The 57,671-nt window shown below is 55.5% G+C and carries 48 protein-coding genes, 1 tRNA gene and 6 pseudogenes (1 of these 55 running past the window's edge); 24 read left to right on the top strand and 31 right to left on the bottom strand.

The features are described from left to right. Positions 1–309, bottom strand: a pseudogene (locus JCM25354_RS18210) (dipeptidase); it reaches 680 nt to the left of the window's first position. Positions 310–387: 78 nt separating this feature from the next. Between JCM25354_RS18210 and JCM25354_RS10445 the strand changes: the two are divergent. Next, positions 388–1,191 (top strand): exodeoxyribonuclease III, encoded by an 804-nt coding sequence (locus JCM25354_RS10445; protein WP_051537352.1) that lies wholly within the window; start codon positions 388–390, stop codon positions 1,189–1,191. 114 nt (positions 1,192–1,305) lie between these two features. Here JCM25354_RS10445 and JCM25354_RS10435 read toward each other — a convergent pair whose 3' ends face one another. Further along, entirely contained in the window at positions 1,306–2,025 is a 720-nt protein-coding gene (locus JCM25354_RS10435) for a response regulator transcription factor (protein WP_025885980.1), read from the bottom strand. 202 nt (positions 2,026–2,227) lie between these two features. Between JCM25354_RS10435 and JCM25354_RS10430 the strand changes: the two genes are divergently transcribed. Continuing rightward, a complete protein-coding gene (locus tag JCM25354_RS10430; protein WP_199899942.1) occupies positions 2,228–2,731 on the top strand; it encodes a L,D-transpeptidase family protein in 504 nt (167 codons plus the stop codon). An 80-nt stretch (positions 2,732–2,811) separates the two neighbouring features. Here JCM25354_RS10430 and JCM25354_RS10425 read toward each other — a convergent pair whose 3' ends face one another. The 9 genes and pseudogenes from JCM25354_RS10425 to mutM form a co-directional block, all read right to left on the bottom strand. Continuing rightward, the gene (locus tag JCM25354_RS10425) at positions 2,812–4,647 is read right to left on the bottom strand and encodes a cation:proton antiporter (RefSeq protein ID WP_025885978.1); all 1,836 of its coding nucleotides are present in this window, start codon (positions 4,645–4,647) and stop codon (positions 2,812–2,814) included. Positions 4,648–4,671: 24 nt separating this feature from the next. Beyond that, a pseudogene (locus tag JCM25354_RS18205) lies at positions 4,672–5,990 on the bottom strand (RsmB/NOP family class I SAM-dependent RNA methyltransferase). 23 nt (positions 5,991–6,013) lie between these two features. After that, entirely contained in the window at positions 6,014–7,522 is a 1,509-nt protein-coding gene (gene guaB / locus JCM25354_RS10415) for an IMP dehydrogenase (protein WP_025885977.1), read from the bottom strand. Between the two features lie 244 nt (positions 7,523–7,766). Next, positions 7,767–8,918 (bottom strand): hypothetical protein, encoded by a 1,152-nt coding sequence (locus JCM25354_RS10410; RefSeq protein ID WP_025885976.1) that lies wholly within the window; start codon positions 8,916–8,918, stop codon positions 7,767–7,769. Positions 8,919–9,378: 460 nt separating this feature from the next. Continuing rightward, positions 9,379–10,479, bottom strand: coding sequence for a DNA replication/repair protein RecF (recF, locus tag JCM25354_RS10405; RefSeq protein ID WP_025885975.1), 1,101 nt, complete (start codon positions 10,477–10,479; stop codon positions 9,379–9,381). Positions 10,480–10,503: 24 nt separating this feature from the next. Continuing rightward, positions 10,504–11,626: pseudogene (gene dnaN / locus JCM25354_RS18200) on the bottom strand (DNA polymerase III subunit beta). Between the two features lie 72 nt (positions 11,627–11,698). Further along, the gene (dnaA, locus tag JCM25354_RS10395; protein ID WP_025885974.1) at positions 11,699–13,108 is read right to left on the bottom strand and encodes a chromosomal replication initiator protein DnaA; all 1,410 of its coding nucleotides are present in this window, start codon (positions 13,106–13,108) and stop codon (positions 11,699–11,701) included. A gap of 264 nt (positions 13,109–13,372) precedes the next feature. Beyond that, a complete protein-coding gene (rpsT, locus tag JCM25354_RS10390) occupies positions 13,373–13,642 on the bottom strand; it encodes a 30S ribosomal protein S20 (protein WP_025885973.1) in 270 nt (89 codons plus the stop codon). Between the two features lie 134 nt (positions 13,643–13,776). After that, positions 13,777–14,646: a bifunctional DNA-formamidopyrimidine glycosylase/DNA-(apurinic or apyrimidinic site) lyase gene (mutM, locus tag JCM25354_RS10385; protein WP_025885972.1), complete on the bottom strand. Its 870-nt coding sequence runs from the start codon at positions 14,644–14,646 to the stop codon at positions 13,777–13,779. 30 nt (positions 14,647–14,676) lie between these two features. Between mutM and JCM25354_RS10380 the strand changes: the two genes are divergently transcribed. The 5 genes from JCM25354_RS10380 (at position 14,677) to JCM25354_RS10360 (ending at position 20,313) form a co-directional block, all read left to right on the top strand. Then, a complete protein-coding gene (locus JCM25354_RS10380; protein ID WP_025885971.1) occupies positions 14,677–15,462 on the top strand; it encodes a class I SAM-dependent methyltransferase in 786 nt (261 codons plus the stop codon). Positions 15,463–15,468: 6 nt separating this feature from the next. After that, entirely contained in the window at positions 15,469–16,671 is a 1,203-nt protein-coding gene (gene coaBC, locus JCM25354_RS10375) for a bifunctional phosphopantothenoylcysteine decarboxylase/phosphopantothenate--cysteine ligase CoaBC (RefSeq protein WP_025885970.1), read from the top strand. A 6-nt stretch (positions 16,672–16,677) separates the two neighbouring features. Then, on the top strand, positions 16,678–17,139 hold the full coding sequence (gene dut, locus JCM25354_RS21105) for a dUTP diphosphatase (RefSeq protein ID WP_025885969.1): 462 nt from the start codon (positions 16,678–16,680) through the stop codon (positions 17,137–17,139). Positions 17,140–17,275: 136 nt separating this feature from the next. Continuing rightward, a complete protein-coding gene (locus JCM25354_RS10365; protein WP_025885968.1) occupies positions 17,276–18,979 on the top strand; it encodes an ABC transporter permease subunit in 1,704 nt (567 codons plus the stop codon). A 2-nt stretch (positions 18,980–18,981) separates the two neighbouring features. Continuing rightward, complete coding sequence (locus JCM25354_RS10360; protein ID WP_035447455.1) at positions 18,982–20,313, top strand: ABC transporter ATP-binding protein; 1,332 nt, start codon at positions 18,982–18,984, stop codon at positions 20,311–20,313. 19 nt (positions 20,314–20,332) lie between these two features. Here the strand turns inward: JCM25354_RS10360 and JCM25354_RS10355 are convergent, their stop codons facing one another. Both JCM25354_RS10355 and JCM25354_RS10350 read right to left on the bottom strand, forming a co-directional pair. Beyond that, positions 20,333–21,946, bottom strand: a complete 1,614-nt coding sequence (locus tag JCM25354_RS10355; protein WP_025885966.1) for a GMC family oxidoreductase — start codon at positions 21,944–21,946, stop codon at positions 20,333–20,335. A gap of 67 nt (positions 21,947–22,013) precedes the next feature. Continuing rightward, entirely contained in the window at positions 22,014–23,495 is a 1,482-nt protein-coding gene (locus JCM25354_RS10350; RefSeq protein WP_025885965.1) for a benzaldehyde dehydrogenase, read from the bottom strand. Positions 23,496–23,647: 152 nt separating this feature from the next. On the opposite strand from JCM25354_RS10350, the gene JCM25354_RS10345 reads away from it, so the two are divergent. Next, complete coding sequence (locus tag JCM25354_RS10345; RefSeq protein WP_051537351.1) at positions 23,648–24,556, top strand: LysR family transcriptional regulator; 909 nt, start codon at positions 23,648–23,650, stop codon at positions 24,554–24,556. A 139-nt stretch (positions 24,557–24,695) separates the two neighbouring features. On the opposite strand, the gene JCM25354_RS18195 is transcribed toward JCM25354_RS10345, so the two are convergent. The 4 genes and pseudogenes from JCM25354_RS18195 to JCM25354_RS18190 all read right to left on the bottom strand — a co-directional run bounded on the left by JCM25354_RS18195 (position 24,696) and on the right by JCM25354_RS18190 (position 31,742). Beyond that, on the bottom strand, positions 24,696–25,631 hold the full coding sequence (locus JCM25354_RS18195) for a Hint domain-containing protein (protein ID WP_051537350.1): 936 nt from the start codon (positions 25,629–25,631) through the stop codon (positions 24,696–24,698). Further along, the gene (locus tag JCM25354_RS21100) at positions 25,628–28,495 is read right to left on the bottom strand and encodes a hypothetical protein (protein ID WP_148301480.1); all 2,868 of its coding nucleotides are present in this window, start codon (positions 28,493–28,495) and stop codon (positions 25,628–25,630) included. Before JCM25354_RS21100 ends, JCM25354_RS18195 begins: the two co-directional genes overlap by 4 nt. A 726-nt stretch (positions 28,496–29,221) precedes the next feature. Beyond that, on the bottom strand, positions 29,222–29,767 hold the full coding sequence (msrA, locus tag JCM25354_RS10330) for a peptide-methionine (S)-S-oxide reductase MsrA (protein ID WP_025885963.1): 546 nt from the start codon (positions 29,765–29,767) through the stop codon (positions 29,222–29,224). A gap of 38 nt (positions 29,768–29,805) precedes the next feature. Beyond that, positions 29,806–31,742 (bottom strand): annotated as a pseudogene (locus JCM25354_RS18190) (CocE/NonD family hydrolase). Between the two features lie 191 nt (positions 31,743–31,933). Between JCM25354_RS18190 and ilvD the strand changes: the two are divergent. The 3 genes and pseudogenes from ilvD to JCM25354_RS21095 all read left to right on the top strand — a co-directional run bounded on the left by ilvD (position 31,934) and on the right by JCM25354_RS21095 (position 34,926). After that, positions 31,934–33,783 (top strand): annotated as a pseudogene (ilvD, locus tag JCM25354_RS18185) (dihydroxy-acid dehydratase). A gap of 349 nt (positions 33,784–34,132) precedes the next feature. After that, positions 34,133–34,696 (top strand): DUF1868 domain-containing protein, encoded by a 564-nt coding sequence (locus tag JCM25354_RS23450; protein ID WP_084294730.1) that lies wholly within the window; start codon positions 34,133–34,135, stop codon positions 34,694–34,696. Beyond that, positions 34,582–34,926: a hypothetical protein gene (locus JCM25354_RS21095; RefSeq protein WP_025885962.1), complete on the top strand. Its 345-nt coding sequence runs from the start codon at positions 34,582–34,584 to the stop codon at positions 34,924–34,926. Before JCM25354_RS23450 ends, JCM25354_RS21095 begins: the two co-directional genes overlap by 115 nt. Before the next feature lie 65 nt (positions 34,927–34,991). On the opposite strand, the gene JCM25354_RS10310 is transcribed toward JCM25354_RS21095, so the two are convergent. Next, positions 34,992–37,298, bottom strand: coding sequence for a TonB-dependent receptor (locus JCM25354_RS10310; protein WP_084294728.1), 2,307 nt, complete (start codon positions 37,296–37,298; stop codon positions 34,992–34,994). A gap of 307 nt (positions 37,299–37,605) precedes the next feature. After that, positions 37,606–38,301 (bottom strand): tetratricopeptide repeat protein, encoded by a 696-nt coding sequence (locus tag JCM25354_RS10305; protein WP_243444023.1) that lies wholly within the window; start codon positions 38,299–38,301, stop codon positions 37,606–37,608. Positions 38,302–38,918: 617 nt separating this feature from the next. On the opposite strand from JCM25354_RS10305, the gene JCM25354_RS10295 reads away from it, so the two are divergent. Beyond that, positions 38,919–41,291, top strand: coding sequence for a TonB-dependent siderophore receptor (locus JCM25354_RS10295; RefSeq protein ID WP_025885959.1), 2,373 nt, complete (start codon positions 38,919–38,921; stop codon positions 41,289–41,291). Positions 41,292–41,337: 46 nt separating this feature from the next. On the opposite strand, the gene JCM25354_RS22590 is transcribed toward JCM25354_RS10295, so the two are convergent. The 3 genes and pseudogenes from JCM25354_RS22590 to JCM25354_RS10280 all read right to left on the bottom strand — a co-directional run bounded on the left by JCM25354_RS22590 (position 41,338) and on the right by JCM25354_RS10280 (position 45,808). Continuing rightward, entirely contained in the window at positions 41,338–41,652 is a 315-nt protein-coding gene (locus tag JCM25354_RS22590; RefSeq protein WP_243444028.1) for a hypothetical protein, read from the bottom strand. A 126-nt stretch (positions 41,653–41,778) separates the two neighbouring features. Beyond that, positions 41,779–44,024 (bottom strand): annotated as a pseudogene (locus JCM25354_RS18175) (valine--tRNA ligase); the annotation flags it as partial. Positions 44,025–44,338: 314 nt separating this feature from the next. Continuing rightward, positions 44,339–45,808, bottom strand: a complete 1,470-nt coding sequence (locus JCM25354_RS10280; RefSeq protein WP_025885957.1) for a TolC family outer membrane protein — start codon at positions 45,806–45,808, stop codon at positions 44,339–44,341. A 191-nt stretch (positions 45,809–45,999) separates the two neighbouring features. On the opposite strand from JCM25354_RS10280, the gene JCM25354_RS10275 reads away from it, so the two are divergent. After that, positions 46,000–46,073 (top strand) — tRNA-Cys (locus JCM25354_RS10275). Between the two features lie 55 nt (positions 46,074–46,128). On the opposite strand, the gene JCM25354_RS10270 is transcribed toward JCM25354_RS10275, so the two are convergent. The 8 genes from JCM25354_RS10270 to JCM25354_RS10235 form a co-directional block, all read right to left on the bottom strand. After that, entirely contained in the window at positions 46,129–47,163 is a 1,035-nt protein-coding gene (locus JCM25354_RS10270) for a tyrosine-type recombinase/integrase (protein ID WP_025885956.1), read from the bottom strand. Continuing rightward, entirely contained in the window at positions 47,160–47,411 is a 252-nt protein-coding gene (locus JCM25354_RS10265; RefSeq protein WP_025885955.1) for a helix-turn-helix transcriptional regulator, read from the bottom strand. The genes JCM25354_RS10270 and JCM25354_RS10265 overlap by 4 nt, the downstream gene beginning before the upstream one ends. 91 nt (positions 47,412–47,502) lie before the next feature. After that, a complete protein-coding gene (locus JCM25354_RS10260; protein ID WP_025885954.1) occupies positions 47,503–47,907 on the bottom strand; it encodes a hypothetical protein in 405 nt (134 codons plus the stop codon). 228 nt (positions 47,908–48,135) lie between these two features. After that, complete coding sequence (locus tag JCM25354_RS10255; RefSeq protein WP_025885953.1) at positions 48,136–48,726, bottom strand: hypothetical protein; 591 nt, start codon at positions 48,724–48,726, stop codon at positions 48,136–48,138. A gap of 78 nt (positions 48,727–48,804) precedes the next feature. Then, complete coding sequence (locus JCM25354_RS10250; protein WP_025885952.1) at positions 48,805–49,068, bottom strand: hypothetical protein; 264 nt, start codon at positions 49,066–49,068, stop codon at positions 48,805–48,807. Continuing rightward, positions 49,065–49,376 (bottom strand): glycoside hydrolase family 43 protein, encoded by a 312-nt coding sequence (locus tag JCM25354_RS10245; protein WP_148301479.1) that lies wholly within the window; start codon positions 49,374–49,376, stop codon positions 49,065–49,067. The genes JCM25354_RS10250 and JCM25354_RS10245 overlap by 4 nt, the downstream gene beginning before the upstream one ends. Positions 49,377–49,459: 83 nt before the next feature. After that, complete coding sequence (locus JCM25354_RS10240) at positions 49,460–50,383, bottom strand: hypothetical protein (RefSeq protein WP_148301478.1); 924 nt, start codon at positions 50,381–50,383, stop codon at positions 49,460–49,462. A 69-nt stretch (positions 50,384–50,452) separates the two neighbouring features. Continuing rightward, positions 50,453–51,202, bottom strand: coding sequence for a S24 family peptidase (locus tag JCM25354_RS10235; protein ID WP_025885949.1), 750 nt, complete (start codon positions 51,200–51,202; stop codon positions 50,453–50,455). 84 nt (positions 51,203–51,286) lie between these two features. On the opposite strand from JCM25354_RS10235, the gene JCM25354_RS23445 reads away from it, so the two are divergent. The 9 genes from JCM25354_RS23445 to JCM25354_RS10185 all read left to right on the top strand — a co-directional run bounded on the left by JCM25354_RS23445 (position 51,287) and on the right by JCM25354_RS10185 (position 56,203). Next, on the top strand, positions 51,287–51,559 hold the full coding sequence (locus JCM25354_RS23445) for a carph-isopro domain-containing protein (RefSeq protein WP_369345764.1): 273 nt from the start codon (positions 51,287–51,289) through the stop codon (positions 51,557–51,559). Positions 51,560–51,698: 139 nt separating this feature from the next. Continuing rightward, positions 51,699–52,148, top strand: coding sequence for a hypothetical protein (locus JCM25354_RS18170; protein ID WP_035447450.1), 450 nt, complete (start codon positions 51,699–51,701; stop codon positions 52,146–52,148). Between the two features lie 3 nt (positions 52,149–52,151). After that, positions 52,152–52,742, top strand: a complete 591-nt coding sequence (locus JCM25354_RS10225; protein ID WP_025885947.1) for a hypothetical protein — start codon at positions 52,152–52,154, stop codon at positions 52,740–52,742. After that, entirely contained in the window at positions 52,742–52,930 is a 189-nt protein-coding gene (locus tag JCM25354_RS10220; RefSeq protein ID WP_025885946.1) for a hypothetical protein, read from the top strand. The genes JCM25354_RS10225 and JCM25354_RS10220 overlap by 1 nt, the downstream gene beginning before the upstream one ends. Continuing rightward, on the top strand, positions 52,923–53,435 hold the full coding sequence (locus JCM25354_RS10215; RefSeq protein WP_025885945.1) for a DnaB-like helicase N-terminal domain-containing protein: 513 nt from the start codon (positions 52,923–52,925) through the stop codon (positions 53,433–53,435). Before JCM25354_RS10220 ends, JCM25354_RS10215 begins: the two co-directional genes overlap by 8 nt. Continuing rightward, positions 53,369–54,460 carry a replicative DNA helicase gene (locus JCM25354_RS10210; protein ID WP_148301477.1) on the top strand — a complete coding sequence of 364 codons (1,092 nt, stop codon included), beginning with the start codon at positions 53,369–53,371 and terminating at the stop codon, positions 54,458–54,460. Before JCM25354_RS10215 ends, JCM25354_RS10210 begins: the two co-directional genes overlap by 67 nt. A gap of 67 nt (positions 54,461–54,527) precedes the next feature. Then, the gene (locus tag JCM25354_RS20715) at positions 54,528–54,752 is read left to right on the top strand and encodes a hypothetical protein (RefSeq protein ID WP_243444022.1); all 225 of its coding nucleotides are present in this window, start codon (positions 54,528–54,530) and stop codon (positions 54,750–54,752) included. A 144-nt stretch (positions 54,753–54,896) separates the two neighbouring features. Next, positions 54,897–55,742: a hypothetical protein gene (locus JCM25354_RS10190; protein WP_148301476.1), complete on the top strand. Its 846-nt coding sequence runs from the start codon at positions 54,897–54,899 to the stop codon at positions 55,740–55,742. Next, a complete protein-coding gene (locus JCM25354_RS10185; RefSeq protein WP_025885941.1) occupies positions 55,739–56,203 on the top strand; it encodes a DUF6362 family protein in 465 nt (154 codons plus the stop codon). Before JCM25354_RS10190 ends, JCM25354_RS10185 begins: the two co-directional genes overlap by 4 nt. Before the next feature lie 46 nt (positions 56,204–56,249). Here JCM25354_RS10185 and JCM25354_RS22585 read toward each other — a convergent pair whose 3' ends face one another. Beyond that, on the bottom strand, positions 56,250–56,546 hold the full coding sequence (locus JCM25354_RS22585; RefSeq protein WP_243444021.1) for a hypothetical protein: 297 nt from the start codon (positions 56,544–56,546) through the stop codon (positions 56,250–56,252). A 416-nt stretch (positions 56,547–56,962) separates the two neighbouring features. Between JCM25354_RS22585 and JCM25354_RS10175 the strand changes: the two genes are divergently transcribed. Then, positions 56,963–57,298 (top strand): HNH endonuclease signature motif containing protein, encoded by a 336-nt coding sequence (locus JCM25354_RS10175; protein WP_025885940.1) that lies wholly within the window; start codon positions 56,963–56,965, stop codon positions 57,296–57,298. A 116-nt stretch (positions 57,299–57,414) separates the two neighbouring features. After that, positions 57,415–57,671 (top strand): hypothetical protein (locus JCM25354_RS18160; RefSeq protein WP_035447443.1); only part of this gene is annotated, 257 nt, incomplete at its 3' end.

Genomic DNA, 57,671 nt, shown 5'->3' with positions numbered 1-57,671 from the left:
CACGCCTCTGCATCACGGCCTCACGCAGGCTCGCGGTATCAGAACAGACAGACACAGTATCGCCAGCCAACCCGTTGATGACCTCGAGCATGGACTGCGTCCTGTCCCAGGCCTGCTGGCGCGTTGCCGGTTCTAGTCTGGTCTGGGGAATATAGGCTGCGAGACACACTGCCTTCAGCCCCCCTTTGCGGAGCTTGGCAGGTCGACCTGACGCTCGGCCGAACCGGCCTCGAAATCACGCCTGTCCGGCCAGGGAATATCGATATGGGAGTCGAGTGTCAGAAGACGTTCATGAATATCGGATGTCATGACTGTGTAAATGGTCTGTTGCATCGCCGGAGCAAGAGGTATTGCTGCACTTCCCGCCAATTTGAGAGGTCTGTGCCCATGCGTCTGATAACGTGGAATATCAATTCGTTGCGGCTCAGGCTGCCCCTGCTGCAGCGCCTCGTTTCAGAACAGAGTCCCGATATCATCTGCTTGCAGGAGACAAAGGTGCCCGACCCCCTTTTCCCCGCAGAGGCGCTGCGCGATCTGGGTTTTCCTCACATGTTTTTTTGTGGAATGAAAGGATATAACGGGGTTGCCATTCTTTCGCGTCACACTGTGACCCCCCTGGAGGCAATGCCCGACTGGTGCGGGAAGAGCGACACCCGCCACGCTGGCGTCACGATCAACACGACAACCGGACCAGTCATTCTGCATGATTTTTACGTACCGGCCGGAGGGGATATTGCCGATCCTGCCGTGAATGAGAAGTTTGCACACAAACTGGAATTTATCGAAGAGGTAACCAGCTGGTTCAGGGCCAATCCGCCGCAACGATCAATCATCGTAGGCGATCTCAATATTGCGCCTCTGGAACATGATGTCTGGAGTCACAAACAACTTGCGACTGTTGTAAGTCATACCTCACCTGAAATCGAACGCCTGAGAGCCTGGCAGGATACCGGGTTTGTTGATGCCATGCGTCTGATCGTGCCAGAACCGGAGAAACTCTATACTTGGTGGTCCTACCGCAACCGGGACTGGAAGCGTTCCAATCGCGGCCGTCGTCTGGACCATATCTGGCTGACGCACGATCTTGCCCCGACCCTTCGGACAATGAGCGTCTTGAGGGACGTGCGCGACTGGGAGAGTCCCTCAGATCACGTACCTGTCGTGTTCGATCTCGATCTTGATCCTACCTGATCTCCCTGTTGACTATCCGAACATCCCCCATACTGATCAGGACCATGATCTGACCGTAAAAAAACCCGGCTCTGTAAAGGCCGGGTTTCAGAATTTTCACATCATCAGGAAATATTACCCCATCAGGGCATCATTTCCTTCAGGGTTGAGGCGATACCCCCCACCTTCTGTCAGCAGCAACGATGCATTGGCCGGGTCAGGCTCTATCTTCTGACGAAGGCGATAGATATGCGTCTCAAGTGTATGAGTCGTCACCGCGGCGTTATAGCCCCAGACTTCATTCAGCAGCACCTGACGCGCAATCGGGCGATGGCCGGCACGATACAGATACTTCAGAATGGCTGCTTCCTTTTCCGTCAGACGAATACGGCGGTTCTTGGCCGGTTCCTGCAGGATCTTGGACGATGGCCGGAAAAGATATGGACCGATCGGAAAGACGGCATCTTCGCTGTTTTCGAACAGGCGCAGCTGTGCCCTCAGACGGGCAAGCAGCTCTGCGATGCGGAAAGGCTTGGCGACATAATCATTCGCGCCTGCATCAAGCCCCCTCACAACATCAGTTTCATCATCCGAACCGGTCAGAATGATAATTGGCATACGTACGCCTTGGCGACGCAGCTCAGCACAAAAATCACGTCCATCGCCATCAGGCAGAGTAACATCGAGAAGAATAGTATCGACGCGGACATCGGGAACGGCGAGTTTTTCTTTCGCCTCGGCAACAGAAGCAGCCTGAATAGGTTCGAATTCACCCTCGAGCTTGAGCTGTTCTACCAGGAGTTGGCGAAGCGTGTCATCATCGTCAACAATCAGGACAGGACGCGGACCAGGCATGTATGACCTTCTCTCACCATCTTTGGGGTATACCCCTGAGCCAAGGCCTCTTCTCTGTAACAGGAAAAGGACCTTGTTTTAACAATGAGCTTTACACCGATATCATGGTAACGCCAATGCGATGAAGGCACGCCCCTGGACAGATACCGGCGTTTACACGAATTTTACCTTTAATTTAATGTTTTTATGTGAGGTTTGTGACATGTCTGTCATCTTGCGACACGAAAAAGGCCAGTCAGCCGCCATTTTTATCAATGATATACGTCTTCCGGCGGTCATCGGCTCCGGTGGCATCAGGACCGACAAGAATGAGGGTGATCAAGCAACCCCGGCCGGATATCTGCCATTTCGTCAGGTTTTCTATCGTGCGGACAGGGTTGTCCGTCCCCAAACCTCGCTGCGCATTGAAGCTCTCAGCCCTGAAGATGGATGGTGCGATGATCCGGAGCATCCCGATTATAACAGGCATATCACGCTGCCTCACGCAGCCCGTCACGAAACCCTGTGGCGGGACGATCATTGCTATGATCTTTGCCTGGTGCTGGGATGGAATGACAATCCGGTGCAACGCGGTCGCGGCTCGGCCATCTTTCTTCACCTTCCGCCCGCAAGCGGTTTCACAGAAGGCTGTATCGCTCTGGCAGAGCCACTTCTTCGTCGCCTGATTGCATCGGATGCCCGGGGTATAGAGGTCTGTCCGGACTGAAATCCGGACGAGCCACCTGCACTGGCCTCCATGTCTTCATATCTTTTAATCCGGCCCCTGCTGAATGAAGGCCTCATCTGTCAGGATGCAATTGAGTCCTGTTCTTCTTCGGATTCTGGCGCAGGTGGCGGGATCATATAGACCAGAAGATCGCCAGTCGCAGGCGTTACAGGAAACTGATCTTCTGCCGACCGTATCGCGATGGACTGCCCCCGGCGAATGGAAAGGAAATCGAGACGGTTGGGCACCGCGCCGAATGACGCAGATGTCTCTTCATCGGCCGTAGCGGTCAAGAACCGCCACCCTTTTTCGAAAAGCATTTCGATAAGCGTAAAATTCCACGATGGATCACCAAGCAATTTGCCCCGCGCGTCCCGGGACAAGCCATGATAGAAATCGAGGCGGGCAACTCCGGGACTTATCTGGAATACGCGCTGACGGCCCATATGCGGGGCCATATGGGCACAAACCAGACCATTGTAGATTGCGTCTGCCGTCGTCGAAATCAGATAATCTGCTGGTCGCTCTTCCAGCGCTTCTTCGCCATACTGTGAAAGCAGTTCAGCTCTCAGTACGGGCACCCCCTGCCGCATGGCAGGAATAAGGGTGCTTGACCGGTTATCGACCAGCAAGACGGGAATGCCGGAATCACTCAGACATTTTGACAGGTCAATCGACCAGGCAGAGGCACCAACAATTGCCAGGGCCGGTTCGTTGGATAATGTGAGCTTCAGCTTTCGGGCTATCGGACGCAATGAGAATCCATGGAAGATCATGGTACCCCCGATAATGGCGAATACGGCCGGCATGATCAGATCGGCACTGTGATATCCAGCATCAGTCATACGATATCCGGCAGCACCCGCCACAGCCGCGGCAACAATACCACGGGGCGCTATCCAGGCGACGAAAAGCCTCTCCTGCCATTTCAGACCCGTACCGATAGTCGAGAGAAAAATGGCAAGCGGGCGAACACCGAACATCACAGCGGCGGTCAGCAGGCAGATAGGTATCGAAATATGTGCCAGAACCTCCCGGTGCAGGTCTGCTGTCAGCATGATGAACAGAACCGCCACCACCAAGACCACGAGCGATTCCTTCATCCGACGCAGCTCGGACAAGCCAGGCACATGCAGGTTGGTCAATGCCATACCAAAGACGGTTGCGCCGACAAGTCCGGCGCCTTCCATGCTCATGTTGCAGACACTGAAGATCAGAAGCGCGAGAGTGAGCAGCAACGGGGTCTTGAGTGGCTCAGGCATAAGATCGCGCACGAAGAGATAGCGCACGAGATAGGCAGGAAGGATGCCAATAGCCAGTGATTCTGCAGTAGAAGCAAGCAGGTCGGGCAAGACTGTCGTCAGGAATACGTCCGTACCAATGGGCACCCTTGTTGCAACCACCTGCAGAACCACGGCAGCAAGTATGGCGCCGATAGGATCGTTGATAATGGCTTCCCAGCGCAGATAGGCCGCAACGCGAGGCTGTAACTTGTTGTGACGCAGCAATGGCAGAACGACCGTCGGACCCGTCACGGTGATAATAGCGCCAAACAGGGCCGCCACGCCCCATTCCATATGGGCGATATAATGTGCCGCTCCCCAGCCCAGCCCCCAGGATATGGGCAGAGCCAGCATGGTCAGACGCGTAACGCCCTCACCAGCCTCACGTAGCTGGCGAAAATCGAGCAACAGACCACCTTCGAAAACGATGATGGCAACAAGAAGCGAAACAAGTGGACGGAAGATCCACCCCAGCGCCGCAGAAGGATGAAGGATACCAAGCCCCGGCCCGAAAATCAGACCAAGCGCAAAAAGCAGCACAATCGCGGGTAGCCTGAAACGCCACGCCACCCATTGCGCGCCGATGCCAGCTCCCAGGGTCAGCAAGAGCCCGATAAACATTGCCAGCGCCATGATTAAGCCTTCACCCCTGCCCGATCATTCTGTCACGCCTTGCGACGTGTCCTGTTGTGCCTTGCGCTGCAGGACTGCAGCAAAAAAACCATCGGTCTCATTGCGATACGGTGTCAGCGCAAAGCCGCTCTCACCTCGCAGCGCTTCCGGCAGCATATCACCACCGGCTCTGACCCGCTCGAAGCGGTCATTGCGCGCGAGAAACGCCGAAACCTGCTCTTCGTTTTCTTCCTTGAGGAGAGAACATGTTGCATAAACCAGGCGGCCGCCCGGCTTGACGAGTGTCGAGGCCCGATCAAGAATATCGCTCTGTTTGGCACGAAGCTCGATAATATCCTGCTCGGACAGACGAATACGGGCATCAGGATTACGGCGCCATGTGCCCGTTCCCGAACAGGGTGCGTCAACCAGTACACGATCAAAGGCTCCGGCACGACGCTTGGTCCACTTGTCGCCGCTTACAAGGAGATGACGCTCGACGTTATGAACTCCTGCACGGCGCAAACGCTTGACAGCACCTTCAAGACGAGGTGCCGAAACATCACAGGCTACGATCTGACCCTTGTTCTCCATCCCCATAGCAATAGCCAAGGTCTTACCGCCAGCTCCGGCACAGAAATCAACAACACGCTCGCCCGGTCTGGCATCCAGTGCGCCAACAATGAGCTGGCTCCCCTCATCCTGGATTTCGATAATACCATTGCGGAAACTCTGGGTTGCCGTGATCGGCTGTCGCCCGGGCAGACGCAAGCCCCAGGGCGAGAGGGGTGTCGGCGTCGCCATGATCTGCTCGTTACGCAGCGCACGGATCGCCTCATCACGATGACCCTTGAGCAGATTGACGCGCAGGTCGAGCGGAGCAGCACCGTCCATCGCTGCCATTTCTTCTTCCAGTGTCGAGCCGAACGCACGCTCCAGATAGGGGTGCAGCCAGTCGGGATATTCAAGACGCACTGGCCCCGGCATATCCGGATCATTCAGGCTTTTCCGCCAAGGGCAGACAGAGCGGCATCTTCGCGCGACGTTAGATGGGATTGTGCGAAGCGTTCCCCGTTGAAGAGACCACGAACTGTGCCGATCTCCTCGCCGCCCAGCACAAGTGAAGCAGCGCAAAGCGTACGTGGCGAGGCGCCACCCGGAATATCACGCAAATGCCAGTGGAGACGGCGCCACTGACGCAGAACATCCCAGATACGTGCCGAGATGACCCGACGATCACCGCCACCAATGTAGCGGCGCTCACGGAAATAGGCATTGGCGGTTGCATCAGCGGGACGGCGGGGCGCTGCCTCGATGGCACAGAGCAGATCGATAGCAGCGGAAAGTCGAGCGGCGGGAGTCATGCCCCCGCGCTTACAAGTTTTTGTCAGTCCTGGCGATAGTTAGGTGCTTCACGCGTGATCGTTACGTCATGAACGTGGCTTTCGCGCAGACCGGCATTGGTGATGCGACGGAAGCGTGTGCGCACCTGGAGGTCAGCAATCGTTGCTGATCCCGTATAGCCCATACCCGCCTTGAGACCGCCAACCAGCTGATGCACAACGGCGGCCATGCTGCCTTTGTAAGGAACCTGACCCTCGATACCCTCAGGCACGAGCTTAAGCGAATCCTTGACCTCGGCCTGGAAATAGCGGTCGGCAGAACCACGTGCCATTGCGCCCAGCGACCCCATACCCCGATAGGCCTTGTATGAGCGCCCTTGATGAAGGAACACCTCACCCGGACTTTCCTCACAACCGGCAAGAAGCGAGCCAATCATCACCACATCAGCACCAGCGCCGATCGCCTTGACGATATCACCCGACGTACGGATTCCACCGTCGGCAATTCCGAAAATACCCGCTTCGTGACAGGCTTCCGAAGTTTCCATCACTGCAGAAAACTGCGGGACGCCAACACCGGCAACAACACGGGTAGTGCAGATGGAACCTGGACCAATGCCAATCTTCACACAATCCGCGCCAACGCCTGCAAGGGCAATGGCTGCTTCAGGCGTAGCGACATTACCCGCAATGACCTGGATACCCGGATGGCGAGACTTCAGAGTGGCGACGGTATCCAGAACACCGCGTGAATGGCCATGGGCTGTATCGACGATGACAATATCAACACCAGCCGCAACCAGTGCTTCTGCGCGCGCCAGGCCATCAGCCCCCACACCAATTGCAGCAGCACAGCGCAAACGGCCAAACTGATCCTTGATAGCCAGAGGATGTGCCTCTGCCTTGTCCATATCCTTGACTGTAATCAGACCGGTGCACCGGTTCTGATCGTCAACAACCAGCAGTTTTTCAATACGATGACGATGCAGCAGGTCCTGAGCCGTGGCGGCATCGGCGCCGTGTCGGACGGTGACGAGCCCGTCACGCGTCATCATGTCACGAACCGGCGTGGCAAGATCGCTGGTAAAACGCATGTCACGATTGGTGAGAATACCAACCAGTTCTCCGGTACCAGGCATGACAACCGGCAGTCCGCTTATCCCATGCTGCGCCATGATCGCGTGCACGTCGCGCAAAGTCTGATCAGGGCCGACTGTGACGGGATTGACTACCATGCCCGATTCGAAGCGCTTGACGCGGCGCACATGCTCGGCCTGTTCTTCAATCGAGAGATTTTTGTGGATTACCCCTATACCGCCTTGCTGGGCCATGGCGATTGCCATCGCATCCTCAGTGACTGTATCCATTGCCGAGGAAAGAAGCGGAATATTAAGCTCGATTGAGCGGGTCAGACGTGTGCGCGTGGATGCCTGAGCCGGAAGCACGTCAGAAGCGGCCGGTTCGACAAGCACGTCATCAAAGGCAAGAGCCTCACGGATACGGTCATGCGAAACGCTGCGAGACGCATAAGTACCAACACGTTCCCCGGCCATTCCGGTCAGTGTTTCATTGGTCGTGGTCATGTGCCGCTGCCTCCCCGCAAATCAATCAGGAAAGCCCGCGGCTTTCCTACCGTTGGCGCGTCCTCTTAGACCAAACCGGTCCGTGTTGAAAACAGGAGATTACAGGACAAAGTCGAATTTCATCACTTCGCGCCAATACGTCGCATCATGAAACGCGAGTGTTACAGGACGGGACATGGCTTCTGAAACGGCTCGGCTCGTTTCGCAGCAACCATCACGCAGCTGCCGGGAGAGAGCTACCCTCGACATCACCACGCAGGAACGCCCGGATCGATTGGGCCGCACGGTGCGACGCCCCACGGCGAGGCTGCGACCCGAATGTCTCCTGAATCAGACGCTCCTGTCGCGCACGATAGAATTCGTGTCGCTCTGCTGCCCGGAAAAGAGCAGGCAAAAGATCTTCCTTGCGCTCAACCACATCACCAAGCGTCCAATGCCGGAAATGGGGATCATCACGCCAGGAGACACCATGAGGATTAAGAAAGATGCAGGGGCGCGGCCTGATCAGGAATTCATAAACCTGGCTGCTGACGTCACCGATATAAAGCGATGCCTGCGTCGTATGGGTCATGTCGAGCAATGCCGGTGATGCTGTATCGAGACTGACGCGTTCCCCTGCGACACTTTCGAACAAACGACGGCGCTTTCCCAAATCACGGTGAAAGATTTTGATATGCGGAGCAATCAGCAGATCATAACGATCCAAGGTCCTGATTGCTTCGACCAGAGGATGAAGAAATTTCCCATAGGACGAAAGCCCCTTCTTGTAGTGGGGATTATACAGCGCGATCGGCTTTCCTGCATGGAAAGCAGGCTGGTCCTGACATGGTCCTTTGCTGACAACATCGAATTTCGGATAGCCGATAATGCGCGTCTGAGCCGCTGTTGCCAGCTTCTTGGCCAGGAAACTCTCGGCAATTTTTGGACCGGAAACCAGTGACAGGTCAAAATAACGAATGAGGTGTTCATCATTAACAGCCCGATCGCCTGCCCCATGCTGGATAAGGATCAAGGCAGGACGAACCAGCCCCATCTCTCGCAAAACCCCGGCAGAGTATTCTGTAGCAACGACTGCATCAAACTGTTCAAGCTGATCGATATTCGCACGCATCACCAGATCACGCTCAGCGTCGAAGCGGCGTAGACGACGAAGCATGGCTGCCCTGAGGGGGATTTTCAGAGTCCCTTTGTCGATATCCTTACCGAGACCATTGCGATGCCTGATAGCGTCAAGGTGTTCAGCCGTTTCGGGAAAACTTACAAATTCGGTTACCGAAATGTCGGGCATCAGAGAGAGAGCCGAGGAGACAGCAGCTACGTGATAGCATTGATACGGCTCGGCGACGTAGAGAAACGCAATTTTCATACGAGCTTGTCTCTCTTTCTCTCTGTTGGTCATTTCTCCTCTATAGATCAAAAGAGTATAACAATAAGTGACAATAAGATGCAGGAATTGACTGGATGAGATATAAAATGATTAATATCAAAAACAATATAGAATATATTATTTAAATATATGGCATTATGTTAAAAACATGGAATTTGGTAAATAGTTTTATGTTAAGATATTTATTAACACGTTAATTGTCGAATTTTACCGTTATATCACCTTCTTCATCTAGGAATTTATCTTATAGATACTTTCTGTCAGCTTAAGATTTCCTCTCCACACTTGAATTCATTATTTTTACGAGAGTTTTTTCAATCCTGAGTTGTATTTATTGTCCTGTTTTGCTCTGTCCTGTAGGTAGCATCGGAAACATAATTGTTACAATAATATGAATCCGGGCAGGATCGCTCTAACATATCCGGCTGGCCAGACGCATCTACATGCGGCCGAGAGTGATTTCCCTGAAATCGGCATCATCACGCAGGATATGAAACGCTTCCCGATCGGTTCCTGTCATGAAAACTGACATGTCCCTCTCACGCAGACATGCAAGCAACGCATCACGCCTTGCCGCATCGAGATGATTGAGCGGCTCATCAAGCAAAACAAGAGGCGCCCGCCCCGCTTTCCCGCTTGTAAGCAACGCATGATTTAGCACGACATGGACCAGCATAGCTTTTTGCTGGCCGCTGCTGGAGCAGGAAGCCGGACGACCGGTCACGGCATCTTCCAGCAGTAGATCTGCCTTATGGGCACCAAAGGAGGTAATACCTCGCATCGCGTCTTCTCGCCGCGCGGCCCTCAGAGCGTGACGCAAGCGATCCTCTACTGCAACCGCAGGCTGGTCGACGAGATTTTCTGAAATATCACAAACGAGTCTTAATCGTGCAACCGGAAAAGATGTATCATCTCTGGCCGGCCCCCGGTTCATGGCATCGACGAGTGCCATGCGCGATGCGGTGAGTGCCACAGCGTGACGGGCTATACTGTCTTCAAGCCCATCGAGCCAGATAGTCTGATCAGGCTGCGTCGCCAGAAGCCGGTTACGCTGCGTAAGAGCCCGCTCCTGAGCCGCACTTTCCCGGGCGTGATTGGGATCGAGAGCAAGAACGAGCCGATCAAGAAAACGCCTCCTCCCCGAAGCCGCTTCACTGAAAAGACGATCCATCTGCGGCGTAAGCCAGATCGCTGAAAAATAGGGCGCAATCCGCCCCTGATGACGGATGAGATCGCCATCAAGACGAAATATACGTCGCGAAGGATTGGCTGGATCAGCCCCTGTCGCCAGTTCGACAGGCTGATCAGCTCCTTGGGACAGACGGGCCATGACGCCCCAGGGTCCGCCGTCGTCACGCTGGATCTGCGCATTGGAGGCAGCTCGCAATCCGCGCCCTGGAGCAAGAAGAGACAAGGCTTCAAGAAGATTGGTCTTGCCTGCTCCGTTTTCGCCTGTAAGCACGACAAGACGGTTTTCGGGCGCCAGAACCAAGCGCCCGTAATTCCGGAAATCCGTCAGAACAAGCCTGTCTATACGCAAATCAGGCCCGCCAGCTCCCGCCTATCAGACACGCATCGGCATCAGCACGTAAAGTGCTGTAGGCAGATTGGTGTCGCGCACGAGGGTCGGGGCTGCACTATCGGCAAACGCGAACTCCGCCTCGACGTCGATCTGATCGGTGATGTCATTGAGATAACGCGCCTGAAAGCCGATTTCGAGAGAAGGCCCATCATAGGAAACACTTGTCTCGTCGAGTTCTTCTTTCGCCATCCCCTGATCCGCTGATCGCAGAAAGCGTCAGAAGATTCGTCTGGACGGCAAGCTTGACAGGGCGCGAACGTTCCTGGCTGATCGCGGCAACACGAGCGACAGCATCCGCGAAAGCCTGTTTGTTCACACGCAGGAAACGGTCATTGTTCTTTGGAATAACGCGCTCATATTCCGGAAAAGTACCATCGATCAGCTTTGACGTCAGGATGACGGCACCGACACGGAACTGGATACGCGTTTCAGACAGACTGACCTGAACCGTGCCCGCCCCCTCATCGAGAAGTTTGCGCAATTCAGCCACCGTCTTACGCGGAATAATCACGCCCGGTATGTCGCCGGCTCCAGCAGGAAGATCGGTTTCAACCCGGGCCAGACGATGCCCGTCAGTCGCTACCGCACGAAGCTTGGGTGTGTCACCATCCCTGGCGACGTGAAAATAGATACCATTGAGGTAGTAGCGCGTTTCTTCTGTCGAAATCGCGAAACGCGTACGATCGACTAGTCCACGGAGTACTGCCGCAGGAATGGCGAATTCATGCGGCAGATCGCCCGCTACCATTGAGGGGAAATCCTCGACAGGCAGAACATTCAGACTTGTCGCATAACGTCCGGCACGCAAGGCGAGAGGAGCATCACCACCGCCATGATCCAGCTCGACTATTGATCCATCGGCGAGTTTACGGACAATTTCATAGAGTACGCTTGCGGGTGCCGTGACAGCACCATCGCGTGCGCCTTCCGCTGCCACTTCCTCAACAACTGCAATTTCCATATCGGTCGCCGTAAGGCGCAGGAGATTACCTTCGACCGAGAGCATCACATTGGCAAGAATGGGAATAGTGTTCCGCTTTTCGGCGACGCTCTGGATATGGGCAAGGGCACGGATCAACGTTGTGCGGTCAGCCTGGAATTTCATATGATCGTAGACCCTCGAACACCCGAATAACAAAAAATCAGTCTAGCAGAGACACTTGCCACAGCAAAGAGATCAGCCTTCGAGCATGCGGCGCAGCAACTCGACGTCTTCGGCAAAGGCTACGTCCCGCTCCATCAGTTCCTGCACACGCGAAACCGCGTGCATGACAGTGGTATGATCGCGGTTACCGAATTTACGTCCTATCTCCGGCAATGAGCGACTTGTCAGCTGCTTGGCCAGAAACATGGCGACCTGTCGCGGACGGGCGACAGCACGAGCTCTACGTGCAGACGACATATCTGTGAGACGGATATTCCAGTGTTCGGAGACCTTGCGCTGGATCTCCTCAATCGTCACGCGTCGGTCATGCGCCTTGAGAATATCATGAAGCACATCCTGTGTACTCTCCAGTGTCACCGGTCGACCAAAAAGATTGGCATGGGCGATAAGGCGGTTCAGGGCGCCTTCAAGTTCCCGGACGTTTGAAGTGATCTTGTGAGCCAGGAACTCCAGCACCTTGGCGGGTACAGCAACCCCTGAGGCCAGGGCCTTGGCCTCAAGAATGGAGATACGCAACTCAAACGTGGTTGCATGGATATCAGCCACCATGCCGCAACCCAGGCGGGTTCGCAGACGGTCTTCAAGACCCGAGAGATCTGAAGGTGATTTGTCAGCACTGACAACGATCTGGCGTCCGGCATCAACCAAAGCATTGAAAGTGTGAAAGAATTCTTCCTGGGTGTTGTCCTTGCCGATCAAAAACTGGAGATCGTCGATCATCAGCACGTCAACAGAACGGAGTTGCTCCTTGAACTCCATGGTCGATTGGGAGCGTATAGCCGCAATAAAGCGATACATGAATTTTTCTGCGGACATATAGGCGACAGACACGCGCCCGCCGCTCGTCAGTTCTGAACCGATCGCATGCATGAGATGGGTCTTGCCAAGACCGACCCCGCCATAAAGAAACAGGGGATTGAACCCGGGGCTTGACGGTTTTTCTGCCACACGACGTGCACAGGCATAGGCAAATTCATTTGGTTTGCCGACCACAAAACTGTCGAAGGTAAAACGTGGATCGAGCGGGGCTGCCAGATCGTGACGAGCATCCTGCACGCTTGTCACCTGCGCCGCAGGGGCTTCGATCTCGGCAACAGGCGCTACGGCCTCAACGGCGACTGGAGCTGCCAGACCATCACCGATACGCTGTACCTGCAGCTCGACATGGCGCACCTCACGATTTTCGTGACGCCATAACTCCTGCAGACGGTCCCCATATTGTCCGCGCACCCAGTCGCGCAGGAACCGCGTCGGCAAAAAGAGGGTAATTTCGTCTTCTTCGAGGGGCCCGAGAACAATCTGCTGCAGCCAGGTGCGATATTCGACATCGCCAACCTCGACCCGAAGACGTTCACGCACCTTGACCCATTGCAAGGCCAGAGCGGGTTCGGTTCCCGCCGTGCAGGAAACCTTATCTGTCATCGCGGGAAGATCCGTATGAGACGCTTCGTCTGCCATCACTCCCCCGAGTTGCAACAAAAGACATAATTGAAGCCGTCACGATCAACGTTATCGATCCTGTCTGGAAGGGCGGACAGGATAGGTCAAACGGATCGAAAGAGGCAAGCTTATCCGGTCAGACGAGAACCGGCGAAAAAAAGAACGGATATGGCGGTAGTGCCACACCCGTTCTTTCTATGGATTAAGAGCGAAGGTCTTTCCGGAGAAAGCAGCTCTTCTGTCCGATCAGGCCGAAGCCAGAGCCTTGATGCGCGCGGAAAGACGCGACAGCTTGCGGCTTACAGTGTTGGCGGCAAGAACGCCCTTGCCAACAGCACGCTGCATCTCAGGCTGTGCAGCACGCAGTGCATCATTGGCAGCGTTCTTGTCACCCGAAAGAATGGCCGTTTCGACCTTCTTCACGAAAGTGCGGACGCGGGACATACGGGAAACGTTACGCTCACGACGACGCTCGTTCTGACGGATGCGCTTGCGCGCAGAGGCGGTGTTAGCCATTTCTACTCTTCAGCCTGTTCTGTTCGGCTTGTTAGGTTGTCTTGCAACAACAATAAAGCATGCCAGCCAATCATCTCGAAACGAGACGCAGAGCCAGCGGAGGGCTCGCCTTTAGTCCAGTTTGACGCTGACAGTCAAGCGTCCTCTAACGAAAGTGGCGGTTGCAGGCGCGGACAATAGAAACTCGAACGGCCAGACTGGCTGATCCGCCTTATGCCATGGCAGGCAGGATAGCCCGGACAGTCAGGACAAGGCTCCCCTTCACGACCATAGACTTGGTGCAATTCCTGAAAGGCACCGGGTTTGCCTTCTGAATCCACATAATCCCTCAGTGTCGAGCCCCCGGCACGGATCGCCTCTTCCAGAACAGCAGGCGTAATCCGGGCAATCCGCGTGATTTCTTCCTCACTCAGGGAAAGAGCGCGCCTTTCGGGATTGATACGGGCACGAAAAAGAATTTCCGATACATATATATTGCCGAGCCCTGCCACGACATGCTGATCGAGCAGCATGGTCTTTATAGGGGAGCGTTTGTTCTTGAGCTTTCCGATCAGATAGGCGGCATCGAACCCGGGCAGGAGTGGATCCGCTCCTAACCGGGAAAGAAGCGGATGCTCCTTCTCCCTCCCCGCATCGAGAAGCAGAAAACAGCCGAAACGTCTGGGATCCACAAGGCCGATACGTGTGCTGTCATCAAGGGTGAGCGTGACATGCTCATGGAGCATGGGCTTGTAGGCAGCTTTTTTGCGTTCTGGCCGCGAAATACGGATACGCCCGCTCATTCCCAGATGAATCAGAATGGTTGGACCATGGACCAGTCCAACCAGCATGTATTTGCCCAGACGGGTTGCGGACCGGATTTTCTTGCCATCTGCCCGGATCGACAGATCATCGGGTACGGGCCACCGCAGATCGTTTCTGATCTCCGAAGTGATAACACGTCGGCCAGCAAGCGCCGACCTCAAACCAATCAGGATGGTTTCAACTTCTGGTAACTCTGGCATCTTGGGTGCTGACACTATATCCAGAGAAGCATGACCGACAACGCATCATTTCCCCATTCCGAATCAGCCAGCGGCGAAAAAGAGGAGATTACCGATTTCGGGTATCGCTCCGTTCCCAAAGCCGAGAAAAAACCACTGGTGCGCGCCGTTTTCGACAGCGTAGCAGGCCGCTACGATGTCATGAACGATGTGATGTCACTGGGCATCCACCGCGTCTGGAAGCGCCTGTTTATCACGACGCTTGCACCAAGGCGCGACCTCAAGCTGCTCGACCTCGCAGGCGGTACGGGTGATATCAGCTTTGGCTGGCTGAAGAACAATGGAGGCCCAGCACTCCTGACAGATATCAACGCCTCCATGCTTGAGGTCGGTCGCTCACGCGCGGCAAGCAAGGGATTCCTGAGCGATATCGAGTTCTCGGTCGTCGATGCGGAGGCCATTCCGCTTCCCGATCGCAGTGTCGACCGCGTTTCAATTGCGTTCGGTCTGCGCAACTGCACGGACAAGGATGCTGTCCTGCGTGAAGCCCGTCGCGTGCTGAGACCGGGCGGAAAATTCTGCTGTCTCGAATTCTCTCGTGTCCAGGTCGCGGCTCTTGCTCCTCTGTATGATGCGTGGTCCTTCGGCGTATTGCCGAAAATGGGCCAGATCATCGCCAAGGATGCCGAGAGCTATCGCTATCTTGCCGAGAGTATTCGCACCTTCCCGGAACAGGAGGTACTGGCTGGAATGATGCGTGACGCCGGACTGGAGAAAGTCGGATACCAGAACCTTTCGGGGGGTATTGCCGCCATCCATTCGGGCTGGAAGCTCTGATCTCGCATGCGTGCGAGAATCATCCTGATCATAGGCGGTGGTATTGCCGCCTATAAATCGCTGGAGCTGATACGGCTTCTTCGAAAACGGGATATTGCCGTAGAATGCGTGCTGACAGAATCGGCCACGCATTTCGTCACACCGCTTTCCGTTCAGGGCCTGTCCGGCGCGCCGGTTCATACGGCATTGCTCTCTCTCGCCGAAGACAGCCAGATGGACCATATCGCGCTTTCCCGCAGCGCCGATCTGCTGGTCGTCTGTCCGGCTACAGCCAATCTTCTTGCCCGTATGGCGAACGGGTTTGCCGATGACCTCGCCACAACGCTTCTTTTGGCAACAGACAAACCCGTAATGATCGCCCCTGCAATGAATGTCCGCATGTGGCAACACCCGGCGACACAGGAAAATCTCAGGACATTACGCGAGCGCGGCTGTCACTTCGCGGGCCCAGACGAAGGCGAAATGGCCTGCGGCGAATTTGGCCCGGGACGTCTGAGCGAACCTGAATCGATCGTTACAGCCATCGAAGATGTACTGTTTCCGCACAAGCCTCTGACTGGACGACACGTCCTGATCACCGCCGGCCCCACCCATGAGCCGATCGATCCCGTGCGTTTCATTGCCAATCATTCCTCAGGCAAGCAGGGCTACGCCATTGCTTCGGCCTGCGCACGGCTCGGGGCACGGGTAACGCTCGTCAGCGGTCCGACTGCCCTGCCCTGTCCCGACAAGGTTATACGCGTTGATGTCACGACGGCGTGCGACATGCTGGCCGCCTGTCATGCGGCTCTCCCTGCGGATATCGCAATCTGTGCAGCTGCCGTAGGAGACTGGCGCCTGGCCGAAACTGCCACACAAAAACGCAAGAAACAGAACGACGCGCCCCCGGTTCTTACCCTGGTGGAAAATCCGGACATCCTGGCCACATTGTCCCGTTCCGGACCATCACGCCCTACCCTTGTTGTTGGCTTTGCTGCGGAAACTGAAAAGCTGGAAACCCATGCTGCGGCCAAAAAACAACGCAAAGGGTGTGACTGGCTTCTGGCCAATGATGTCAGTCCGGGAAATGGCGTTTTTGGTGGCGACCATAACCGGATCCTTTTCCTGGGCGACGAGAGCACTGAATCCTGGCCGTCATTGCCCAAGGCAGAAATTGCCACGACTCTTGCAGAGCGTATCGCCGCCCGTTTCTCTCCCTCTTCTAGGTAAGGCGCCATGTCACCGCTTCCCGTCGAACTTGTCAGACTCCCCCATGCCGAGGGTCTGGATCTCCCCCATTATGCCAGCAGCGGTGCAGCAGGCATGGATCTGCTTGCAGCCATAGACTCCGATCAGGTCGTGAAACCGGGAGATCGTGCCCTGATTCCTACCGGCCTGAAGATCGGTCTCCCTGCGGGGTATGAATTGCAGATCAGGCCGCGCTCGGGCCTTGCCCTGAAACACGGTATCACCCTGCCCAATACGCCCGGCACGATCGACGAGGATTATCGCGGCGAGATCGGCGTGATAATCCTCAATACAGGCAAGGAAGATTTCGTGATTTCCCGCGGCATGCGTATCGCCCAGGCTGTTCTGGCTCCCGTCATTCGTTTGACATGGGTAGAAGTTTCTGAACTGGATGAAACAACCCGTGGTACGGGCGGGTTTGGCAGCACGGGCCTAGCCAACACGATCTGATCACCCGACAGCTCAGACGAAATGACACCAGATTCATCCTGAACCATTGGTCTGAGCCTCGTCGCATAAGGAAACCGGCCCTCTCATCCCATTATTATAAAAACGGGACGAGAGCCGGCTAACAAGGAAGGAGCGCATGTCGCCATCAAGGGTGCGACGCGGTACACGCGGACCAAACCGCAAGACGGGGCTGACAGCATCGCTGGTCGGTACGCTTTTCGTGGTAGCCGCCCTGGCTCTGGTCTCACGCTTTCTGCCAGCGCGGCTCGCCTCGTTTCATCATGTCGGGCTCGTGACACCGCATCTCCGTTCTCTGGCCGGGCTTGAGGTCCTGCTGAACGATTTCGGCCATACCGCTCTGCGCATGCTCGGCGCCACACTCATCGGCGCAACGCTTGGCGCAATCCTGGCGTTGCTGGCTGCCAAAATTCCGATATTGCGCAGTATTGTCGCCACGATCCTGAGTGGTCTGCATATGGTCCCTCTGCTGTGTCTCCTTCCTTTTCTGCACCGGCTGGGTTTTGGCATATCGACCATAGGCACAACGGCACTCTGTTTTACTGCCCCCATTGCCATTGCGTCCTTGCAGGCATGGGAGCAGATCCCGCGCGCCCTCGACGAGGCAACACGCGCGCTTGGACTGACCAGCTGGCAGCGTCTGTGGCGCCTCGAAGCCCCGTTTGCGATTCCTCACGGCGTTACGGCACTCGCCCGATCCATGCCGATGGCTTGGTGCATCCTGATCGCGACCGAAATGCTACCTGTCGATGGTACGCTCTCGCCACGCCCCGGCCTCGGGGCTCACGCGGCTCAGGCGGCAGCAATTGGCTCGCTTCGGGAAACCGCTCTCGCGGCAATCCTGGTTGGCATTCTGGCTTTCCTCTACGATAACTGTCTTGTTTTCCCCTGGCAGATCTGGGCCGATCGGTACCGCCTTACGCCGGTTTTCGACCATGCCGCAGATCCCTGGATGCTTAAATTCTGGCGTCGTACCCGTCTGCTCAAGCTGACGGGAGAGAGAATACGCCGGATACTGGCCTGGTTTGGCGATATGAGGTGGGGCCACACAGGTTTCCGACCGGTCGTCAGCGCGGGAAAGCCTTCCTCGCTCTTCGGACTTGCGTCGGGTCTCTTCATACTTCTGATCGTCACAGGATTTTTCTATCGTCATCACGCGCTCGATCTGAATGATCTCGGCATCGTCATGATGCAAAGCCTGGTATCTGCCGCGCGTATGACCGTCGCACTCATTCTGGCTCTTGCGCTTTGGCTCCCTCTGGGTGTCTGGCTTGGTCTTTCGCCACGACATGCAACAAAGGCACGCATTGCTGCCCGGTTTCTGACGCTTTATCCGAAAAACATTCTCTTCCCGGTCCTCTGTCTCGCATTGACTACGCTTGGCTTGTCACCGTTGCTCTGGCCTCTCATCCTGTGCTTCTTCTTCGTCCAGGGTGTGCTCCTGGCCCAGATTCTGCGCGGAATGCGCAATTATCCTGTCGATCTGCTCCAGGCAGCCCAGAATCTGCAGATCAGCGGATGGCTCTGGTGGAAGCGCGTTCTTCTGCCCGGTCTGGCCCCTGCCCTTCTGGAAGCCATCAGTACGGCCTCCATGACAGGCTGGACGATTCTGATCCTGGCGGAACGCTCTTCATGGACCTTACGGGGGCGCGATGGCAGTGGAATTGGCGCCTATGTGGCCCATGCTATCGAAATCGGCGATCTTCCCCGTGTCGTTCTTGGTGCTGCGGTTTTGACCCTGTGCATTGCCCTTGGTGAGATCCTTGTCTGGAATCCGTTGCGTCTGCAGATCCGGCGTCGCATTCAAACCTCTCAGAACTGACCATGGAGCCTGACATGCAGGAAATCCTGCTCTCGATCCGTAACTGTCTTCAGGTTTATCAGAAGGAGAGCAGTACCGATCTACCTGTGCTCGAAGGGGTCAGTTTCGACCTTCACGCAGGCGAAATCGTCGGGCTGGTAGGCCGTTCGGGGTCAGGCAAAAGCACATTGCTGCGTATCGCGTCCGGACTGATCCCGCCAAGCGGAGGTGAAATTATCTGGAAGGCCGCCCCCTTGACCGGGCCGACACCGGAAATTGCAATGGTCTTCCAGTCATTCGCGCTGTTCCCCTGGCTTACCGTACAGCAGAACATCATGCTGGGTCTGGAAGCCAAACGTCTGCCTCGTCTGGAATGCGAAAGACGCTGCGATGATATCATCGATCTGATCGGACTAAGCGGATACGAAAACGCCTTGCCCAAGGAGCTTTCCGGATCAATGCAGCAACGTGTCGGGTTGGCCCGTGCGCTGGTCATGCAACCCGATCTGCTGCTCATGGACGAACCTTTTTCCTCCCTCGATATGCTTACCGCAGAAAATCTGCGCACTGATCTCATAGAACTCTGGTCAGAACATCGTCTGCCCACACGAGCCATGATGCTGGTAACGCATAATGTCGAGGAAGCCGTATTGATGTGCGACCGTATTCTGCTGTTTTCGTCCAATCCGGGGCGTGTCTCACATGAGCTGGTTGTGCCATTCCCGCATCCGCGTAATCGCGACCACGCCGAATTCAGACATTTTGTCGATCATATCTATACGCTTATGACCAAGCGGGCGCCTCTGGTTTCAGAAGCCAGTCTTGAAACTGGCGCACCAGCTCCGGCGCCACATCCCATGGCTCTTGTGCTGCCACCAATTCCTATCAACGTTCTGGTGGGCCTTCTGGAGAGTCTCGCTGGTGCTCCGCTCAACGGGCGCGCCGATCTCCCCCATCTGGCCGAGCGGTTGCAAATGGCTCTGGACGATCTCTTTCCACTCGGAGAGTCATTGCAACTGCTTGAACTCGCCGAGCTTGAAGACGGCGATATTCTCATGACAGAAGCTGGCATGCGCTTCGTTCAGGCCGACCAGGAAGAGCGACGTGAAATCATGCGCACAGCCTTGCTGCATCATATTCCGCTTATACGGTCGATACGTGCGGTCCTTGATGAACGTTCGGGTCACCGTACCGGCGCGGATCGATTCCGTGAGGAGCTGGAAGCCACAATGTCGCCAGGCTACGCCGAACAGACACTCATGACTGCGACGAACTGGGCACGTTACACTGAGCTTTTTGACTTTGATGAGGAAGCCGACCAGTTCATGCTCGACCGGGAGGCCGGGGGATATTGACCCCCGGCCCGGCACCAGGTCAGGCAAGATGCAGGTCGTCAATCATCATGTCGGCACCATGACGCGCGAGCGCCATGGTCGGCGCATTGGTGTTTCCACTCGTGATATTGGGCATGATCGACGCATCGATCACGCGGAGATTTCCGATACCGTTCACGCGTAACCGACTATCGACCACGGCCCTGTCATCAGCTCCCATCCTGCATGTCCCGACCGGATGCCACATGGTGGTGGCAACCTGCCGAATCCATTGGGCAAGCTCTGCGTCACTCTGGCGCTCTATACCCGGAGCCACTTCTGACGTCAGGATACGCTGCAATGAAGGCTGGCCCATCACCTCACGCATATAGCGTACAGACTGAACAGCAAGATCGAGATCTTCTGCTTCAGCGAAGAAATTCGGGTTGATCCGGGGCATTGCGCGCGGATCGATAGAGTCGAGCGTGATACTCCCGCGGCTACGCGGTCGAAGAACCACGAGCTCGAAAGTCACGCCTGCCTGTTTACCGGCTGGACTCAACCCGTCTTCGGAAATGATCGGCGCATGATAGCACTGTATGCTCGGGTCAGCCGACAGATCCCGTGGATCGAAATAGGAAACTGTATCAATCGCATTGGTGGAAGCCGGCCCTGTCTTGGTCAGCAAATAACGCAGGCCTGTTTTCAAGGCGCCAAAACCCTGGGCAGAGCGCTGGTAACCGTAACCGTCACGACAGAATGCCTTGAGCGGCACGATCGGGTGATCCTGAAGATTCTGCCCCGTCTCAGGCGAGTCATGCTGCACCCGCACACCCAGATTTCTGAGCCGATCTGCCGCACCGACCCCTGAAAGCATAAGCATTTTGGGAGAATGTATTGCCCCTGAGCTGAGCACCACCTGCCCGGCATAAAGACGATAGCGCTTGCCGCGACTCACATATTCCACACCAATCGCCCGACTCTGGTCGATCAGTATCCGGGTGACAGTCGCACTGGTTCGCAGCTCGACACGCCCGCTCCGTAAAGCCGGACGCAGAAAAGCATCCGCGGCACTGCATCGGCGCCCATCCGCATAATTGCCTTGTACCGGTGAGACACCACGCTGACTCGCCCCGTTATAATCAGGATTATATGGAAGGCCCGCCTCCTGAAAGGCTCTCAGGCACCCTGCATTGAGTGTATTGATCCCTCTGGGGAGTGATATCCTGAGAGGGCCGTCAATCCCGTGAAAGCTGTCATGGAATGTATCGTTGCATTCCTGCGCCCGGAAATGACGCAGCATGGTTTCAAAATCCCAGGATGCCTTATCGCCCGCGGCTTCCTGCCATTCGTTGAAATCCTTTGGCTGCCCCCTGACATAGCACATGGCATTGATCGAGGAACCGCCACCAACCACACGACCGGAACGATAGCGTTTTGCGGTACCGTCAAGCTGAGTCTGGGGGGCCGTATCATAGGCCCAGACATGCCAGTCTTTCTGGAGGATCTTGGCAAATCCGGCCGGGATATGGATGAGCGGATCGAAATCATTGAGGCCCGCCTCGAGCACTACGACAGAAGCCGTGCTCCTCTCGGCCAGACGACCGGCAACGACACAACCCGCCGCACCGGCACCAATAACGATAACGTCGCAGTTTTTTGCCCGTTTAGACATGGGACGTTCCTTATGGAAGATAAGCGGCACCTCGTTCCCCTTGGGGAACGGATGCATCAGGCAGGTGTCAAATCGGATAAGCGGTCGGCACGTCTCGCTGCGTGACCCATTGCCACTCGGTGAACTCATCGAGATTGGCAGGACCGCCAATTGTTGCCCCGTTACCGGAGGCACCCACACCGCCGAAAGGATTGACAACATCATCGCCGACGGTCTGCTCGTTGATATGCAAGAGGCCTACATGCAGGCAATCACCGATGCGCATGGCCCGCGCAATATCTTTCGAGAAGACTGATGCGGAAAGCCCGTAATCCGTCATATTTGCCAGGGTAACGGCTTCATCTTCAGTCCTGAATGTCGTGACCACGGCAACAGGACCAAAAACCTCTTCATCGAAGGCCCGCATGCCTGGCCGTACGCCCGAGAGTACGGTTGGCTGATAGAATAATCCTTCACCCGAGCCACCGGCCTCAAGGATACCCCCCTGAGAAAGGGTCTCATCAACAATAGACCGTGCATGGTCGGCCTGACGCTGGTTGATCAGCGGCCCGTTGAAGATTTCTTCAGAGACCGGATTACCGACTTTGATTGCACGTGCCTTTTCAGCAAGCCTGTCGGTAAAAGCGCGCGCAATGCTCTCATGAACCAGTATGCGCCCCGTTGCCATACAGATCTGCCCCTGGTGCAGATAGGCACCCCAGGCAGCATTTGCGGCGGCAGCTTCTATATCGGCATCGTCAAGAACAATCAGCGGGTTTTTCCCGCCAAGCTCCAGAGAAACCTTCTTGAGATGCCTTCCGGCCAGTTGGCCAACAGCACGCCCGGCCCCGGTCGATCCGGTAAACTGGATCATCGCGATATGCGGATCGGAGCAAAGGGCCTCACCCACTTCGCCACCACCAGGCAGAACATGCAGGAGCCCTTTGGGCAGCCCGGCGAGTTCGAAAATACGGGCAATGACATGACCACCACAGATTGCCGTACGCGGGTCAGGTTTGAGAATAACGCCATTACCCAGGGCAAGAGCGGGAGCCACGGCCCGCATCGCCAGATAGAGCGGAAAATTGAAAGGTGAGATAATTCCTATGAGCCCGCGAGGCTTGCGTCGGGCAAAGCTTGTCTGACCTTCCACGCTTGGCAGAACCAGCCCCTGCGCCTGCTCGGGCAGGGCCGCAGCCAGTCTGAGCGCCTTGATGGTGACCGCGATCTCGAAATTTGCTTTCATATGGGCGCCGCCGCCCTCGCGTATCAGCCACTGAGCCACCTCACTGGTCTGCTCAGCAAGTACTTCCACTGCCTTTGCAAGGATATCGGCCCGCGCGGCAGGACTAGTCGCTGCCCATTGCTTCTGGATAATGCTGGCTGATTGGGCGGACTGGGCGACCTGATCAGGATCCGCCAGTGCAATCAGAGCAAGCTGATCACCCGTCGCCGGCTCCATCACCGGGGCAGTCAGCGTGCGCGGCTTCCATTCTCCGGTGAACAAGCATCCTTCGAGATGCGTGGCACCCAGAAACTCTCCGGTGTTTTTTTCGTGCTGTGAGGTCAAGGCATTTCTCCTTCTCTTGCGGAAAACATGCCGGGTTTGCTTATGTCATGGGAAAGACCATCTTGGTCGCTTTTCCAACCTTTTGGGTATAATGCCCGGATTACGGTGCTTTCATGCCGTACATGATCCCGTGACAAAGGTATCAAGATACTGTGATAGAGCTTCGCAAGCTGCGCTATTTTCTGGCCGTTGCGGAAGAGCGCAATTTTTCAGCCGCAGCAAAACGCCTCAACATGGCCCAACCACCACTCAGCCGCCAGATCAGGGAACTGGAAGAGGAGCTTGAGGTTGACCTGCTGGATCGCCGGTCACGCCCGCTCACCCTGACACCGGCAGGACAGCTCCTCTGCGAACAGGCCAACCAGATCCTGAACCAGCATGAACGCCTCAGAACACTCATGGCGGATTTTTCCCTGTCGCAACGTCCCCGCCTGTCTCTGGGGATCGAGGCCTCGGCATTTCACCTGCGTTTGCCACATCTGATAAGGCATTATCGTCACGCAGCGCCCGGTGTTACGCTGACAATCAACGAAATGAACTCAGCCGAGCAGGTAGCAGCGCTGATTGATGGACGCATCGATATCGGTCTCGACCGAGCCGAAATTGTTGAACCAGACATCCGCAGCATCGTCCTGCGTGAAGAAAGGCTGGTACTCGCCGCTCCGACAGATTTCTCCTGCCTGCAAAGCGAATCTTTTGATCTGAACCGTCTGACCGAGGAGACGCTCATTCTCTATCCACGGGACAAAGGTCCGAATTACGCCCGTAAAACCCTGACACTCCTGAGGCGCCATGGTGTCATGGTCCCTCACCAGATTCTGGTTCAGGAAATGACGACAGCCCTGTCACTTGTTGCCGCAAAGATGGGGCTGTGCATCGTTCCTGTCTCAGCCCGCGCCATCGGCCATCCAGAGATACAGTTTCTCTCCACACAGCAGCGCATGACATGCCCGGTCACCCTCAATATGCGAGCCGAACCTCCCTCTGCCGCCATAGCCCTGTTCCTCAAATCGCTCAGCGAGCTTTATATTGAATGGGGCTTTGGCGCCCTCACCTTCTAGAGCATGCACTAGAAGATGCAGGCGTCAATCATCATGAGGCAGGCAGCGGGTCGCAACCCGCTGCGACAGATGTCTGATCGTCTTTTTCTCAGCCATCTGTCTCGCCATAATCGTCCTGTCCGGATAATAAATCCGGAGCTTAACTGGCTTTGACCTCGTCACCAACAACAGAAGCATCGGGTATGTTCGTGATGTAGTTTCTCTCGAGATAGGGGCCGCCAGCTTTGATTTCTATCGCAATAACGGAAATATCAGAGGAGTGAGACGATTTCAGATCAAGCATCGCACTACCGGTAGTCCAGCGATGTTTGTCTGATTCAGCTGCGTGCCAGCCTGCCAAATTTTCCTCACGCAGATGCTCGTCAAATACAACAACCTGGTCTCCTTGATAGAGGTGGATGTTTCCTACAGATATTCCAAGCTCTCTTCTATCATCCAGGAATGGTCCGATAACGTCACATGGTCGGCTTGAATTTGATACAAGATTTAACCAGTCAAATTTTTCGCAGAGATGGAAGACATATTGATTATCATTTTGCCTGATCGGTTGATACACGGCTCCATTGTCAGTTACCAGACAAACGTCACAGTCCATTACCAGTGTCGGGCTTACGGTATCAACCCCAGCTCTGTTGGCGATTCTATTGTAGATAGGCTCGACCTTCGACTGCGACACCTCCAGACAGGCTGCTGCATCCTTCTCCCATGAGCAAACTCCTCTGGTACCAAATGTAACCAGATTGCCAATCTGCGAGAAATTACTCCGGTTTCCTGTATCAAGATAACTTTCTGAAAGAGCGCCCTCTGCATAGACGATTGAGTGGCCATCGGTTTCTACATGATAGACAGTATAGTCTACTTTGCTCTTATCATAGGTAACATTCAATCCGTTTACCAGCATACGCGAAGGAATGAAAAAACCGTCGATATACATGCAGTGCTCAGGGGTAACCCACAAATCCTGAAGGGGAAGCCCGTCCCCGAGCGCATTTGGCGCAAAATGGACAAGATAGCCCGCTTCATCATCGTATTTGGAGCTCTTAACAGTGTTGCGCTGCGCACCGACCCACTTCACCGCCTTCTCGATATTCTGCCCGGTTTCCGGTCCCAGCAGATAATGACATCCCCTATTCGCAGATTTTCCACAGCAACCAGACCATTGACTGTGAGTATGTTTGTGCCTTCAAGAAAACAGGTGAGAGTGATTGATTTCCCAAAGTAGCTGAACTCATTGATGCTGTACGAACCCGCCAGCTGTATACTTGCAGCGCTTGTACCAGCGTAGACAGTAAGTAAACCATCCGAAGTGATATTAGCTGAGGTTATGTTGCCAGACAGAAACGGGAAGTCAATTGTTCCATGTGGCCTGAGTATGCCACTAACCAGAGCGCTGGTGCTGGCAAGGGAGATTGTCCCTCCACTATTGATCAACGCACCCGTTTCCACCGATCCTGACGAAACGTATTCGACCGCGCCATTACCAATAACATTGCCTGATCCGGTAGCCCCGTTACGAAGCACGAGTGTTCCACCACTGGACAGATAGTTTTTGTTGGCCGTTCCTGCTGCCGGTGCACCATTGACGGGTGTAGTATAAGCCCAGCCCGCGGCAACGATGGTACCGCCACTACCAACGGTGTTTCCAGACGCGTTACCGCCATTGGATACTGTCAATACGCCGCCAGCTTCCACATTGTTTGATAGTATTGTACCGCCAGCAGAGGTGTACCAAGGAGAGCCTGTCCCGGTCGTAACACCGGCAGTCACAGTGCCTCCGCTCACCGCCAGATTAGCAGCAGTCCCGCCACTTCTGACAAAAACACTACCTCCACCATTCACCGCCCCTGAAGATAGTATTCCTGAGCTTACTGCTATGTATCCACCATTAATTACAGTGGCATCTCTAATTGTACCATTATCTGATACGAGACCTGAACCACCATTTGATATCACTACATTCGACACAATACCACTTGTGGATGCAATAACAGTTCCAGCAGCAGACACCTGTACATTTACTACAGTTCCTCCAGAAGCTATTTCCGTACCCCCACTGGAAACAACAACGGTTCCTCCATTTTCTGCCGTATCATTATAGCCCACGCCCGATTGGTAAAGGAGAATACTTCCCCCTGACTGCGCTGTGGCATTATAGCTGGTCCCACCAGGGCCGTTGGAGAGTACACCACCACTACTGACCTTGGCGTCGTAGCTGACACCACGACTCAGTACCATTGTCCCGCCATCCGAGACAAAAGAATTACTCAGAACACCTGGTGGAGGAGCACCGTTGGTTGGCGTTGCGTAAGACCAACCATTGGCTTGCAAGGTCCCGCCACTGCCGACAGTATTGTCAATACCAGTGCCACCGTTGGAAACAACAAGATAACCGCTGGAGACAACATTAGCTGAGACAACAGTTCCTCCCGAAGAAGAATACCAAGGACTTCCAGTTCCCGTCGTTTTGCCGACAATGAGCGTTCCGCCACTCAATAAAGGCTCAACTGCAGTACCTGCTTTGGCAACCTCTCCGGTGCCTCCCGAGGCAATGGTACCACCTGAATACAGACCCTGGGAAACATAAAGATACCCATTGGTCAGTACGGTTCCCCCGCTCACCAAACCGCTGTCGATGACAAGCGCGGTACCACCATTCGATATTACTGCATTAGAGACAACACCACTTGTCGACGCTAGGACCGTTCCACCAGCTGATACCTGCGCATTTGCAACAGTTCCTGATGAAGCAATTTCTGTCCCCCCACTGGAGACCAACAGCATTCCTCCAGGTTCTGCACTATCATTATATCCAATACCAGAGTTATAGAGGACGACACTCCCTCCAGATTGCGCAGAGGCATTATAGCTACGACCATAGCGGGCAACCATCAACACGCCACCGTCTGAGACGATATTATCTTTTGCAGTCCCCAGGTAAGTACTTGTACCGTTGGAAAACCCGCTAACCGCTATCGATCCTCCACTTTCAACTATATTGCCGGATGCCACGCCGGAGGCCGATATTACGACTTTACCACTATTGGTAATAACGTTGGAAATTACAGTACCACCAGCAGATAGATACCATGGAGAACCGGTTCCAGTAACGAGTCCCGCAGTTAGCGTGCCACCGTCTATAGAATTTCCAACTACAGTTCCCGCAGAATATACCGCTGCACCACCACCCAAATTTATTGTGCTGGCCGATAGTATGCCGTTGCTTACATTTATATACCCACCACTCATTATTTCACTTGCGCTGACAAGTCCATTATTTATTACAATAGCCGACCCGCCTTGAGAAATAACGGCATTATTGACAGTGCCGCTCGTGGTAGCGACCAGAGTACCACCAGCAGATACCTGCGCACTTGCAACGCTTCCCGACGAAGCAAATTCGGTACCCCCTGAGGAAACAACAATTGCACCTCCGGCTTGCGCGCTGTCATTATACCCTACGCCAGTAGCGTAGAGGACAACACTCCCACCAGATTGCGCCGTAGCATTATAACTTTTACCACCACGGCCAGCAGACAGGACACCTCCACTCGATACAATTGCTCTCTGAGAAACACCGCTGTTCAAAACAACGGTTCCACCCTCAGAAATTGAAGTATCGGTTGCACTCCCGACCCAACTAGACCAACCGCTCACTACCATTGTACCGCCAGCACCAATAGTGTTGCTGGTAGAAACACCTCCTATATTTATAACGATCTTTCCGCCGGAAGAGACAATTGTATTATCAACCGTACCGCCGGAAGATACATAAGTCGGGATACCAATGGTAACGGCACCAGCCGTTATTATCCCCCCATTATCCACCACACTTGAAGTAACAACCCCAGGATTTCGAACAAAAACACTTCCATATACCTGCAAATCCGACGTTATACCGGAACTTACTTGCTGAGATACTCCAGAAGATACTACGGACATGTTATTTTCCTTATCCCGTTGTTGCAAATCCAAACAAGAATTATAGTATCTTATCTGGGGTGGCGGTTAACTTCTTTAATCACTCTTCAAAAATCCTATACAAACCTGACGCTAAATAGGATAGTATATTTTATTAATGCACATCATTGATATTGAATACATTAACTTTATTAAAATAAATGATTCATTATGCTATAATGCATTGCAAAAGTGCCTGAGTTTATTATCTACCTCATGTTTGCTTTGTCGTATAAAAACAAAATACTTCTTCTGAATACAAAAAATCAATAGCTTGGCCATTACTTATTGTGACCTCACATAAAATTTGTTGTTTATAATAGATTTTTCATCCGTTTGTTTAGAAAAATAATTTATGAGCCATATGATAGTTTAATAAAGACTTCTTGTCTTTTTCTGTGCTTGCCCTACTATATTTATATTAGGCAACCACACATCATAACGTGACATGCTGAAGTGGAACATTGTGGGTGGTCGCGCTGACCCATAGGGTTTCAGCTTGTTGTCATTCATTCTAATCGGGAGCAAACCCTGCTCAGGATTTGGTCAGAAATACCGTTATCCTGATCAATACTATCTCCGTACCATCATAACCCGTTCGGTCAGATTACTCAGTAAGCTTTGTATTGAATGGACTTTAGTGCTCTCACATTCCGGAGCGCGCACCGGAAGCGGAAACAACCAGTTTCACGCTTCCCGTGCATCTCCTCAGACCTTGAGGCGGTCGCGATACATCTTGCGTGCTTTGGCTACTTTTGGCGCCACAACCGCGCTGCAATAAGCTGTTTCAGGATTACGGGCGAAATAGTCATGATGTTTTTCCTCCGCCTCCCAGAACACTGCCGGGCCTGAAATTTCCGTTACGATTGGATCAGGCCAGATTCCGGAAGCCGCGATCTCCTGCGTGACTTCACGGGCAGTCACCTCCTGCGCCGGATCAAGAGCAAAAATAACCGAGCGATACTGCGTGCCGACATCATTGCCCTGACGGTTGAGCTGGGTCGGATCATGCGTGGTGTAGAATACGCGCAGCACGTCAGCAAAACTGATTTCCTGCGGATCGAACACAACCTGCACAACTTCTGCATGGCCTGTACTCCCGGTACAGACCTGCTCGTAAGTCGGATTTTCACGATGGCCGCCAGCATAGCCCGGCCGTGCCGATCTGACGCCACGTAGCCCGGTAAAGATAGCCTCGGTACACCAGAAGCAACCGCCTCCGATCAGGGCTTTTTCAAGATGGGTTTCAGTCATGGCAGGCCTCGTTTTCAGACATCAGCGATAGACTGATGTCACTGGTTCACAACAGGAAGATAGATACTGCTCGCCTGCGCCCCACCGCGGGAGATCGAATGTGTCGCCGCTTTGTAATCGGCAGGCTTGGCCTCAAAGAGGTTCGAGACATAGGTTTGGGGATTGCGGTCGTAAAGGGGGAACCACGAAGACTGGATCTGTACCATGATACGATGGCCGGGCAGGAACACATGATTCACTGCTGGCAGTGTGAATTTGTATTCCTCGACCCTGTTCGCCGGGATGGCCTCTGGCCGGGCAAAATCATGACGGTAGCGCCCGCGGAAGATATCCATGGACACGGCAAGCTCGTAGCCGCCCATCTCCGGCCTGTCTGCCGTGATACCGGGATAGACGTCAATGATCTTGACCACCCAGTCAGCATCAGTACCGGTGGTCGCGGCAAACAGATCGGCTGTCGGGACGCCTGAGACACGGACCGGATGATCGAGGACCGGCGTCTGATAGGTCAGAACATCGGGACGGGATTCAGCGAAACGCTGATCCGATACGAGCCAGGGTTTCCAGCGTGCGCCATCGGCAAAGCTGTATGGACGTGTCATGAAGGGCACAGGATGCGCCGGATCGGAAACATAACTGTCCGTTCCCGGTTTCGCCCGCTCAAAGCCGAGACCATTACCTTCTCTCAGATAGAGACGTTCGCCTGTTCCGAGGCAACTGTCACCGCAATTGCCAAGCCAGCCACGCAAATGATCCCAGCGATTGTCACCGGTATTGTAGATGATGGCATCATCGAAATTGACCTTGGCACTTCCCGGCTTCAGATACTGGTCAAAAAACGGACGCATGACGTGTGCGCGATACCAGAGCGCCGTATCTCCATTGAAATGTAACGGACCAAGCTCGATCCGTCGTAATTCACTCCACTGTGACGCCAGGGCCCCATGACAAGAATATTCGGCACCTTGGGATGATCCTTGCGCAAGGCCATCCAGCTATGGATTGCCCCCCACATGTCTTCCTGATCCCACAGGCCTTGCTCCCAGATCGTGGGGACAGCGAGAGGATGCTTTGCCAGCAACTTGTCGAGCGCCTGATCCTGCCAGAACGCATCATAGGCCGGGTGAGCCTTCATACGCTGCCACCAGGGAAACTGGTCCAGGCCAGCCTTGGTGGCAAAGTCACCGGCGGAGCCCGCCTGCAGGAAATTGGTGTAATCATCGGCATCACGACGGGGGATGGCATCGCCTTCACCCTTCTTCGTCATCTGCATCGTGAAATAATCGAAACTGCCCTGACGGAAGGCGCCGTAATGGTACCAGTCATCGCCCATCCAGCCATCCACCATCGGGCTCTCCGGTGCCGCCACCTTGAGCGCAGGATGCGGATTGAGCAGCGCCATCACGACGGTCCAGCCTTCATAGGATGACCCGGTCATGCCTACACGGCCATTGCTCTGCTTCACATTCTTGATAAGCCAGTCGATCGTATCCCATGCGTCAGTCGTATCATCGGTCTTGCTCGGGTTGAGCGGGCCGATAGGCGGGCGCGTCATGACATAATCGCCCTCGGAGCCATACTTGCCGCGCACGTCCTGAAAAACACGGATATACCCGCCATCGACAAACACCCCGTCACCCTGGGGCAGCAGGTTGCGCATTTCAGCAGCCCCGGATACGCGTTCGGCGCGCTGCGATGCATGATACGGGGTACGTGTCAGCAGGATGGGAGCTTCGTGATCCTTCGCCGCTTTTGGGATGACGATGACGGTGTGCAGCTTCACCCCGTCGCGCATCGGAATCATGACATCCTGCTTTATATAGTCATGTCCCGTATCAGGCATCTGTATATGGGCCGGAATATCCGAGCCCTGCTGGACCATATCCGGTGTGACAGCTGGACCATTGGCTGTTTGCGCCAGAGTCTGGGACGCACCGAGCAGACAGGTCGTCAACAGCAACAAAGATCGGGACAGATTTCCAACGCGCACGCAGTGATTTCCTTGATAAGCCTAACAGTGCCGCGATGATTGAACAGACTCTCCCTTGCGGCAAGCGATTGGCCACGTTATTTCGCACAAGGTAATAAAAATACGCCTATGGGCCACTTGCTATTGCATTTCATGCGCAACGCGCCCGCTTCCTCCAGCAGTTCCGGAACCGTATCATGCCTGCCTATCGTTCCCGCACCACCACCCACGGCCGCAACATGGCCGGTGCCCGCGCGCTCTGGCGCGCCACAGGCATGACGGACAAGGATTTTGGCAAGCCCATCATCGCGGTGGCAAATTCCTTCACGCAGTTCGTACCAGGGCACGTGCATCTCAAGGACATGGGTGCTCTGGTGGGCGGCGCGATTGCCGAAGCCGGTGGCATTGCACGTGAGTTTAATACTATCGCCGTTGATGACGGCATTGCCATGGGCCATGGCGGCATGCTGTACAGCCTGCCCTCGCGCGAACTGATCGCTGACTCGATTGAGTATATGGTCAACGCCCATTGCGCCGATGCGCTGGTCTGCATCAGCAATTGCGACAAGATCACACCGGGCATGCTCATGGCGTCTCTGCGCCTGAATATTCCGGTCGTGTTCGTCTCGGGCGGCCCGATGGAAGCAGGAAAGCTCGACGGTCCAGGCATCAACCGCAAGCTCGACCTCGTCGATTCAATGGTGGCTGCTGCCAACCCGAAAGTTTCGGATGCTGAATCCGAAGCGATCGAACGCTCGGCCTGCCCTACCTGCGGCTCCTGCTCGGGCATGTTCACCGCCAATTCCATGAACTGCCTTACCGAAGCCCTGGGCCTCTCCCTGCCCGGCAATGGCAGCCTGCTGGCTACCCATGCCGACCGCCGAGAGCTGTTTCTCGAAGCCGGCCGCCTTGTCGTCTCCCTCGCCCGTCGCTGGTACGAGCAGGATGATTCCACGGCCCTGCCGCGAAGCATCGCGACGAAAGCCGCGTTCGAAAACGCCATGACACTCGATATCGCCATGGGCGGGTCGACCAATACCGTACTGCATCTTCTGGCTGCGGCACGTGAGGCCGGGGTCGATTTCCACATGGCCGATATCGACCGCCTGTCACGCAAAGTACCCAATCTGTGCAAGGTCGCTCCCGCAAAAGCAGACGTGCATATGGAAGACGTGCATCGTGCAGGCGGCATTCCCGCCATTCTCGCCGAGCTTGATCGCTGCGGCCTGATAGATACGACAGCACACGCGGTCCACGCTCCGAGCATGAAAGAGGCATTGGGGAAATGGGATGTGCTTGAAGGCGACGAGCAGGCAAGAACACGTTTCCTCGCGGCTCCGGGTGGCGTGCGCACCACGGAGGCTTTCTCCCAGTCAAGCCGCTATTACGAGCTTGATACGGATCGCAAGAATGGTGTGCTGCGTGACCGTGCCCATGCCTTCTCGCAGGATGGTGGTCTGGCTGTGCTGTATGGCAATCTGGCGGAGGCCGGTGCCATCGTAAAAACGCGGGTGTGGTTGACAGCCTCCTTACCTTCACCGGGCGGGCCAGGGTATTCGAAAGCCAGGAAGATGCCGTTGCCGGAATTCTGGCCAACAGGATCGTCGACGGTGATGTGGTGGTCATCCGCTACGAAGGACCCAAGGGCGGACCGGGCATGCAGGAAATGCTCTATCCGACCAGCTATCTCAAATCAAAAGGTCTGGCCGAAACCTGCGCGCTCATCACCGATGGGCGTTTCTCGGGGGGAAGCTCCGGGCTCTCGATCGGTCACATCTCTCCGGAGGCCGCAGAAGGCGGATTGATTGGTCTGCTTGAAGAAGGCGACCAGATCGAAATCGATATTCCGAACCGCGTTCTGCGTGCACTGGTTGACGATTCAATTCTGGCAGAGCGCCGCAAGCGTATGGAAGCGCTCGGGAATGACGCCTGGACTCCAGACCGCGTGCGTGAAGTCTCTCCGGCGCTGCGCGCCTATGGGTTGCTCACCACCAGCGCCGCCAATGGCGCCGTACGCGACCTGAGCCAGATCACGAAACGCTCCTGAACAAAACGATAGTGCATCCGGGAGGCCGCGTGCTTCCCGGCGGCTCTACCAGGCAGGTTTCATAGAACCAGGCTTGACCATCTGGCGACTTCTCTGAGCCGGATCTGAACACCACAATCCGTAATTATTGTAGACCTGCAACCGCAGCTTCCATGAAGGGGAAGAACATGCTGCGGGTCCGGACCCGTTCCGCTGTGATATGACAATCGGTATCGAGATGTCGCAAACATGTCACCCATTATTGCGCTTTGTCGTGGCATGAAATGACGTCTTCCCAGAGCGGGAGTGTCTGCCCCTCCAGCGTCAAGAGTATTAACATGCAGCGTCGTTCGCTTCCCCCCACCGGTCCATGACAGGACGTCGGGATATCCTTCTGGGTCTGGGCGCGCTGGTATCCTGCGGAGCGGCGCCTGTCGTCACAATGACGGAAAAGGACACGCCAGCATGCGACAGCGGACTCAGACCCGGAGGCGGTGACCGACAGGGAAAGTTTGATGCTGATGGTAAACCGCGCTTCTGGCCGGGAAACACGATCATTTGTCCCTTTGGATCGTCACACCCGCTGGCACACGCCATGCTGGATACGAATACCCTGATCCAGCGCGACTGGTCAGCCTATATCACGCCCACGCCGCCATCGAGTTATCACATGACTGTTCTGGGAGGGGTCGATGCCGAACAGGTCGCAAAGGCGAACTGGCCCGAAGGATCAGCACCACAACGTCAATCACTGATACGACACCAATTATCCGTGACCGCCTGGCGGCAAAACGGTTCGATTTCCCGGATAAGATCGAAATGGAGATCGATGCTGACCGCTTTCATGCACCTCTTGTCGGAGTACCGCTACGGCCTTCCAGCCCGGCAATGGCGACCTCGCTTTATGATCTCCGCCGCCAGCTTGCAGAAGTAATCGGCTTTCATCCCGACAATCTCATGTCTTTCATGTTCCATGCCACATACGGATATAAAATCCGTCATGTGCCACGTTCCCTGAAAGATGTTCTGCGCAGAGAAGTGCACAGCTGGAGACGTGATTATGCCGAAAAGCTCGGTACGATTATTGTTCCGGCCCCGGTCTTTTGCAGCTTCGAGACAATGTTCGCCTTCACACCTCTGCTTGCCTTACAGCGTAACATCTGAATTCAGTCCTACCCTGCGACAGGCAAGGTCGCAGGATAGGGAGAAAGATGGGAGCTTGGCGTCACTCAGTAGGTGAAGGAAATACTTCCGAGAAAGGTGCGTCCGACAGAAGGTGTGGCTCGATCGCTGAACAGGTTGGAGTAATTCAGACGATTGGCCAGATTGTACCCATTCAGTGCAAGACGCCAGCGGTGGCCGACCATATGTGAGACCATAGCATCCCATTCTGTCGTATGGGGCACGCGCGCCGTATTGGCCGCGTCGAGCCACACAGAGTCACGCCATGTCAGACCGCCACCAAAAGTCAGGTTCCAGGGCTTGTCAGGGGCAATCGTATAAGTGCTCCAGATTGTTGCCATGTTCTTCGGTGCGTACTGGATACGCTTGCCGATATCAGCCGCTGTGAGAGAGCCTGTCGTTGTCGCATCGTAATAGGCATATGTACCGATCAGACTCCAGTTACGCGTGATCTGACCGGACAGACTCAATTCGACACCCTGATTACGCTGAGTATCGCTTGATGAAGAAACGCTTCCGGTCGAGGGATCTGTCATGAGCGCATTGCCTTTTTCCAACCGGAAGAGCGATGCCGTCGCACCCAGTCGCCCATGCAGAAACTGCTGCTTGATTCCGATCTCGTAAAGGCTCGCCTTTTCAGGGCTGAAACCCTGTGTCGAAGTCTTCAGTGGTTCCGAGCTGTTCGTCACATAAAGGCCAAGCGGCGTCGTTGAACGCGCCCAGTTGAAATAGACCATCGTGTTGTCGCTGGGCGTGTACATAAGACTTACAGTTGGATTGATGGTATTCTGCTGTTGCGACAACCGTGTATCGGCCGCTGTTGCCCCCTCTGTTGCTGCGTATTGGCTGTTCCAGTGATCCCAGCGGAAGCCCCCGCGGATGGAGAACCACGGCGCCAACCACATCTGCTCGGAGAGAAACGCCCCCACATCAGTGGCATCACCCGTTTTATAGAGCTTGCGTCCCGCTCCACCTGACAGATTGACCAGATCATACTGATATTGGCCAGGCCCTCCCAGCAACAGCCCCGGCTGAACGTGTGAAGGGTTGACCATACTGGTTGTATCCGTGCGAGTGCCATTAACTCCGTTGAAATTATATGCGTAATTGGTTCGACGGTCGTAGATATGCTCGACATCCCAGCCCGCGATGACCTGATGGCGAATGAAGCCCGTCCTGAAATTGGCACGGGCGGAAAAAACGTTCTGCACAGACCAGTCATTCTGCTGATAGGGCTCAGGGCCACCCAGATGCCCACGACGGTTGATCTGCGCCTGGGACGGATTGGTAAAAAACAGTTTCTGACAGGTCGCATCGCAGCCCGGCTGTGATGCCGAGAAATAACGATCATAAAGCCCGCCACGGAGATCGTCGGAGATTGTCAGATGACTGCTGATCTCGGAATTCAGGCGTGCTGTGAGCATATTTACATTGGACACATCCTGATCATAATTGGTGCCGTACCAGCTGTGCCGGTTCAGCCCGTATTCCGTAGCCGGGCGACCGATCTTGCTGCCGGGTCTGGTAATGACCGGGACACCGTAATCGGGGATACGATTATCGGATTGGTGGAAATATTCCAGCGTAAAGCTGGTCTTCTTGCCGAGCCCGAAACCGATTGAGGGCGCCAGTCCCCAGCGATGGGAGTAGATGTTGTCGCGGCCAACAACGTTGTTCTCGTTACCCATGCCGGTAATACGTACGGCCGTGGACTCACCGATCTGTTTGTTCACATCAAGTGTACCGCGATAATATTCGCCAGACCCGCCTGAAAACTGGGTGTTATAGGTATCTCCCAGATGCGCCACCCTGGTCACAATATTGATTGCGCCCCCAGTCGTACCGTTGCCGAATACCTCTGATGAGGGTCCCTTGATGACAGAAATATGGTCGTAATCGAAACTGTCACGTGTATAGACGCCAAAATCGCGCAACCCGTTTTCATAAATATCGTTCTGGGCCGCAAAGCCGCGAATCAGAAACTGATCGCCCGCCATACCTCCCTCGCCCTCACCGACCGAGGCGGTGATGCCTGGCACATTGCGTAGCGCCTCATCCAGCGATTTGACATTCTGCTGCTGCATCAGGATCTGCGGAACCGCGTTGACAGTCTGAGGCGTGTGCATGATGTCTTCAGGCATACGGCCCAGACCGATCGGCTCGTGCAGGATGTTCATCGCCGCGCCATGAACAATGAGATGTTCGTCTCCCCCGTCCTGCTGGGTTGCTCTCGCCTTTTCAGCCCTTTTTCTTTTGGCAGGGTCCTGAGTGTCTTCCCTCGTTTTCTTTCGCTGGGTCGCGCTCTCCTCACCTTGCGCCGTATGGGCATAAGCAGCCGTGCAAGCGAAGGTCATGCCGACTAACAGTGATACGGAACATGAAGGACGAACCCATTTTACCGACAAGCGCAATCTCCATAGAAAAGATGAGGACTCAGTCTCTGAATTGAGAATGATTCCTATCTTTCACAACAAAGTGTTGCAACCACCTCTCAATTGCATCTATGTGCTTTATGTCTTTGTGTTGCTGCAATGCGACACTTAATTTCTAGCATTCTTACGTGTTTTCCACTTCGTTCCGGCCGGATCCGGAATGTTTCACAACGCTTTCATCTGGTTTTTCTGCAAAACCAGGCAAGAAACGCTGTTTTCTGCGCTGTGCTCACGTCTGGCTGGATAGGCCCAGATCCCTGAGGCGCGCAGCTACCCGGTCGAGTATTGTGACTGCCCGACCAGTTTGGTGCGTAGCGAGCTGACGTTGCATGGCAAGCAGAATATCGGAGGTCGCATCGATGACCGCCTTGTCCCACCAGTCATAGGCCTCCTCTTCCCGACCCATGGCACAAAGAGCAGTCGCGTAGTTATGCTGCCCTCGATAATCTCCTCCCTCAGCCGAGCGACGATACCAGTCCAGAGCAAGTTTGGGGTTTCGGGGCGTATGCCATCCCTCCTCGATGAATCGAGCCAGGAGATTCATTGACTTCGCGTGTCCACGCTCTGCCCCACTACGAAAAAGAGCAAGAGCACGAGGCAGGTCAACCTTCATACCGATGCCGCGCATGGTCATGATTGCAAGATTGTAGTTACCCCACAAATCACCAAGTGCCGCGGCTCTAGCATAGGCTCTGGCAGCAGCATCAAGATCGACAGCTCCTCCCCAGCCAAAATGGCAGCAACGCCCCACCATATTATGGGCCGGAGCATAGCCGGCAGCAGCAGCAATCTCATACCATCGTCGTGCACGTTCCGGATCAGGAGGAAGATAAATGCTTTTCAGCAGAATATCACCCCATAGCACCTGGTCTGCCACATGACCCTGCATGGCACGAATATGAATAGCGTTGATCTTATCGGGCAATTCAGGAACAGGGCGCCTAATCTTGCGCCGTTCTTGCGCTGAGAACGATAACAACTTCAAAATTTGCGCAATCATCAACCCAGTCTGTCAAATGAGATGGCATTTCCTGATCAGTTTCTCAGGGTGCAATAATGATAATAACTCGCAATACCACCCATTCCAATCCTGAATGCAAACAAGGTCCCATCCTGCCCCGTTCGCATCGCACGTGTTGCCAAAAGGTAACTGCTCCCCAAATGAGAACAGAAGAAACAGCCAGCCGCTGGCAGGAATTTCAGTTTCTACAAGCTACCGATTGTTCCGATATGTCGATTATCTGTTTCTGTTTCTGTTTCTGCTCATCTCACTTCGTACAATTTCTTTACCTCGGAATTTCCAGAACAGAACGACCACCTTGCAGCCATAGCTTATTGCAAGAAAGCAGGTGCGAGAAAGCTCCGTCCTACGACGCAGGTTAGTTCCATCAAATTGGCAATTGTAACGAAAAGTTTTCCAATTGCATCGGAAGCTTGTCTTTATATTTCCTAACGAAACGATTATTCGCTTGTTAAGAGTGATTATCATTATCTCTATACAACGGATAAAATGTTTTGAGCTACAGGATCAATCGGTGTCGCGTGCTGACACTCGGAACATGTCTGGCCTTCCTGCCATCCTCCTTTGCTTTGGCGGCAACAGAAAATCCGGCCTCGGCGGATGGAGCGTCTTCGCTCTCATCTTATCCGAAAAAAAACCGACATAGACATGGTCATGGAAAAACTGCCCATCATGACAGCTCTCACACAAAGGGTGAGGAAGTCGGCCGGAATGATACTGCCCGACCAGTCGAACACATTGATGTACGCTCGCGACTCTGGGAAAAAGGCAGTTACACGATCTCGGAAACCAGTACCTCGACCGGCCTGCCCCTGAGCCTGCGCGAAACGCCACAGACAGTCACTGTGATTTCGCGTCAGCTTATGGACGACCAGCAGATCAACACCCTTGATGACGTGCTGGGTACGGCTCCGGGTATCTCATCCTATTCGAACGACAACGCAGGCCGTACGACTTATCGCGCACGCGGCTTCGACATCACCAACTACAAGATCGATGGCATGCAGATCGACGCCTCTGCAAGTTTCGGCGGTGTCGGCTCCTCGATGAATATGGATCTGTACGAAAACGCCCAGATCGTACGCGGTGCCAATGGATTGCTCGGCGGTACAGGAGACCCTTCAGCCACGATCTATCTCCAGAGAAAAGCGCCGACAAAGACGTTTTCTGCAAGCGGACTGCTGCGATTGGGCAACTGGAACGAGCGCCGCGTGATGGCTGATATCAACGCGCCAATCACCCGGTCCGGCTCGATCCGAAGCCGCTATGTCTTTTCCTGGGATGACACCGACACGTTCCGTGTCCGGGAACACGTCAACCGCATTGGCGCCTTGGCCAATTACACGATGGATCTCTCGACACGAGATACGCTCAATTATGGTTTCCAGTATGAGCGCACACGTAATGATGGTGCGTCCTGGGGCGCCAACGTACCCATCTGGTTCGCTGATGGTTCACCTGCCAACCTGCCGCGCAGTACCAATCCGGTTGCAAACTGGAGCACCGCTCTGCGTGACCAGTACACTGCCTTCGCCAATTACGATCACAGTCTTGGCGGAGAGTGGCATCTCAAAGTCGGCTATATGCGAACCGAGGGCGGCTCCTACAGCAATCTTGGCATTGCGAAGGTCAATAACGCGGCCAGAAATGTCGGTGGCTATGCCGGATTCTTCAATCAGGATGGCACTGGTGGCTATCTGAATGCCCTCCACTCTGAATATCACGATTCACGCGATAATGCCGATGTGCATATCGGAGGGCCGTTTCGGGCCTTCGGCCATACGCATCAGCTTGTATTCGGGTTCAACGGCTACAACGACACCCTGACGACATATAGTTTCAGCAAGGCACTGGGCAATTGTTCGATTGCCGGTGTGGCTCCCTTCAATGGCTGCCAGTACCGCGCAACAGGTCTGCCCATTGCAAACTGGCGCACCTGGAATGGCGATTACCCCAATTACCAGACCCACCGTACACGGGCACGTCAGGTCGACGTGACACGCAATTATGGCGCTTACGCTTCAGGCCGATTTGTACTCGCAAAGGGGCTGTCACTCATCCTGGGCGGGCGCGTTAGTACCTATGAAGCCTATAGCGGCACTTATACGACGGCAAATGTCTATTCCGGCCAGAGTGGCACGGGACGTCAGAACGCCGTCCTTACGCCTTATGCTGGTGCCGTTTACGACTTCACAAAAAATCTTTCCCTGTATGGCAGCTATACGAATGTCTACACGCCGCAATCCCAGCTGCGCGACATCGATAATCAGCCCCTCGCCCCGGTTACCGGGCGAAGCTACGAAACGGGCATCAAAGGGGCCTTCTATGGTGGCCGTCTGAATACCACCCTCGCTTTCTACCTGAATCAGCAGAACAATGTGGCACAGGCAACAGGGGCAACCAACTTCCAGACCGGTGAGTCAGTTTATGAATCTGTCAATGGCGTAAAAACAAAGGGCATCGATTTCGATGCCTCGGGCGAAATCCTTCCCGGATGGAACATACTGTTTGGCTATAGCTATCTGGATGAAAAAGGTCTGAGCTATCGTCAGGATCCCCGTCATCTTGTGCGCCTGACTACCAGCTATACATTTCATGGACGCCTGAAAAACCTGACGATTGGCGGCGGCGTATCAAGTCAGACGACAACGCTATGGGCCACAAATCCCGGACGCCCACTGGGTAAAGGCAAGTATGACGCTTCGCTTCTCAGCATGAATGGCTACACACTGGTCAATCTGATGGCTCGCTATCGCCTGATGAAATGGCTCGACCTGACAGGCAACATCACCAACCTTACAGACAAGAGCTTTGTACGTCAGGCCGGATTTTATGATGGTATGATCTACGGTCAGCCCCGGACATTCAGCTTTACGCTACGCGGGCATTATTGATCGGCTCGGAGCGGTCCTGACGGGCCGCTCCGGAACCTCGAGAAACTCAGGATCCCGAAAGACGGTTCAGAGCCGCCGCAAGGCGGGTCCGATCATGGGTGAAGCTGTTCAGACGCTCCCGGTTCTCCTCAACCACTTCCGGTTTGGCGCGTGCCACAAAATCGGCATTGCCGAGCTTGCGTTCGACCTTTTCGATCTCCTTACCGAGGCGATCGATTTCCTTTTCCAGACGCTGGATTTCGGCTCCGATATCAATGAGTCCTTCCAGCGGCAGAACAAGCGTTGCCTCGTCAATAATTGTCAGAGCAGCTGCCTTGGGGGGCTCGCCTGCCAGTGCTGAAACCGAAGCCACCCGCGCCATACGACCGATGACCGCTGCCCAACGCTCCGCCCGTTCCATTGTCTGTCGGGAAGCATCGCGCAGCAGCACAGGCACCATCTGGGCCGGCGGGATATTCATTTCAGAACGGATTGTACGGATTTCGCCAATAAGGCGAATGACCCAGTCCATTTCTTCTGAAGCCTGTGCAGCCTCTTTGGGCTGAGACAGGACCGGCCAGGAAGACTGCGCAACACTCCCACCATAGCCGAAAGACTGCCAAAGCTCTTCAGTCACAAAAGGAATGACCGGATGCATGATCTGTAAAATCGTACCCAGAACATGCGCGGTCACCGCACGGATTTCGGCCTGTTCAGGCGTGTTCTCTGCGGCAAACGCAGGTTTGGCGAGCTCAAGGAACCAGTCGCAGAAGACGTTCCAGACAAAGCGGTAACAGGCTCCGGCAAATTCATCGAAGCGATAAGAATCCAGAGCAGCCTTGGCAGAGGCCACTGCCTTGGACGTCTCGTCGAGAATCCAGCGGCCCAGAACGCTCTTCACTTCTGCCGGATTGAAGTTTTCTACCGGTCTGACGCTGTTCATCTCGGCAAAACGTGCCGCATTCCAGATCTTGGTGATGAAGGTGCGATAATCCTCGACACGTTTGCGTCCGAACTTGATATCGCGACCGGGGCCCGTCAGCGCACAAATGGCCATACGCGTGGCATCAGCCCCGAACTCTGCTACCAGATCGAGCGGATCCAGACCATTACCCTTGCTTTTGGACATTTTCTGGCCGCGCTCATCGCGCACTAGGCCATGAATCAACACCGTGCGAAACGGCACGTCATCCATGAAATGCAGCCCCATCATCATCATCCGGGCAACCCAGAAGAAAATGATATCAAAGCCGGTTACCAGCGTACTGGTCGGATAGTACCGCGCCAGCTCAGCCGTCCTGTCTGGCCAGCCAAGCGTGGTGAAGGGCCAGAGCGCAGAACTGAACCAGGTGTCCAGCACGTCTTCATCGCGCGTGAGACTTACTTCTGCGCCAAACTGCGCACGAGCCTGTTTAAAAGCCTCTTCTTCACTGCGTGCAACAAAAATACTATCTTCAGGGCCGTACCATGCGGGAATACGATGCCCCCACCAGAGCTGACGGCTGATGCACCAGGGCTGGATATCGCGCATCCAGGCAAAATAGGTGTTCTCCCATTGCTGCGGCTCGAAGCGTATGCGGCCGTCTTCGACGGCTTGATGGCAGGCTGAGCCAATGTTGCGGCGTCGCAATACCATTGCTCGGTCAGGCGAGGCTCGACGATCGCCCCTCCACGCTCTGCATACGGAACCTGCAGCGTATGGGGCTCGATCTTCTCGATATGCTCAAGGCGTTCGAGCTCTTCAACGATGCGTTTGCGGGCTTCGAGACGATCTATTCCTTCAAGGGAGCGCACGAACGCGATGGAGGAAAGACCATCAATATCGCGCAGCTCGCTCGCAATCTCATCCAGCCAGATCGCGGCCGCTTCATCGAGAATATTTGGCATCGGCAGGTCGTGACGCTTGCCGACCTCAAAATCGTTGAAATCATGGCCCGGAGTGATCTTGACCGCACCGCTGCCTTTTTCAGGGTCCGAATAGGTATCAGCCACGATAGGGATGCGACGGCCGGTCAGGGGCAAAGTAACGTATTGGCCAATCAGTGCCGTGTAACGTTCGTCTTCAGGATGCACGGCGACAGCAGTATCACCCAGCATGGTTTCGGGTCTTGTTGTACCGACAACGATAGTGCCGCCCCCTTCCACCGGGTAACGCAGATACCACATCGATCCCTTGGTCTCTTTGTTTTCGACTTCCAGATCGGAAATCGCCGAGCGGAAAGCGGGATCCCAGTTCACCAGACGCTTGGCGCGATAGATCAGCCCCTGCTGATACAGGGTGACAAACACGTCGCGCACGGCGCGCGACAGTCCGTCATCCATGGTAAAACGCTCACGCCCCCAGTCAGCCGATGCGCCAAGGGTGCGAAGCTGCCTGATAATCTGACCGCCGGATTGTTCTTTCCACTCCCAGACGCGCTCGACGAATTTCTCGCGCCCCATTTCCTTGCGGCTGATGCCTTCCTTGTCGAGAACGCGCTCAACCACCATCTGGGTGGCAATGCCGGCATGATCGGTTCCGGGCTGCCAGAGCACATTGGCTCCCTCGAGACGCTTCCAGCGAATCAGGATATCCTGAAGAACAAAATCAAGCGCATGGCCGAAATGCAGGGTACCTGTGACATTCGGCGGTGGAAACATGATCGAATAGGCATCGCCCGATGCTTCGGGATGTGCCTCGAACAGACCCGATTTTTCCCACTGGGTATAGAGGCGGGCTTCACATGCCGCCGGGTCAAAGGTCTTTTCGAGCATCGTCTTCCTGTCACCTGTCTGGTCCTGCATGGCTGGAGAGCTCGGCAGGCATCGCTGTTGAGGCATAGTTTCTTGAGTCACCAGCGGCCTTCCACGAAACAAGAAAGATCGTCAGAACCACTCGAAAAGAGAAACCACGCTCTGTTTTCAGATACAAAGCGTATGACCAGATGAACCGGAAGTTTCAAGACAGAACGGCAGATCAGTCGAGAGTGATTCAGATCAGCGGCATCACTCTCTCCAGCACCCTTGCCCACTATAGTCCCGGAAATATTGCCAGGTATTCCAGATCCTTATCTTCAAGACATAACTGATCAGCGGCCAGGCTGACCAACCGCGTAATCATTAATGCCCCAGAGCCGGTCCTTGACGGCATTGTAATACGCTTTTTCGTCATAGATCGGGACGTTTAGTTTGAGATCCGCTGCGGTGAGACGACCCATCGCAGCCGCCACAGCATAGGATGACTGCACAAGACCACTCAGATTCTGCACAAGAGCTGTCTGGGCCGTGAGCAGTGTCTGCTGCTGCTGAAGCACTTCGAGGGTGGAACTCGTGCCGACAATCGCCTGACGTTCAACACCATCAAGTGCCACGACGTTGGCTGCAATGGCCGCCCGGTTGCTTGAGATCGAATCGGAATAGGAACGGAGTTGCTGCCAGTTCGCTGAGGCCGTCTGAGCGGCACTCCGACGCGCCACATCCACGGCCCGTCGTGCCGCCAGATACTGCTGGCGTGCCTGACGCACAGCCGCATATTCCGAACCGCCCTGATAAATCGGCACATCGAAACTGATCATGCCATATTTGTTGTCAGTAACCATGCGGCCATAGCCCTGATTCTTCACATAGGAATACCCGAGCTCGGCCGAGATCTTGGGCATGATCAGCGCCATCTGAACCGAAAAATTGTCCTTCTGGGCCGCCTCAGTGAAAAGCGCATTGATAATGGTCGGGTTGTTGCGCGTCGCCTCCGCTACGGCATCCCGCTCAGCCTTGACCGGAAGCGCAAGAGGCTGCGGTGCCACAAGATTAGGCGCGGGAGGCTCGCCCACAACCTGGAGATAGGTTGCCTGCGCCGCCCTTAACGTGCCCTCTGCCAGCTGTCGCGATGCTTTTGCCGTCGAAAGTGCCGCCTGAGCCTGGGCCACGTCGGTTCGGGTTATTTCGCCCTGCTGGAAACGATCCTGTGTAGCCTTCAGCTGTTCTTCAAGAACATGCTCGTTATTGATGTTGATCTGCAGAAGCTGTTCACTCCTCACGACGCCAAGATAAGCAGAAACAACGTCGGTGAACACCTCCTGCTCGGTCTCTATCAGCTGCGCCCGCTCGGCCATAACCGTATTGACGGCCTGATGGGTCTGCGCCGTCGTCTTGCCGCCAGTGTAGAGATTTTCGGTAATCGTCACCCCGCCCTGATACCCGGGCGTTGCATATTTGCGATTATAGGCAGGTGAACCGAAAGAAGAACCAGGCTCCGGCCCCTGCGCCCCGTATGAATTCAAGCCTTGGTAATATGTCAGACCCGCCTGGCCAGCAATTTTGGGACGCCAGCCAGCCAGCGCCGATGGTACCTGCTCATCCGCAGCCCGAAGCTTGGCACGCTCCTGCTGGAGCGTCGGATTCGTCAGATAAGCCGTTGCAAGGGCTTCCTGAAGTGTGTGGGGAACGAATTCAGGTGATCCTTTACCATCATAGGTCTGGGCCAGCGCAGTCGTGCTCTTGAGAAGAACGACCAGGCCAAGGCCCAGAGAAGTATAGACACCGGATTGATCCCGTTTCATGAATGCCCTTTCGAGTGAGGACGACGCCACAACGACATTATAACAGTTATCAGCTCTTCGGTATCAGGCGTCTCGCCTTATTCCTATGGCATATTTGGAATAAGATAAAATTTCTTCTTATTTCTCACTTTGGTGCGCCATACCCCCTTGACCCGGACGCCTTGTGGAGAGATACAGCGCACACACCAGCTGGTCCGGTGGCAGAATGGTGATGTAGCGGACTGCAAATCCGCGAATGTGGGTTCGATTCCCGCCCGGACCTCCAATTTCCCCAAAAAATCGCAGAAAACCGCCATTTCCTAGAAGTTTTACAAAACTTCCTAGCGGCGTTTTACAATTTCCATGCGTTTCATGGCTTCTTCGGCCAGTTTTTTCTGATCGACTGCGCGGGTATATCGTTCCACCTCAGACAGGGTTTTGTGCCCTGTAATCGCTGCGATCTGATGTGGCGTGCAGCCCGCTTCTGCAAGTCTGCGGGCGGCGGCTTTTCGCAGACCGTGACCCGAAAGTTCTCCTGAGACAGCCGCAGCATCGGCCCAGGCCCGGAACTGATTACCCAATCCGTTAGATGAAGCCTGTCGGCCCGCCTGATTCCGAAGGTATGTGCCGCCCTCAGCCGGTTCGAGTGCAAGTATATCAGCCAGATCAGGGTGAATCGGAATCAATAGCCGTGCGCCGGTTTTTTGCTGGATGACATCGATAAAGCCTTCACGGACGTCACCCGGCCCCATCTTTACCGCATCCGATCTCCGCTGGCCGGTGTAAAGCATCAGAGCGAAAGCGAGCCGCTGTCGTGAACCGACCGGCCAGAAAGCCTCGTACTGCCTGATCTCATCTTCGGACCAGGTGCGGGAGCCCTCCCCTTTTTCCTTCACGCGACGAATACCCGCTGTCGGATCGACCGATATCTGCTCGTTTTCGAGTGCATGACGAAAAAGGATACCCAGCAGAGACAGCCATCGATTGAACATCGCAGGCCTGTTTGCCAGCGGGCGCAATATCGCTCGAATATGCTTACCCTCGAAGTCGGTAAGCTGAGCATCTGCAAAACGCTCTGCCAGCATTCGCCTGATAATATTGTTATATGTCTTTTGAGTTGCAGGCCGCAGCGCCAGAAAGGCGGCAGACCGACGCCATTCATCGGCGAGACGCATAAACGTACCCGCCGATCTTATGCGTGGCGGTTCTTTCTCGATCTCAGCTTGTCCTAGCGCCGCCTGATAGGCTGCGAGAAACGAAGGATCGTGCTGCGGCGGCAATGGCTGCCTCGGCAGGCTTGGGTGCCGGAAATACAGTCTGATTTTGCCGTCTCGCCCCTTGTGACGCTGTATATGAGGCAACCTGATCACGGTCACGATATCAGGTAATCCAACGGTGCTTCTTCCTGCGCTACCTTGAACGCGTCAGATCCGGCCTCACTCTCGCGAGTTCGCGCATCAACCCAGCGATCCAGAGCAAGCCGATCCCATCCCTTTCGTCCCGGCGACATACGCAAAGGGGGTACCTCCCGGCCTATACTGTTCAAGAAGGTTCCCTCAGAGAGGCCGACATATCTGCAAGCTTCGTGCAGCTTGAGGACACGCGGCGTAATAAGGTCGCTCATTATAATGCTCTCCCCCCATGTCTCTGTGTCTCGTGAGGACGGGCAGATTCCTCCCCCGGCCTGACGAAGCGCAGGCGCGTCATCTGGTTATTCAGGCTGATATCGATGAGCGGATGAGCCGAGCGGATCTTTTCGACCTGGCTCTGCTCCAGAAGCACCACACGGTGCGGATGCCTTGCTGTGCGTAGGCTTCGATATCGCCCGATCGCCAGAGGCAGCGCCATTGCCCTGACGTGCAGGCGAACTCGGCGAGCTGGCAATATCTCGGCTCTTTTGCAATCCAGAACTCGACCAGCTCGGCCGGAATGGGTTCGACAAATTTGCGCCAGGCTTTCGGGCGAGAGGGCAGAAGCTCGAGAAGGCGCGGGTCGAGCGGATCGGAGGCATGCCGGCCCCGGCATCGCCAAGACGCGGCTTGTTCTGCCTCGGCATGGGTTGCAAAGCGCTCTACCGCGCGGCGCTTGTCGTCACGTAATACAAGAGGCAGCGAGTTCATCCCTGCCTCCCGATCATATCCCGAAGGCGCCGTGTGTTGTCGCTTTTGTCAGTATAGTGATCGGTTAAAGCACGAATAATGTTGCTCTTCTCGAAGCATCTACCCTCAATACTTCTCCCATCGTGCATTTCAGGACTCGAGCATTGTCTAAAGAGCCGTTGAAGCCGCTAAGACCGGTTTCGCCACCCGCCACAGACCGTGAACCCGAATGGAAGCGCGGGCCCGGGCCTAATGAGCCCCGCCCCCCGGCACCACCACCGAAATCACCACCATCAGAACAAGACTCGTAAGGACGAGCCCTGCTGGAAGGGCGATAAACCAGCGCCTTCCGGCCGTCAGTGCTTCGTAAGTGCTTCGAAGCACGCGGTCGTTTGAGGCTATGCTGGCCTGCCCTGCAAAGGCGAAATGCTGGAGTATCTCCAACTCGCTTGGATGCTCCGGCACTTCGGTCGTAAGCCATCCTATATCGCCGTAGTTGTAGAACCATTGCTTCACGCGGAAGACTGACGAGAGGTAGAGCGCAGAGAACGCGGCGGGGATAAGCGCGCTCGCCAGCAAAATTATTGTCTGGCCGCGCGTCAGACCTCCCGGGCTTGACGCAAACAAGCGCGCACCCCCAGTGCTCAGCACTGCAATCACGATACCACTCAGCCAGCCCAGCCATGATGTGGCGCGTGCCTCGTAGGCGGTCATGGCTGCATTCTGGGCATCGAGCCGCTTTATTATGGCTTCCTTCGCCTCTTTGGCCGCCCACAGAGGAAAGGCCGCATCCACAGCCCCATAATCCGGCTCTGATAGCGGTGCGCTGGCGTCGGACATGGCTTGATGCTCCTGCTTTGGCCACCGTGAGAGAGGTTTGTCCCTTACCTACGATAGGAATGTTGAGCGTATGGGTCATCACGACATACCGATCATGTGATGCAGCCGTTCGCGAGCGTGACGCTGCATGATTTCCAGCACGATGCGCGCGGCGTGTTGCCAACCTGGCTCACGGCCAGCGATCTCGTGGGCGGCGCGCGCTGTCATATCCGCAAGCAGATCGAGACGTTGCGACGCGGTGAGGTCGAAGCGGTCGCAGACGGCCCGGAATTCGAGGCTCGCCACCTGACAGGCCTCGAGACCCACATCGGCCGGGAAATGCTCTGACGGGGTCGCGCTCATGCCCGAGCGCTCCCCACACGCCCGTGGCGAGCGAGGATGGTCAGAACGGGATTGGTCGGCGGCGCTTCGGGAATGACGCTGCGCCCTCGGGCAGCGCGTTCCATGTGATCGGCCTCGCGGCGCTTATTAGCGGCGGCGTTCCGCCACAAGCGCACGGCGTCGCTGCGCGAGGCAAAACCAGCCTGCTCGGCAAGGGCGTCCATATAGGAAGCCATGACCCGTTTGGCTTTGATGGCATCGCGCCCGGTGAGCGGTGGTGTGGTTGGTCTGTCAGGGAGAAAAACGGTCTGAACCGGCGATGCCAACATCGGCTTGCGCTCCATCGTGGGTGAACGATGGTATCTTTGTGCGTTTATCGCGCACAAAGTTCAAGCGTTTTTTACGCACAAGGCTACGTATCAAAATCCAATGGAATCTGGCGGGCGCCTGGAATATGCTCAAGCACCCTTTCCACCGTATAGTCAGTCCTCAATCCAGCTTCCGTTCGTCGCTGAATAAGACGCACGTCGCAGACAAGAACATCGCCTTTCGAAAAAGATTCTTCGCTAGCATTGACGCGTCTAATAAAATCTTCATCGGCTATGGTCGCACTAATAGTGTTAGCACCATCATGCAGTCGCCATTTGTTGTCTTCTTTGAAGGCTAGGGAGAGTATCGAAAAGGCACCTCTACGCCGATCGTCAACTAATATCTGGTCAGGCAGCTCAGGCTTTGAGAACCAGATGGCCTCAGAGCGATCAATTGAAACTATGGGTTCTCCACTCTCGCGGACTTCGAACCGTTCGATACCGTCCTGTTTAAGCGGCTCTTCAATAATTTTTTGGAGAGCATCCCTTACTGGAACGCTCTGGAGGACGCGAAGAGTATCAAGAGGAATATCGTATTGCTCGGTACCGAACTGAAGACGAACCATGTCATTGCCGAGATCTCTAATACTATCCGGATTCTTTCCTCTGAGCCATTTTAGGAGCATGATGACCCCAACACAGCCTCCGAGCACCGCGTCCTTTACGCTGAAACCCAATATACCGAGTAGATTAGACGCTGCGCTTGCTTCCGGCCCGGAAAACAATCCAACAACCTGCTCGTAGAAGCTCTGTACGACCTCGAATGAAACTTGGAAGCTACCAGCTTCCAGCGCCTTCACTCGGATCTTGGTCTGCGCAGCGTCTTTATTTAGCACTGAATTTGTCGCGTCGATGAGCTGACCGAAGCCCATTAACGCGGGCGCAAGGGCACGAACATCCATCGAATGGTCGCGTAATGCCGGTCCATCATAGGCTATTGTGAAAGACGCTTTGCTCATATCGATCACTTAGCAAGTCCTAGCATTTTGCGACATTAAATCTCGGGCCGATCATTGCCGTTCTTTCCATATTGGCAGTCACTTCCAGAGCCACTTTCCTACTACCCGACCATTGATATGAATATCAGTGAGATTGACCTCGTCACTGGGATAGCTTGGATTTACACTTATGATGCGTACCCGCTCTGGTTTCGAGTTGGGAACAAGCTGAAGTTGCTTTATCACCACGCCGTGTCCATTCCACAAAACATATACCCCATCATGGCTCAGTTGACGATGTCGGGTGTCAACCAAGACGCGTTCGCTTGGAAGAAAATCAGGCTCCATCGAATTGCCAATAACTCGTACCACCGCCAAGCCTGAAGTGTCGGGCAGGTAATTTTCCAAAAAACTCTTGGGCATTGCCCAACACGCCACTGAAATATGGCCTTCTCCGCCGCCAGCTACCTCATCTATCAACGCCCCAGCACCAGCCTGCGGAGAAACGTCGTATTCATTAACGATCACGGTTCCATGTTCAGTGCGAGCGAAAGATTTAGCTCGTTTGGCTCTCTCAATCCCGTCGCTTAAGCCCATTTCTCCAGGAAAGACACCTGCTAGCTCCCATACTTCTCGCAATTCAATGGGAGGCTCTCCTCTATCAACCAAAAGGGGAATAGTTTTTTCGACAAAGTCGATGGGCAGGAATGGTTTTTTGTAAGTATCCTCATAAGTCCGATACGAGGACTGTTTCTCCCCATATCCCATTGCATCTGCGAAAGCGCGGACAGTCCATCCTGCGCGCTGGCGAAGGGCTTTCAATTTAAGGCGGGGCAACTGCTCTATCATTGGGATATCGTGCGACAAAAACGCACAGCAGTCAGTGCGGAAATTACGCTTGATAAATGTGCGTTCTTAACGCACATTCTATATATGACAATCGCCACGGATATAATTGCTCGACTAGGTGGCACGCGCGCCGCGGCCAAATTGCTCGATAAACCGCCCTCAACCGTCCAGTCATGGAAAGGTTCAGGGTTCATTCCTGCTCGCTATCAAAGTGAAATCCTCCGCAGAGCCCAGCGTGCTGGAATTGCTATGAGAGCCTCTGATCTGGTGGGATTAGACCAACCCCAACCCGATGGTGAGCATCCGACGTCGTTCGATAATGCGCCTAGCTCTCTTTCACAAAAGAATGCAGCATGAAAACTCATCATGCTCTGCACGCTATCGCGCGCATATTGCGCCGTCATCCGAAGGGTGTCCGGCCTGTCGTAGAGAGCGCTTGCGCACTGACGCGAATCAAAAATGAAGCCCCCATTATTTCCATAAGCAAGGCTCTGCCATGACCACGCACGCCATCAAGACGGCCACGCAGGCGGTCATCCGTGCCGTGGGCGGTGTCGATGCGGCGGCGAGTTTCGTCCGCGTCGGGCGGTCGCAGCTTTCGGACTACCAGAACCGCCATTCGCAATCGGTCGTGCCGGTCGATGTTGCCATCGAGATGGATCGCTGCGCGCAGGAACCGATCATTCTGGCCGCAATGGCGGCAATTGAAGGTTTCGCCCTGCTGCCCATCGAGTTTGGAGAAGGATGCGCGGCAACGGCCATGGGAGATGTCGCGGCCTCGGCCAGTGGAACCATGACGGCCGCCCTGCGGGCTTTGGCTGATGGCAAGATAGACCGCTCCGAGGCACAAGACTTGTCGCTGCGTCTGTCACACCTGATTCGGCATTCGACTGACGCCCTTCAGAAAATGCAGGCCCTCGCGTTCTGCGCCGATGAGGAGGGCTGACGCATGAGCCATTCTCTCGCATCGCCTGGTGGTTCGTGCACTGCGAAATCACGCCCTCTCTCCGTCCCGAAAACCGATCAGGCCAGAGCGGATCGTATTCTGTGCAACGTGCAAAAAGAGCGCGGCGGCGTGCAGGCGATTGCTGCCTGTATCGATCGGGCTCCTGGCAGCGTACAACGCTGGGTGCACGTGCCAGCTATCCATGTCGGGCCGCTGCTGAAAGCGCATGATTGCGGCTGGCTCACCCGACGTATGGTGACGATTGCGCTAGGCGTTTCCAATGCGGACAAGCGCAAGGCGGGCAATCTGCTCGCCATCATCCGCGCAACGCCGGGCGGCATGGCCGTGCTGGCGCAAGCAGCGGGACGCTCTCTGGATGCCACGCGAAAATGGAAGACGGTGCCCGATGCTTTTGTGCCGCTGGTGCTGCGTGAGTTCAGCGACTGGCCGGGTCAGCGCAGGCTTGAGCGCGTTACCCGCACGAAACCCGCCTGCGCCAGCGTCTGGCACCGCAATTGCCTGAAATGCGGTGAGAAATTCAGTGTGAATTCCCCTTATGTCAGGCGGTGCGAGCTGCACCGCAAGGAGTGCTGATGGCCCGCCCTGCTCTCGATCGGGTGCGGCTTGCACCCGCCATAAGGCTCTATCACCGCAAGGGCGTTCCGGCGCGAGGCATCGCCCTGCGACTGGGCATTTCGGAGCGCAGCACGCGCGGCATCCTCAAGGACCTCGGCCTTACGGCCCAACGCGGCCCCGCGCTGAAGGAGGTACGTCATGGGTGATGCTCATATTATTGCTCACGGATTGGGCGGCGCGTCATTCAGCGAGCCGGAGAACGTGCAGGCCGAATGTGCGCTGCTGGGCGCCATCCTGACCAATGGTCGGCGCGTCATGCCCATGGTGGAGGAATATCTCCGGCCCGAGCATTTCTACGATCCGCTCAATGGCGTGATTTATGAAGCCGCGTTGCATATGCATGGGCGCGGCATCGAGCCGAACCCCTTGCTCATTCGTGATCGGATTGGCGGTCATGATGTGCTGATGGGCCGCGTGCCGGCGGAGTATATCGCGCAGATCATGCTGGCGATGGTCGGCATCGCCAATGCTGGCGAATACGGGCGCGCCATATTCGATGCCTGGACGCGCCGCCAGCTGCGCAGCATGTGCCTCGATGTCTCGCGGCTGTGCCTCAACCCCATCGGCAGAGCGGTGAGGATCTGGTGGAGCAGCTCGAAAGCGGGCTGCTCGACATTGCGCAGAATATGCGTGAGAGCCTACCCAACGTGACCATCGCCGAGGCTATCGCGCAGGCCATTGCCTGCGGACGCGACGCGTTGGCGCGTGGCTCGGCTCTGGCCGGGCTTTCATGGGGCTATCCCGCGCTCGACCGCATGACGGGCGGGCTTCTGGCCGAGGGGCTTTATCTGCTGGGCGCGCGCCCCGCGATGGGCAAAACGGCGCTGGGCCTCGGCATTGCCATGCGTGTGGCAGCAAGAGGCGAGCGCGTGTTGTTCTGGTCGGGTGAAATGGCGGCGCGTCAGCTGGGTGCGCGTGCGGGGGCAGCCTGGGCTGGACTTTCAACGCTCTCGGTGTTCTCCGGGCGTCGCTATGACATTCCCGAAGATGTCGAGACCGGCATGCGGGTCAATCTGGCCCCATGGCAATGGGACGATCTGGCAGAGGGCGAGCGGCAGGCCGAGGGCGTGCCGCTTGAGCTCGATACGCGCTCCGGCCTGACGGTGGCCGGGTTGCGCTCACGCGCGCGGCGCATGAAGCGCAGCAAGGCCGGTCTGGGTCTGATCGTGCTGGATTATGTGGGGCTGATGCAGGGCAGCGAGGCCGCAAGACGACGCGGGCGCTACGAGGAAATGAGTGAGATCAGCGCCGGACTGAAAACCCTGGCCAAAGAGCTGGGCGTGCCGATCATCGCGCTGGCCCAGCTCAATCGTGACGTAGAAAAGCGCGAGGACAAGCGGCCCATCGAGGCCGATCTGCGCGATAGCGGCGGGCTGGAGCAGGATGCCGATATGGTCGCGTTTCTGTATCGCGATCATTACTATCTGGCCAAAGAGGCCAGCGGTGACGGGCTACAGAAACGCGAGCGCGAAACAGACGAGCAATTTGCCAATCGCTGTTCCGATCTTCAGTTCCGCATGCGCGAAGCCGTGGGCAAGGCGCAGGTGCTGATCCGCAAGAACCGTCATGGCGGGACAGGATCGGTCCGGTTGCGCTTCGACCACGACAGCACATGGTTTCGCGATGAGAGCGAAGACCCCCGCAGCCCGGCCTGGGTGCGCGAGGTGCACTCATGAAGCGCCCTGCCCCTTTGCGCCGGCGCTTCGGGGTGCATGCGCGCGCGCTCATGACCGATGCCCGCTGGTGCCTCCTGCCCCTCGCCTCACGGGCGTTGTGGCTGCAACTGACCGATCTGGCCGACGCCATGCCAGAGCTGCGCGCGCGTCACGCGGGCATGCTGTGACGGCGTCGAACCTCGCCCAATATCTCGCTGCCGAGCCGCTCGACGTGACCCATGCGCTCGCGGCGCTGGTGCAGCGCGACATTCTCGAGCCCGTCGATGACGGATATCGTCTGAAAGCCTTCTGATGATGACCTATAGCAAAGCCGATCAGGCACTCATTGCCCGGATCACGATCATGGCGACCTCGAATCTGCGCCTCTTGGCCATGCCGGCCGAGGCCCTGCTCATGTGGCAGCGCATGATGATGCTCATTGTGCAGTACGGGACAGGTGGCGTGCTTTCTTACGGGGGCATCGGGCGTCGGGTTTTCGACGCTTGCCGCCATCGGGTTACGCACGAGCGAAACCCAGCTGGCAACCTGGCTCGAAACCTGGGCGCAAAACCTGAGCATAACCTGGGACCGGCAGGCGCAAACGATCGGCTTTCCACCTGAATTGCAGGGCATTGCGACCGGATCGCGCAGGGCGGCGGCTTCTCGTGAAAACGGCAAAAAGGGCGGAAGACCGCCAAAAAACCCGACATTCACCCCGCAAAACGATCCGCGCCAGCGCAGCGCCATGATGCCCATTGCAGGAGGCAAAACCATGACAGACGAAAACCCAGCGCATTCTCGGGTTTCTCGCGCGCGTGAGAAGCTTAGCTTGGCTTCTTCCAATAGCTTTGAAGAGAAAGCCAGGCTTGAGGCGCCCGTGAGTGACGCACAGATCGATACGGCTTATCGGCGCATAGGTCCGAAGGCTTTCGAGGCAGCCGGGTTCGATCCGGCACGCAGCATGGTCAATCATGGCGTGGTGCGACAGTGGAGCGCCGACGCCCTGCGCGCCGGCTTCACGGCTGACGAGACTGAGCGGCTGATCCTCGGTGTGGTGACCAGCGTGACCGAGCGTCAGGCCGGCAAAGGCGGCGCAATAGGGCATCTGGGGTATTTCAGCAAAGCCGTTGCAGAGGCCATTGCCCGGCGCGATCTGCCCGAGGCCCCGTTGAACGAAGCCGAGATAGAGGCCGACCGGGCTTTCCGCCGCGATCTGGAACGCTGGAAGGAAACCGGGCTTGCCGCCGGTGAGCCCGTGCCGAACCGTGCCGCCTATCTGGCCCGTGCGAGAGCCGCAGCATGAGCCGGCTCCCTCTCACTTTCGATCCTGAACGCAGCCTGCCCGAACAGGTGGGCGAATGGCTGGACGAAGCCGCCCTCACCCTCGCCTGCCTCCCCGCCACCGGCCTGCGCCCAGCCGGTGCCCGCAGCACCTGGCCCGCCTATCTGTGCGATCTGGAGGATCTTGGATGGGAACGTGAAAGCGATGAATTCCTGCCCCGCCCCACAGCAGAACAGATCGACCGGTTAGACGTGGTGCTCGGCTGGATACCGCTGATCGAGGATCGCCAGCAAAAGACCGTCGTGCATATGCGCATGATCCGGCATCCGATCTCGGGTGAGAACAGATGGAAATGGGAACAGATCGGGAAACGGCTTGGTGTATCCAACCATACAGCGAAAGCGCGCTTTGATGGTGCCTGTGCGTTAATCGCCCGAAGACTACCTCTCCCAAGGGGTGGACTTGAAAAGTGGCGCGGATGAGTAGGAACTACCCCGATTTCATATCGAGAATTTCTGACAAACACTCTCAGAGACTTGCTTTCTCTTTTTCGGCATTTACACTCATTCTCTGATATATTCCCATAGTTAGCACGACTGCAGTAGCTACCAAAATCAGAACTGCCGGATATAGAATACTGCTAGGTGCCTTATCCGAGGCCTCAAATACGCCAACCAACCCTTCAACAAACAATGCAATGGAAATAGAACTCACAAATTTCATCAGGCTAACTCGAGCTTCATTTAAGGTCTGATTACCGGAAACCTTTGAAAACTCCTCTTCAATAAAATATTTAGCCACATCGAAAACCGCAAGTGCTATCACTATAAAACTAATAGCTCTAAGTATTTTCGTTTTCGCGTCGGCGAACGAAACCAGGAAGGAGCTAACAAGCTCGAAGCATGAAAAGACAATCATTAGGACCGCTAACGCTATTAGGAACAGTCCAGAAAAACCGTAAAAGCATCTGGATATTATGTGGTGATTAAATTTCATTTTATTCTCCATTATTTATAAATATTATATAATATAACTTATGTGTTGTGTTGTATTATTTCTCGTTAGAAATTTTATATCAGCGCGGTATATCCGTGATGATATCACATACAGGGCGTACAATAAGAAATAACTCTTCTCATTTTTCTCTTCCATGCGTTCCATTTTTGCAGTATTTCGAGTGTCATCGTCGCGGGACGTTTACCCACACGGGCAGGCGTCTTTTTTTATGCCTGATTTCCGGAGTGACGATCCATGCAGTCCGCAAACTGCAATGCATCCCGCCTGCGGTTCGCAGCGTCAGAACCGGGATTGCGGCGGCGCTGCCAAAGCAGACAAAGGCCATCTACCTCTCCCCTGAATGGCGCGGCCTCATCTCCCGCCTTCTCGCCCAGCGTGGTCGACGCTGCGAGGTCTGTGGCCGTACCGGCTGCCGTATCTTCGGCGATCATATCCATGAACTCAAAGACGGCGGTGCGCCGCTCGATCCGGGCAATATCCGGCTGCTCTGCGGCTCCTGCCATAGCGGCAAGACGGCCCGCGTCCGGGCCATCCGCACCCGCGAAACCCTGACCCGCTGACCCCGAGGGGGCAGGCCGAAAGTCCGGCCGGACCCTACCCCCGTAACCGCACAGGGCTCAGCGGCAGATTTTCCGGTCTATCAAGGAAATCAAGTTATCAAGGAAAGGGACCAGTAATGGCTCACGGTGGCGCACGTCCTGGCGCCGGACGCAAAAAGGGCAGCCGGAACAGGAAGCAGGTGGACTGGAACGGTCCGCTCGTGGTCGATCCGTCCGCGCTTGCGCCTGGCCTCGATGCCCTGAGCGGCATGAGCCCGCAGGAACTGGCAACCTGTTCGCCGCTCGCGTTCCTCACGCATATCTACCGCAATCGCGGCCTGGCCGCCGCCATACGCGCCGATGCCGCCAAGGCGCCCTGCCCTACGCCCATGCC

Origin of the sequence: Asaia prunellae JCM 25354 (assembly GCF_000613885.1) — a bacterium.
In the GTDB taxonomy this organism is placed as follows: domain Bacteria; phylum Pseudomonadota; class Alphaproteobacteria; order Acetobacterales; family Acetobacteraceae; genus Asaia; species Asaia prunellae.
This window is presented reverse-complemented; position numbering and strand designations above follow the sequence as displayed.

What these genes read in the sequence shown, in the direction of transcription:
- JCM25354_RS10445 (WP_051537352.1), top strand. Translation starts at nt 388, where the DNA reads ATGCGTCTGATAACGTGGAATATCAATTCGTTGCGGCTCAGGCTGCCC.
- JCM25354_RS10435 (WP_025885980.1), bottom strand. Translation starts at nt 2,025, where the DNA reads ATGCCTGGTCCGCGTCCTGTCCTGATTGTTGACGATGATGACACGCTT.
- JCM25354_RS10430 (WP_199899942.1), top strand. Translation starts at nt 2,228, where the DNA reads ATGTCTGTCATCTTGCGACACGAAAAAGGCCAGTCAGCCGCCATTTTT.
- JCM25354_RS10425 (WP_025885978.1), bottom strand. Translation starts at nt 4,647, where the DNA reads ATGGCGCTGGCAATGTTTATCGGGCTCTTGCTGACCCTGGGAGCTGGC.
- guaB (WP_025885977.1), bottom strand. Translation starts at nt 7,522, where the DNA reads ATGGCCGGGGAACGTGTTGGTACTTATGCGTCTCGCAGCGTTTCGCAT.
- JCM25354_RS10410 (WP_025885976.1), bottom strand. Translation starts at nt 8,918, where the DNA reads ATGAAAATTGCGTTTCTCTACGTCGCCGAGCCGTATCAATGCTATCAC.
- dnaA (WP_025885974.1), bottom strand. Translation starts at nt 13,108, where the DNA reads ATGACAGATAAGGTTTCCTGCACGGCGGGAACCGAACCCGCTCTGGCC.
- rpsT (WP_025885973.1), bottom strand. Translation starts at nt 13,642, where the DNA reads ATGGCTAACACCGCCTCTGCGCGCAAGCGCATCCGTCAGAACGAGCGT.
- mutM (WP_025885972.1), bottom strand. Translation starts at nt 14,646, where the DNA reads ATGCCAGAGTTACCAGAAGTTGAAACCATCCTGATTGGTTTGAGGTCG.
- JCM25354_RS10380 (WP_025885971.1), top strand. Translation starts at nt 14,677, where the DNA reads ATGACCGACAACGCATCATTTCCCCATTCCGAATCAGCCAGCGGCGAA.
- coaBC (WP_025885970.1), top strand. Translation starts at nt 15,469, where the DNA reads ATGCGTGCGAGAATCATCCTGATCATAGGCGGTGGTATTGCCGCCTAT.
- dut (WP_025885969.1), top strand. Translation starts at nt 16,678, where the DNA reads ATGTCACCGCTTCCCGTCGAACTTGTCAGACTCCCCCATGCCGAGGGT.
- JCM25354_RS10365 (WP_025885968.1), top strand. Translation starts at nt 17,276, where the DNA reads ATGTCGCCATCAAGGGTGCGACGCGGTACACGCGGACCAAACCGCAAG.
- JCM25354_RS10360 (WP_035447455.1), top strand. Translation starts at nt 18,982, where the DNA reads ATGGAGCCTGACATGCAGGAAATCCTGCTCTCGATCCGTAACTGTCTT.
- JCM25354_RS10355 (WP_025885966.1), bottom strand. Translation starts at nt 21,946, where the DNA reads ATGTCTAAACGGGCAAAAAACTGCGACGTTATCGTTATTGGTGCCGGT.
- JCM25354_RS21100 (WP_148301480.1), bottom strand. Translation starts at nt 28,495, where the DNA reads ATGTCCGTAGTATCTTCTGGAGTATCTCAGCAAGTAAGTTCCGGTATA.
- msrA (WP_025885963.1), bottom strand. Translation starts at nt 29,767, where the DNA reads ATGACTGAAACCCATCTTGAAAAAGCCCTGATCGGAGGCGGTTGCTTC.
- JCM25354_RS23450 (WP_084294730.1), top strand. Translation starts at nt 34,133, where the DNA reads ATGACAGGACGTCGGGATATCCTTCTGGGTCTGGGCGCGCTGGTATCC.
- JCM25354_RS21095 (WP_025885962.1), top strand. Translation starts at nt 34,582, where the DNA reads ATGGAGATCGATGCTGACCGCTTTCATGCACCTCTTGTCGGAGTACCG.
- JCM25354_RS10310 (WP_084294728.1), bottom strand. Translation starts at nt 37,298, where the DNA reads ATGACCTTCGCTTGCACGGCTGCTTATGCCCATACGGCGCAAGGTGAG.
- JCM25354_RS22590 (WP_243444028.1), bottom strand. Translation starts at nt 41,652, where the DNA reads ATGGCGCGGGTGGCTTCGGTTTCAGCACTGGCAGGCGAGCCCCCCAAG.
- JCM25354_RS10280 (WP_025885957.1), bottom strand. Translation starts at nt 45,808, where the DNA reads ATGAAACGGGATCAATCCGGTGTCTATACTTCTCTGGGCCTTGGCCTG.
- JCM25354_RS10265 (WP_025885955.1), bottom strand. Translation starts at nt 47,411, where the DNA reads ATGAGCGACCTTATTACGCCGCGTGTCCTCAAGCTGCACGAAGCTTGC.
- JCM25354_RS10260 (WP_025885954.1), bottom strand. Translation starts at nt 47,907, where the DNA reads ATGAACTCGCTGCCTCTTGTATTACGTGACGACAAGCGCCGCGCGGTA.
- JCM25354_RS10255 (WP_025885953.1), bottom strand. Translation starts at nt 48,726, where the DNA reads ATGTCCGACGCCAGCGCACCGCTATCAGAGCCGGATTATGGGGCTGTG.
- JCM25354_RS10250 (WP_025885952.1), bottom strand. Translation starts at nt 49,068, where the DNA reads ATGAGCGCGACCCCGTCAGAGCATTTCCCGGCCGATGTGGGTCTCGAG.
- JCM25354_RS10245 (WP_148301479.1), bottom strand. Translation starts at nt 49,376, where the DNA reads ATGTTGGCATCGCCGGTTCAGACCGTTTTTCTCCCTGACAGACCAACC.
- JCM25354_RS10235 (WP_025885949.1), bottom strand. Translation starts at nt 51,202, where the DNA reads ATGATAGAGCAGTTGCCCCGCCTTAAATTGAAAGCCCTTCGCCAGCGC.
- JCM25354_RS23445 (WP_369345764.1), top strand. Translation starts at nt 51,287, where the DNA reads ATGACAATCGCCACGGATATAATTGCTCGACTAGGTGGCACGCGCGCC.
- JCM25354_RS18170 (WP_035447450.1), top strand. Translation starts at nt 51,699, where the DNA reads ATGACCACGCACGCCATCAAGACGGCCACGCAGGCGGTCATCCGTGCC.
- JCM25354_RS10225 (WP_025885947.1), top strand. Translation starts at nt 52,152, where the DNA reads ATGAGCCATTCTCTCGCATCGCCTGGTGGTTCGTGCACTGCGAAATCA.
- JCM25354_RS10220 (WP_025885946.1), top strand. Translation starts at nt 52,742, where the DNA reads ATGGCCCGCCCTGCTCTCGATCGGGTGCGGCTTGCACCCGCCATAAGG.
- JCM25354_RS10215 (WP_025885945.1), top strand. Translation starts at nt 52,923, where the DNA reads ATGGGTGATGCTCATATTATTGCTCACGGATTGGGCGGCGCGTCATTC.
- JCM25354_RS10185 (WP_025885941.1), top strand. Translation starts at nt 55,739, where the DNA reads ATGAGCCGGCTCCCTCTCACTTTCGATCCTGAACGCAGCCTGCCCGAA.